The sequence below is a fragment of the Liquorilactobacillus capillatus DSM 19910 genome, from assembly GCF_001434915.1.
Lineage (GTDB): Bacteria > Bacillota > Bacilli > Lactobacillales > Lactobacillaceae > Liquorilactobacillus > Liquorilactobacillus capillatus.
In genome coordinates, this window is the sequence record NZ_AZEF01000032.1 from 146,372 (window position 1) to 188,434 (window position 42,063).

A 42,063-nucleotide genomic window follows, 5' to 3' on the forward strand; every position below is an offset into this window, starting at 1 on the left:
GTTGGGGAATGGGACTTGGTAACACCAATGGCTCTTGCGGGAGCAGCATCAGGGGCAGATGGCATGATCGTTGAGATCCATGATGAGCCTACAAAAGCTTTATCAGATGGGCCACAAGCATTGAAGCCTAAGACCTACTTAAAGATGGCCCAGAAAGTTTTTGAGGTTCATCAAGTAATCAGTAAGAAATAGGTGAAGCAAGATGATAGAGGAAAATAATGAAATAATACTCAAAAACTATCGTATCAAGATTCAAACGGGGCTGTTACACCAGCTAGAGGAATTCATTAAACCGTTATGGTCGCAAAGACAAGTTGCGTTAATTACCGACGATAATGTTGGGCCGCTCTATGCTGCAACGGTTGAAAAACAACTTAATAAGATGAACTACAAGGTGGTAGTTTTAACAATTCCAGCTGGTGAAGCAAGTAAGTCGTGGCGACAAGTCCAAAGGGTGATCGAACTACTAGCACAAAATAACTTTGTCCGCTCGGACGGGATCATTGCCTTAGGCGGCGGTGTTGTTGGGGATCTTGCCGGTTTTATTGCATCGATTTATATGCGCGGCATTTCGTTGATCCAGATACCAACCTCATTGCTGGCACAGGTTGATAGTTCTGTTGGCGGTAAGACGGCAATTGATCTACCAGCTGGTAAAAATATGGTGGGCACTTTTTACCAGCCAGATTTGGTTCTGATTGATTCCACGACTATTAAGACTTTGCCTAAGCGAATGTTGGTCGAAGGGTATGGTGAGATTGTTAAATGTGCGGCGCTTGTGGGTGGGCGTTTCTGGGCAATCGTCCAAAGGGTAAATGAACCTGAAGATATTATTAGACAGGCGGAAAAATTAATCTACGCCAGTGTTTCTTTTAAAGCGGGTGTTGTACAACAGGATGAAAAAGAAACTGGTCTGCGTAAATTATTAAATTTTGGCCATACATTTGGTCATGCAGTGGAATTGCTTGAAGATGGTCGGCTGATGCATGGAGAAGCAGTTGCGATAGGAATGGTACATGTAATGGCAGTTTTTGAGCAGAAAGGAATGACAGTTTCAGGGACAACAGCTGCGATAAGCGAACGTTTGGAACGGGTGGGACTGCCGCTGGATGCCCCGGAACTGGGAACACCTGCTTTTTATCGCGCGATCCAGCACGATAAAAAAATTAGGGGAGATCAGTTGACTTTAGTCTACGTAAAAAAAATCGGCGAACCTGCTTTCTTCCCACTTAAAACAGCTGAGCTGAAGAACTGGTTGGGAGCAGCAATATAGTTAGAAAAATGAAGTCAATATTCAAACTGTGAAATAACTGTTCAAATAAGCATTAATTAACAGATACAAAAGTATTGAATTTCAAGTATTTATAGTGAAAACGCATATGTGAGAATTCAAAAGGGGTTCCATTATCTAAAAAGAAGATCCCTTCCATGATACCAGCTGGTTCTTTTTCCGATAACTGTAGCAGTTCTTGATCTTGTGAAGTTGACGGCTCTGCAAAAACGGAAAGAAATGATTTAGTGATCGCTTGATGATGTTCCTGTTGGACATAGTTGAAGATCGATCCCTGAATAATAGCGTGTGACAACTCTGGGATAATCTTGATGGGAATATAGCCTGTTTCAATCATAAAAGGCTGCTCGTCAAATAAACGCAAGCGAACTATCTTATAGACAAAATCATCACTTTTTAAAAATAGGTCACGTTGCAGTTCACGGGTTGGCTTAGTTACCTCAAACGAGAGAACTTTAATTTGTGGTTTCTGTCCATCCATCTTAAAATTATCAGTTACACCGAGATTGGAGCCTTCTTCATAGTTGAAAACTGATTCGTTTTTTAAGTATAGCGGATTGATAAAAGTTCCAGCACCGCGTTTCTTGAAGATAATACCGTCACTTGCCATCCGTCCTAATGCTCTTTTGATCGTACTACGGCTGACACCATAAAGTGTACTTAATGACCGCTCGTCAGGTAGCTTAAGTTCAGGGTAAGTCCCTGCGAAAATCTTTTGTTTAAGATCAGTAATAATTTGTTTGTAGACCAGTTCCGCCATAATTTTTCCCCTTATATTAATATCTAATCTCTAGTTAACCATAAGAAATTCTAAACGACAAGTCGAGGCTTGAACGGTTATAAGACTGTATTAATAGTTAATTTTTACTTAATTTAACAAAAAAGCACGAATAACTGGTAAAATGTTAGCGGATAGTCTTATAATTGTGTTCTAGTTAGAAAACGCTTATACGGACGTCTAGATGAGATTGCTTCTGATAAGTAAAAGCAAATGTGCATGGTCGTGCACCACAAGTTAAAATTTAGCTGTGCACTTCAAGGAGGAAATGCCTAATGGCAGTATTAGTTTTAGGGGGAGCTGGCTATATCGGTTCTCATACAGTTGATCGTTTAGTTGAAAAGGGTGACGATGTCGTTGTTGTTGATAGTTTAGTTACAGGGCATCGTGCAGCTGTTAATAGTAAGGCTAAGTTTTATCAAGGTGATATTGCAGACAAACCTTTCATGCGGAAGGTTTTTGCTGAGAATCCAGCAGTTGATGCGGTGATCCATTTCGCTGCTTTTTCACTTGTTGCGGAGTCAATGAAAAAGCCGCTGAAGTATTTTGATAACAATACAGCTGGAATGATTAGCCTGTTGGAAGTAATGAACGAGGCCGGTGTTAAACGGATCGTCTTTTCTTCAACAGCTGCAACCTATGGTATTCCTGAAACAATGCCGATTAAGGAAAGTGACCCGCAAAAGCCAATCAATCCTTACGGTGAAAGCAAATTAGCGATGGAAAAAATTATGCATTGGACAGATCTTGCTCATGGTATCAAGTTTGTAGCGTTGCGCTACTTTAATGTTGCTGGAGCTAAGCCGGATGGTAGTATTGGTGAAGACCACCATCCTGAAACGCATTTATTACCGATCGTTTTACAAGTTGCTGCAGGTACGCGTGAGAAACTGCAAATCTTTGGTGATGACTATAATACACCTGATGGAACTAATGTTCGTGATTATGTCCATCCATTTGATTTGGCTGACGCACATATTTTAGCAGTACAATACTTGCGCGAAGGTAATAAGAGTGACGCCTTTAATTTAGGTTCTTCGACCGGCTTCTCGAATATGGAGATGCTAAAGGCTGCACGTGAAGTTACAGGCAAAGAGATCCCAACTGTTATGGCACCAAGAAGAGGTGGAGATCCGGATACATTGATCGCAGCTTCAGATAAGGCCCGTGAGGTTCTAGGTTGGAAGCCAGCATTTGATGATATCCATAAAATTATTGAGACGGCTTGGAAGTGGCATCGGACACATCCAAACGGTTACGCAGATCGCTAAAAAAACTGTATTAAAAAATAATTCACTAGTAGTTGATATATTGGAATGTATTTTTAATAAAATGTGATTATATAAGCATTGAAGGGATACCAGAGGGTAAACTGACAATGCTTTTTTGTTTAGAAAAAATTATGATCAGCAATAAGTATAAGTAGTTCTGAATGCTACTATTTGAAAAAAGATTAAAAAAAGACTAGAATTCAGGGTGAAAAGTAAACGGTTACGTATATGGACTATAACTGCTGCTAAATTAAGGAAAACCTCAAATGACAGAAGAAAATAGTCAGCTGTAATAGTTTATTTTTGATGTGTCATTTATTAAGATGAAGGAGGATGGTTTTGATGAAGGCCGTAAGAATTTATGGGAAAAAAGATGTTCGGGTTGAGAATATTCCGATAGCGGATCCACGTGATAATCAAGTTCAGATAAAAGTTAAGTATTGCGGCATTTGCGGTAGTGATTTACATGCGTATTTAGAAGCATGGGGCTTACCTACTGAACCGCATCCACTGACTGAAAGAACACTGCCGATTACATTGGGACATGAGTTTGCGGGTGAAGTTGTCAAGGTCGGGGCTAACGTAACAACGCTGAAAAAGGGCGATGCTGTAGCAGTCGAACCACTGATTGCTTGTGGAAAATGCGATAATTGCCGCCGAGGGGATTATAATTTTTGCAACCGGGTCTTTGCTCCAGATGGTGCCGGTAATTTTCTCGGTTTCTCTGATGATGGTGGTTTTGCAGAATATGCAAATGTTCAAGAAGTTTTCGCGCATAAAATGCCTGCTGGCATGAGCTATGAGTTAGGTGCTTTAGCAGAACCAACGGCTGTTGTTTTTGAAGGTATCAAACGCAGTGGGTTACATGAAGGGCAAAATGTTGCTGTTTTAGGAGCTGGACCAATCGGTTTACTAACCGCGTTACTAGCTAAAATTGCGGGCGCAGATAATATTTATATTATTGATGTCTCCAAGTCCCGTTTAGCCAAAGCAAGAGAGTTAGGGATCAAAAAAACGTTGGATCCTTTAAAAGTAGATGTTGTTGAAGAAGTTAAGAAAGACTGCCCTAATGGTGTAGATATAACCTTTGAAGCCGCTGGTGTGCAGGCGACCTTTGATTCGGGCTTAAAATTAACCAGAAGAAATGGGACTTTCCAAATCGTGGCTCTTTTTGGGCGCCCTGTAACGATTGATTTAACCAATGATTTAATCATGAATGGGATTAAGATTGAGACGACATTGGCATATAATAACTCCTTTACATCTGTTCTAGGGATGTTGAAGAACCATCCAGAATTATTTGAAAAGATTATCACTAAGAAGATTGGTTTAGACGATGTCGTTGAAGAGGGGATCAAAACACTGGCATTTGATAAGGAACAAGTTAAGATCTTAGTCTCGCCGGAGAAATAAATTAATAGTAGAGAAGTAGCAATTATAAAAGTTCAGAAGCATTATTTAAAAATAGTGCGTCTGAACTTTTTAGATTATATTAAATCTAACTTAATTGAGACCCTAATCATAGATTATTTATATCTGTGAGTTTATAATACTATTGGAAACGGTCACAAGAAGGGGCGGATACTATGGTTAAAAGTAAAGCAATAATGATCGGTGCAGGTCTTGCTAATATGGCTGCAGCAGTTTATCTGATTCAAGAAGGACATTGGAAGGGATCACAGATTACTTTTTATTCCTTAGATGATCATGGTGCAAATGATGGAACAACAACTGCCAGTATGACAGATGAATATTGGAATAAGAGTTATCCATTAAGAAACCAGCAAGGATATATCGCACGTGGCGGTCGGATGTTGAATTACCGGACGTATGTTGATTTGATGGATCTTCTAGCAAGAATACCATCTGCGACAGAACAAGGGATGACAGCGGCAGAAGATACACGTGACTTTGACGCCCAACACCCAACTTTTGATAAGGCACGGTTGCTTGAAGGTGGTAAGGGAATTCTCAACGCAGGGAAACTGGGGCTGAACACCAAAGACCGTTATCTGCTGACGAAATTAGTCACGATGCCGGATTCTAAAGAAGAAGAACTGGACAATATTTCTATTGCAGAATATTTTAAAGATGATCCGCATATCTTTAGGACGAATTTCTGGTTTATGTGGGAGACGACCTTTGCGTTCAGGACACAGAGTTCAGCTCAGGAGTTACGCCGTTATATGCACCAGATGATTTATGAATTTACACAGATCGAGCATTTAGTAGGAGTTAATCGGACGCGGTATAATCAATACGAGAGCATTATGCTACCGTTGATCAATTATTTAAAAGAGCAAGGCTGCGAAATTATTCTGAACCGCCGGGTAACGGATTGGACATTTAAAGAAACAGCGATGCAAGATGAGATAACTGTTACTGGATTAAAGATGGAGAATACATTGACTGGGGAAGAAGAAGAAATTACTGTTGATGAGCAGACAGCGGTCTTCTTCACTAACGGCTCAATTACAGATTCAGCAACATTGGGAGATTATACAACACCAGCAGTTGAAAACCATGATTATGGTGCTGCTTCAAGCTTATGGAAGAAAGCTGCAAGTCACTTTTATAATTTAGGTAACCCAGATAAGTTCTTTGCTGATCGAAATGCAAGTGAATGGGTTAGCTTTACTTTAACAACGAAGAATCACTTATTGTTGAATGAAATAACTCGGATCACGACTCAACTCCCCGGCAATGCACTGAACTCGTTTATCTCACTTAATCCAATTACACCATTAGGTCATAAAGATGTCACTATGTCGATCGTTGTGCACCATCAACCGCATTTTACGACGCAAAAGCCGAATGAAACAGTTATTTGGGGCTATTTCTTATATCCACGTCGACGTGGCGAATTTGTTGAAAAACAGTATGTTAAGATGAATGGTAAAGAAATGCTGCTAGAATTATTGGGACAACTTAGTAAAGTTGATCCAGGTCCGACAAATATTATGGACAAAAAAGAGGAACTTCTAGACAGTGTTATCAACTGTATTCCAGTTTACATGCCGTATGCTTCCGCGTTGTTTAATAACCGGGCCAAGTCAGATCGACCCGAAGTCATTCCAAAGCATTCAACTAACTTAGCCTTTACGGGCGAGTTTGTTGAACAACCTTTTCAGATGGTCTTTACTGAACAAAGTGCTGTCCGATCAGGCGAGATCGCAGCTTTCCATTTTGCGGGTATTCCAATGGAGCGATTGGTTAAAACACCACGCTATGATAAGGATCCATTGACGTTAGCTAAAGCAGCTAGAAAAATGTTTTCGTAGAGAGTAAAAAAAGTTTACAGAGGCTGAAGCAAGTTTTGACTTTGCTTCAGCTTTTTTGAGCCCCAAAAAAAGACTGCTATCGTAACGATAACACAGTCTTAGAATAAGCTAATAAGTAAAAATTAAACGGCAACTTTTTTTAATAAATGAGCAGCATCTTTAGAGGAGAGGGGCAGAAAATCAGATCCAATAACGTTATTGTCGAGTATCAACTCGTAATTGCTCTCCAATGTTTCAACTAAGGGACGCAGACGATTAAGCTGTTCAGATTCGAAACGGTTAAACGAAAAGTTGCGGTTATCTTTCATTTCATTCTCGATTTCCTTTGAGAAGATAACATTTAAGAAATGACCATTTTCACCATTAGATAAACGCCATTCTGTGTTTTTACCTGCACGAGCTTCTGTCCGTTCCATTTTAGTGTTCACCATTAATAATTCCTCCTTATGAATCCCCTTACATTAGATGAGTTCACTTTATCATTAAATCCCTTATTTTGCAAACTTATTGCTGTTTCTAATTAAATTGGTATTGTTAATTATTAATCAGTTTATTTAAGGTTTAATAAGGCTTTATGTACAATTAAAATACTATTGGTATTTATTGTAATTGGGTGTATATTATGAGGTATGATTAACTGGATGTTATCGGTAACACTAACGTGTAAATGATGAGACTGAGAGGAATCTAAAAATGTCATACACACAAGAATTATTACGTGAGAAGTTTCCTGCTAAACAAGATGTTGTTACAGAGATTACTAACTTAGAAGCTATTTTGAATTTACCAAAGGCAACTGAGCATTTTGTCAGTGATGTCCACGGTGAATATAATGCATTTGATCACACTTTAAGGAACGGTTCGGGGAATGTGAAACAAAAGATTATCGAGAACTTTGGTGGTCGGCTTACACCGCATAATATTCAAGAATTTGCGACGTTGATATATTATCCCGAAGACAAACTTATTTATCGTAAAAAACATGTTGCAACTCAAGATGAATTAGACCAATGGTATTTAAATACTATTGCACGTCTAATTGAAGTCTTAAAAATTACAGCAACTAAATACACTCGTTCTAAAGTTAGGAAAGCAATGGATCCCAACTATGTCTATATTACAGAAGAATTATTATATAATGATCGGCAAGAATTAGATAAGCGAAACTATTATAATCAGATTTTGCATAATTTAGTGGCACTTCATCAAGCAGACGAATTTATTACGGTAACTTGCTACACTATTCAACGGCTAGTGGTTGATCATCTGCATGTTATCGGAGATATTTATGATCGTGGTCCAGCACCAGATAAAATAATGGATACGCTGATGAGTTATCATTCAGTTGATATTCAGTGGGGAAACCATGACATTATTTGGTTAGGGGCAGTCTCAGGTTCAGCTCTTTGCATCATGAACTTATTACGGATCTGTGCCCGCTATAATAATCTAGCTATTATTGAAGATGCTTATGGGATCAATTTACGGCACCTATCGATGTTTGCCGAGCATAATTATATGGATGTTGCCGCATTTAGGCCTAAAACAGTTGAAGATAGTGAAGTTATTCGCCCAGATGAAAGAAAACAGATAACACAGATTCACCAAGCAGTCGCAATGATTCAATTTAAGTTAGAAGGTCAGATCTGCCAACGCCGGCCGGAATTTAAGATGAAAAATGTCACGGTCTTGGATAAAATCGACTATAAAAAAGGTGAGATCGAGCTTGGGGGTAAAAGATATCCCTTAACGTGTGAGTGCTTTGCAACGATTGATCCAGAAGACCCTTATAAATTAACGGCTGAAGAAGAGAAGATCATCCAATCATTGCTCGAATCATTTAGAAATGCAACTAAGTTGCGCAAACACTTAGATTTTATGATGGAAAAGGGAAGTATGTACAAGTGCTATAACGGTAATCTCCTTTTTCATGGTTGCATCCCAGTCGAAAAAGACGGTTCGTTCCGTGTATTTGAGTTTAAGGGGCAAAAGTACCAGGGAAAAGAACTATTTGACTTCTTTGAAAAGCAGTTATATAAGGCGTATAACAAACCAGAGGTAACAGATGATTTAGCAACAGATATGTTGTGGTACCTGTGGCAGGGACCGTTATCGCCATTATTCGGTAAACACGCCATGACAACGTTTGCCCGTTACTTTATAGAGGATAAGGAAACACATCTTGAGAAGAAGAATGCTTATTATAATTTACGTAAGGAAGAGTGGTTTTGCCGCAAATTACTGCAGGAATTTGGGTTAGACCCAGAGGAAGGTCATATTATCAACGGTCATACACCTGTCAAGAAGGGGCGTCAGCCAATTATGGCCAATAAGAAAATGATCGTCATTGATGGCGGCTACTCCAAAGCATACCAGCCAACAACAGGAATTGGCGGCTATACATTACTTTATAATTCATATGGGCTGCAGCTAGTGACACATCATCCCTTTACTTCAAAGGAAGATGCAATAAAAAATGGCCGAGATATTCTTTCGACAAGAAGAGTGGTCAACCAGGAGTTGAAGCGGCAAACGGTTGCTGATACAGATACTGGGCGTGAGATAAAGGAAAAATTGCATATTTTAAAGAAAATGCTCGCTGATTATAAGCAGAATTAGTATAATTTGGCGTGCGAAGATATAACGAGGAATAATTACTATAAGATCAGGTCAAACTATTTATTTTGGCCTGATTTTTCTTTATACTTAATTAAACTCTAATCTACAGAATTGTCACTTTGGATCAGTGTCTAGCAACCGCTTAGATGTTTTCTAATACAACAAGAGTGGGGCAATTACTAAAGAATACTTATTTATTATTTTAAAAGCAGATTTTTGACAGTCGTTTAGGTACAATTAGAGTCAAAGGCGTTAATGATTATGAGGAGTGGTGTATTTGGCGGGAGTATGGGAAAAGTTTTTGGCAAACATCAAATTACGTAGGTCAGTGGTCTTGCTGGTTATTATTTTAGTACTGTATTTGATGAAAAGCATGCTGAGTTTAATTTTACTAACATTTATTTTTACTTTTTTGGTACTTAGTCTTAATAAAAGCATTAGGCGGTACATAAAAATTCCATCACGGTTAATTATAATCGGTGTTTACCTGCTTATTGTCAGTCTGCTTTATTTTGCAGTAACTATCTATTTGCCCAAACTGTTTACACAGACTGAGGCGATGGCAAAGTATGTTATTAATTTCTATCAGAACCCATCAGCTGATACCAATACAGTGATGAAGTATATCAACAATTATATCAGTAATTCTGAGATTACGGCACAGATGAAAAATGGAGTGACCTTGATCTTCAAGTATCTAACGAGTATTGGTTCTATGGGCTTTACTTTCGTTGTTTCATTAATGTTGAGCTTCTTTTTCACAATCGAGAAAAAGGAGATGTTTCATTTTTCTAAAAGCTTTTTGAAAGGACCATTCGCGTGGTTCTTCCAAGATATTTACTTTTTTGCTGAAAAATTTGTTAATACTTTTGGAATCGTTCTTGAGACGCAGTTCATTATTGCGATCGTAAATACGACTTTAACGACGATTTGTTTAGCGATAATGGGGATGCCGCAGCTCTTTAGTCTATCATTATTAATTTTTGTAATGAGCCTGATCCCAGTGGCAGGGGTCATTATTTCAGCTATTCCAATGAGCTTTATTGGTTATTCAGTTGGTGGAATGAATTATGTGATCTATATTCTTGTTATATTATTAGTAATTCATTCGATCGAGTCGTATGTTTTAAACCCTAAGTTAATGTCCAATAAGACTGAGTTGCCGATTTTTTATACTTTTGCGGTTTTATTTGTCGCAGAACATTTCTGGGGCATGTGGGGTTTGATCGTTGGGATCCCGATTTTTACTTTTGTCTTGGATATAATCGGTGTGAAGCCGATCAAGAAAAAGAAAAGGTCATTAAGTTTAAGAGGAAAACGCAGTTCAAGAAGGGATGAAAGAAATTGATGAATGTTGATGAATTTGTAAAACGTTATGCAACTGATCGGCATAATACTGATTCAGTTAAATGGGACGGGATGGACGAATTATTCGGAACAAATGATCTGTTGCCCTTATGGGTTGCGGATACAGAATTTAAAGCTCCGGAAGTAGTGATAGAAGCGTTAGAGAAAAGAATTCAACATGGTGTTTACGGTTATTCTAAAACACCAGATAGTTATTACGAGTCTTACTGCAAGTGGCAAAAGGAACGTTATGGAACAGATATCCAGCGTGAATGGATGCGTTTTGGGACAGGGGTTGTACAATCATTAAGCACCTTAGTTAATATTTTGACACAACCAGGTGATGCGGTAATGATTTTACAACCTGTGTATTATCCCTTCATGAATGTGATCAATCAAAATGAGCGTCAATTGGTCGTGTCAGAACTTAAGCCTAAGGGAACCAGTTATGAGATGGACTTGGATGATATCAAGCAAAAGATTGAAGAAAACCATGTCAAATTATTTATTAACTGTTCACCGCATAACCCGGTCGGACGTGTTTGGAGCAGCGCAGAACTTGAAGGTTTATTAGCCCTTTGCCGTCAAGAAAAAGTACTTTTTATTTCTGACGAGATTCACCACGATTTGATCGTTGGGGAGAGACCATTTATCTCGGCATTATCGATTAAAGACGGACTTTACCGTGATAATATGGTAATGCTTGATTCTGCCTCTAAAACATTTAATTTAGCTGGTTTGCAGAATAGCCACGTGACGATCCCGAATCCACAAGTTCGTGAACGTTATGATCTTTATACGGCACGGCTAGCAGCTCCTGCGGGAAATATTATTGGGAAAGTTGCGGGGGAAGCAGCATACAGTGGTGGAGCAGAGTGGCTGGAAGGTTTGCTGAATGTTATTCGAAGTAACTACACGTACTTAAAAGAAGAACTGCAACATAAGTGCCCCCAGGCAGTGGTTTACGATCTGGAAGGGACTTACCTCGCTTGGGTTGATCTTTCAGCTGTTATTGAACCTGAGCACCTAGAATATATTATTAAGAAGAAGGCACATTTAGCAGTGGACTTTGGGACGATGTTTGGCGCTGCAGGCAAGGGCTTTATTCGCATCAATTTGGCGACGACACCGGCTAATATCAAGACTGCAACGGCTGCAATAATAGCACAAACAAATTGCTAATGATTATTTTCACGATTGCATAGCGTTTGCACTATGAATTTTCAATGTTTCAGTGTAAAATGTGAGTTGTAATCAAATCAAAAATGAAAGAGGTTTTCGCTAGTTATGACAAAATTAGTATTTATTCGTCACGGACAAAGTGAATGGAACTTGAAGAACCTTTTCACTGGTTGGGTAGACGTTAACTTAAGTGAACAAGGTGAAAAAGAAGCTAAGGAAGCAGGACGCAAACTTAAAGAAGCAGGAATTCAATTCGATCAAGCTTATACATCAGTTTTGACTCGTGCGATCAAGACTTTGCACTTTGCTTTAGAAGAATCTGGTCAACTCTGGGTTCCAGAAGAAAAGACATGGCGTTTGAATGAACGTCACTATGGTGCTTTGCAAGGTAAGAATAAGGCAAAGGCTGCTGAAAAATATGGTGAAGAACAAGTTCACATCTGGCGTCGTTCATACGATGTCCTTCCTCCATTATTGAGCGCTGATGATGAAGGTTCTGCAGCACAAGATCGTCGTTATGCAGATTTAGATCCACGTGCTATCCCTGGTGGTGAAAACTTAAAGGTTACTTTGGAACGCGTTATCCCATTCTGGGAAGACAAGATCGCTCCTACATTATTAGATGGCAAGAACGTTATCATCGCAGCACATGGTAACTCACTCCGTGCCCTCACAAAATACATCGAAGGTATCTCAGATGAAGATATCATGGGTGTTGAAATGGCAACAGGTCAACCAGTTGTTTATGATTTGGATGACAAGTTGAACGTTGTTAAAAAAGAAAAACTTTAAGCCTAATAGAGTGAGAATAGATAAGGCCCAGCCCCTTTTAGAGGGAGCTGGGCCTTATTTTGTATGTTATCTTTTTGTTGTTTTTTATGCCATAAGCTAACTTGAGAATGTCAGTTTGTGACAAATATCAAGATTTGGGTGGCGCTTTTTTGACAAATAGCACTAAAGTTTAAAAGAGATAAAATGAAGTTAAAAGACTACCCAAGGTCCCCAGCTACTCCTGATAATGTATTTTAAGGTGTTATCATCACATGTGCCTATTCCCCGTGATTTAAGTTAAATTTTTATTTGCTACTCAAAATGAAATTCATTTTTCGAATACATTTTATCAACTTTTGGGGTACTTAGTCCTTAGAGTCGAGAATTATATTAATTGTTACAACATAAAAAGAACAAGAATTGCAATATTTTGGTGACAAAACTTGACATAGGAGTATATTTAGGCAATCATTACGGCAGCAATAATTTTGAAAAGAATAATAGTTTCATATATAAAATATTCTTAAATTAAATTTGGACATTCCCATAACAGTGCTGTGTTGGAGTCGCTTCATAAATTGTTAAAAAGTAGTTTATCCTAACTTTAGGAAGAAAGATCAGGTCTAGGCTAATCATACTTGAATTTACAGTTTACCTAGTTATTTAAGTTTAAATTCAAAAGAAGTATTACTGGTTTGAAAGTCTACATAAGTACGTTTGAGTTGTTAATTCAAGATCACTTGAAGTTTATCTTAATCTCAGAGGTGATTAAAAACGATAAAAATAAAGGTTGTTAAGATTCCTAAAAATGTAGAAAATGAAGTTCTTTTCCATGTACATGAAATTACTGGTAATATCCAGCAAGCAATTAACATTTTAAAAAATAGCGACCAACATATTTTTGCTAGTGCTGTAGATAATACTAGAGAAAAGCAGTTAGACTATGCAAATATCGTATTTGCTGAATATTTAAATCGACAGGTGTTTATTTATACTACTGCCAAAGTCTATTATATACGGTGTTCTTTAACTAAATTTAAACAGAAATCTCCCAACTATTTAGTTCAAGTATCTAAGACTACCATGGTTAATTTATATACTATTACCGGCTTCGAAACAAAAGTAAATGGTAATTTATTAGTTACTTTGAATACTGGTGAGCACCAAATTGTTAGTCGTAAATTTGTTGCTCATTTACGCCAACAATTAAAGTTATTTAGTCTTAATTCCTAATGTGTATTAAAAATAGTCTGAAGTGTCGCAAACTATTAACTTTTAAGCAAGATACTCTTATATTGAATTTATTGGTTGAACAAGTAGCTTGAAAATATCAATGGAGCTGAAAACAATGATATTAAAAAGAATATTTCAAGGTTTAGGAACTGGATCATTCATCTTTTTATTGATAAGAATTTTTAATAAGGCCGATTACCTTAGTACTAAAACAATTTGGTTTGTTCTACTGCTTTCAGGATTTATTGGTTTAATGACTTTTATATTTGATATTGAAGGAATTAGTTTCTTATTGGCGGTTATCATACATTTTGCCGCTATTTTACTGTTTGTCTTTATGTTTGATTTATTCCAAGATCTTGGTTTTTCATTTCTCTCTGTGCTAACTAGTAGTGCTATAATATATATTTTTTCTTACCTCATTGTGTATATCAATATGATTGTTACGACCAAAAAACTAAATAGTTATGTTAGGAGAATAAACAAAAAATAATGGAAACTATGAGAATACTTGCTATAGCGGCTCCTTTTTCTTATCTGATACATTGTACGGAGGAATTTGCATTACCAGGCGGCTTCATGTGTTGGTATCATAATTTGAGACCGGCATTAAGCAAACAGAAACCAAGTTATTATTGGAGAGTAAATATAATTGCTTTTTTAATTGTTACCATTACTAGCTGGTTTGCATTCTTTACTAAAGGCAATAATTCTGGCTTGGTTATCGCTACTAGTTTTTTAGCTTGTAATACTATTTTTACACATATTGTTGGTGCAATTGAGACACGTACTTATTCCCCAGGTTTGGTAACAGGAGTAGCTTTATACATACCTATCTGTTTTATGTGTTATTTCACAACATATACGCTTCACTTAATAAGTGTTGGTAACTTATGTTTGTATATTGTTATTGCACCCCTTTATGAATTTTGGAACTGGTATAAATATGAACGGCGTACAAAAGAGCAATAACTTTTTTGAAGTTATTCCCCATGTTTATCCTGTAGTTGGAGTTAAAATTTAAAGTATTTGAGCTTGTGTGGGAAATATTTATATTAAAAACTTAGTTTTTCTTCAAGGCTTTGATTTGAATGATACTATTTTAGGGGAGAAAATGAGATCGCTCCTATATTATTAGATGGCAAGAACGTTATCATCGCAGCACATGGTAACTCACTTCGTGCCCTCATAAAATACATCGAAGGTATCTCAGATGAAGATATCATGGGGGTGAAATAGCAACAAGTCAACCAGTTGTTTATGATTTGAATGACAAGTCGAACGTTGTTAAAAAAGAAAAGTTTTAAAGCTAATATATCGGATAGAATGAAACAAGGTCCAGCCCCTTATAGAGGAAGGTGGACCTTATTTTGATAGTATAAGCTGGCTTAAAAATGGCAGTTTGTGACAAATTGGTTTAATAGTGAAAGAAGCAGAGCAAGTGTTAGAAAAATATATACTAAATATTGACTTAGAAGCAATAATTTAGAAACAACTGTGTAAATTCATAAACTTATAATGTCTTATTTTGATTTGGCTGTTTAGCTGTAAATTATTGCCGTAGTAAATTTGGACGACTTTTATAGGTATTAGAATAAGACGTGGCCGAATTGAACGTAGATTTAGCTAGTTTGCCAGCTGCTATACTAACACTATATTGTTAGCGTAATATATAATTATTTAAGCTTTCTCAGTTAAAACAAAAAGTCAACAGGTATAAAGGGTTATTGACAAAAATAAGTCATAGTTTCAAAATAGATAACTAGTTAATTATTGCTTAGTTATCTATTTGCGTACTACTTTTAGTTTATTTGGGCTATGACTTTTAACTCTAGGGAGGAGTTTAGGTGAATATTGGTCTTTTATTTAGCCAGATTGTTTTAATGTTCTGCTTAATGTTAGTTGGTGTGCTTGCCAATAAGTTGAAATTTTTTCACGCACAAACTGCTAATGATTTAACGAATGTGTTACTTTATATTGTTTCTCCATGTTTGATTATTAAATCTTTTGAGAATCCTTACTCTGCGAGCAGAGTACATACGTTTTTGATGATTGCATTGGGAACTGTTATTTTGTACCTAATTCAAATTTTCTTGTCAAAATTGATATTTAGGCACGTTAAAGAGGTCAATCTACAACGTATTACTCAATTTGGTAGTATATATTCGAACGCGGGTTTTATTGGTATCCCACTTGTTAGTTCTCTGTTTGGTTCCACAGGCGTCTTTTATGCAGTAGTACCTCTAGTCTTTTTTAATATCTTTAATTGGACACATGGGGTATCAATGTTTATAAAAGCTGACACTGATCAAGGTGGTTTTAAAAGAATACAAAAAGTCTTGTTGAACCCTAATATTATCGCAATTGTAATTGGGCTGCTTATTTTTGTCTTCTCCATAAGAATTCCCGCGTTGCTTAACCAGATTATTGATTATATCAGCTCCATCAATACAACAGTTTCAATGCTAGTTATTGGAAACAGCTTAGCCAATATTACGCTCAAAAATTGTAAGTTGAATCGACCAATACTTACTTCAATTGTTCTGCGTAATTTAATTTATCCATTACTAACATTGGCTGTGATACCACTACTTGGTGTTAGTGGAAGTGCGTTATCTGCAATTATTTTGATGATGGCTTGTCCAGTTGGGGGGATAGTAGTATTGTTTACCCTCCAAACTCATGAGAATGTTGACCCCGCAGTTACTTTGATGGGAACCTCAACCTTGCTAAGTTTAATTACTATACCTATCATATTCTTAATTAGTAACTGGCTAATTTAAATTAGTCAAGAAAGGAAGACTACATTTATGGCTCAGATTGATGAAAAAAATATTGCTCACACGATCAATCAGGTCTCTCGAAAAATTATTAATCAATTAAATGAGGGCCTTAAAGATTATGATATTTATGCTTCACAGTATCAATTATTGGTTAATGTGAAGCGTTATAACAATAGTACGTCTAAGGAATTAGCGGCAAAATTGAATGTTAATCCTGCAGCTATCAGCCGAACTTTAAAGAGCATTGAAGAGCAAGGCTTAATTCAGCGGAGACAAACAGTTGATCGAAGAGCTTATCAAATAATGACTACCACAAAGGGAAGTGAGTTGCTTGCAAAATTATCTGAACGAGATAGTGATATATTTAGAAAATTCTTCTCACTATTAGACTCAAAAGAATTATCCATCTTGTTAAAACTACTAACGAGATTAATGTAATATCTTTCAACTCGCTATAGTGTAAAAGAGACCATTTTAATTGTGAACATTGCCTAAGCTGTTACCTTAAATTTATGTCTAAAATGTAGAATAAAAAGAAATAAATTGAAAATGATGCGTAGTGCTTATGGTGTTAAACCTTTAGATCCTATAAACCACAATGAAGGGCAGTAGCCTAGGACAAGTATATTAAGTTTTCTTTTCATCATTGAAATTTTACCTCTATCTGATTTTATACATATGAGGGTTCCTTTAATTAAGCAAATTATTTTTTGGTATCTTATCAAGACGAATTACTCTTACCATACTATTTAAAATTGTTCTTGTTGGTTTTAACATGTTTAAATAACCAAATAGGACCCTGCACACTATAAACTGCCTGTAAAACTAGTACATAAAAACATGAGTGCCATTCCACTTCCATGGATAGGATGTTTTTTATTAATTTCTATCTTTAATAGATATTAATAAAAAATTATTGTGTATTCCATATCATGGACATATAAATACGATGAATTCAACTTAAAGTTTAAATTGACTTATCTCTTTATATCTAACTGCTTATTTTAGTTAATCTCAACAGCTACATTATTTAATGTTTGTTAGCTCCAAAAACAAAATAGACTAAACAAATAACCAGCAAGTTGTTGATAATATAAGCATAATCTGGGCCTATTTGTTGAGCTAAGACTCCAGTGAGACCGATGCCTAATGGTATGGAAACTTGTGCGGTAAATGAGAAGAATGCAAAGAAACGGCCTTGATAATTAATAGGAACCTTGGATTGGAAGTAAGAAGTTAGCGGAATGTTAACCAAAATTGTTAGAAAACCTACCATACTTTCTAAAAATAAAAAAGTTATAAAAAACATTTGAGGCACAAGGACCATAAAAATAGAAGCTAAACCTATCAAAATCATAGTTATTCCGTTAGCTACAAATAGTTGCGGCATTTTTTTATGTAGATTGATGCATTTATTATGACTAACAAACCAGCTAGCAAAAATAACTCCTAATATAAACATTGTTTGGGATAAGCCAAACAAACTTTTTGAAATACCATATTTTTTTATAAGAATTCCGGGATTGATTATATCATCAGTACCAGAAATAAAGAAATTAAGACTCATTGCTAGAATCGCAATTTTTAGAACCTCTTTTTTACTTCTGATAAAGGTTAGCCCATCTTTAAAATCCTTAAAAAAGTTGATTTTATCATTTTTAGGTGATAATTGTTTGCAGTATCTCAACTTTGAAAGGGAAAAAATGGCACATATTAAACAACCTAGAACAACTGTTAAAACAAATTTAATTCCATTGAATGCGTAAATTGTTGTTCCAATCATGGGTGCTGCGAAAGAACTTAGGTTATCAATCAGACTTTTGATCCCATTAAATTTTTCTAAAGATTTCTCTGGTACTAACTCAGAAAACATTACACGAGTAGCAATATCAGATAATGAAATAATTACAGCTACAATTATAGCCAGAAATATTAACAGATTGAAACGCATTATATCTGTTAAATAAGCAGCTAATTGTATTCCGAGAACACAAGTGTTTATAAGCAAACAAATTAATATTAAGGCTTTTCGACTTACTCTTTCAACTAAAACTCCTGTAAAAGGTGTGATTAACAAAACGGGAATTGCTAGAATTGAGAAAAAGATTCCACTTTTGGAAAGTGAATGAGTCATTCGCAAAATAATTAAGGGTAATGTAATTGAGTACATGGCAAAACCAAATTCTGAAAAGCTTCTAGAGATCAATAAACAATGAATGGAATGGTAGTTATCTTGCTGTAATTCTTTCATACTACTTTGTCTCTGAACTTAGGGTTACCCAGTAGGAGCTTCCATCATCTTTTCGACTCAAGAAACCATATTCAATTAAATAACGACGTACAGTAACAAAATCATCAACATATTTTTTTAAGATTTCATTGACTATTTTTTCAGAATAATTTTTAGCAGGATCAAATTTTTTTACTAGCTCATTTAAAATAATTATTTTGTTTTTTTCTTTGCTGGGCCAATTTGTAACATGCCCTTCTTCATTCAAATAATTTTTTAAAACCTTATCCCGCTCTACCGAAGATATTGCATAACGGTCATCTAACATTTTTGCACCAATATGAGGCTGAATTGCATCAGACGTTAAGTCTAATATGTTAAGAGCTGCCAATAGTTGATAAGCTTGTCGTTTTCGTTCCCTAAGTTTAAAACGATAATTTCTAATAGTCGAAGTAGAGAGACCTAGACGTTTAGCAATAATATTATCCTGCAATCCCTGCGCAAATAGTTGTAAGACTTGTTTCTGAGCTTTTGATACTCCCAAATTTGCATTTGGACTATTTAGCAATGCTAATAATGGACCACCATGTTTCTCTTGAATATGGTCTTGTATCATTTTATGAGCAGTAAAAAACCTATTCTTAATAGGATAAACTTCTCCCTCATAAAAAATTGTGTTGCAATATAGGCAACTATATAAGCTGTTTTTGAAAGTATATCCATTTTCAAATTTATTCAATTTTAAATTTATATCCAAATTTGTTTCTATATACATAGATATTCACCTCATATGTTTATAAATATATCATAGATAACAAAAAATGTAAAAACAGGAAGTACAAATTTATCCGCCTTGAGGTAACAACCGGTCGACCGCTTATTTATAGAAAAGACTTGACATAAAGTACAATTAATAATACACTCTCCCTTAAATGAGTGAGTGGTTACTCATTAAAAAGATGAGGGAGGATATGATATGGTAAAAAAGATTATTGACTTACAACATTTGGTTAAGGCGTTTGGTGAACAAACTGTTTTAAAGGATATAAATTTAACCGTAAGAACTGGTGAAATCGTTGGCTTGATTGGACCATCTGGTGCTGGAAAGTCCACCGTTATCAAGATTGCGTTGGGGATGGAACTAGCAAGTGGCGGTTCAGCAAAAGTTTTTGGTACTAAAATGCCAAGTAGAATGTTATTAGGGCAAATTGGTTATATGGCTCAGACTGATGCACTATACATGAGTCTGTCGGGAAAAGAAAATTTAAAATTTTTTGGTTTAATGAAAGGAATTAAAAGAAGGATATTGCCAGTGGCTATAAAGCATGTGACCGAAGTCGTTGATTTGACCGATGATTTAGAAAAAAAGGTCTCTGGGTATTCTGGGGGGATGATGCGGCGCTTATCTTTAGCGATAGCGCTGCTGGGGAATCCAAAGTTACTAATTTTAGACGAACCTACAGTTGGAATTGATCCTGCATTGCGCCGTCAGATTTGGGCTGAACTCGGGCGAATTCGAGATGCGGGCCACAGCATTCTAATTACAACACATGTAATGGATGAAGCTGAACAAGTTGATAGAGTTGCTTTATTGCTAGATGGAAAGGTGATGGCTTTTGACGAGCCAGTCGCATTAAAGAATGAATATAAAGTGAATAGCATTGAAGATGTTTTTCTAAAAGCCGAGGGGGTTGAATAATGCGTGCAATTGCGATTATGAGTAGAGTTTTAAAGGAACTATTCCGTGATAAAAGAACTTTAGCATTAATGTTTATTGCACCAATACTAATTATGGTACTAATGAGTATAATTTTTAATACTAATTCGTCAACTGATGTGAATATTGGAACCGTTGGCATCACTAAAACTCTGAATAATGATATCAATGGTACTAAGCATGTTTCTGCTAAAAAATATAATAATAACTCCATAGCTAAGAAAGCATTAAAAAATGATAAAATTGATGCAATTATTAACAAGAAGGGGAACGAGTATCATCTAACATATGCCAATACAGATTCAACTAAGACAGCGACTGTGAAGTTAGCCTTCAAGAATGCATTAATTGTAACAAATATTGATCAATTAAAAAACGCTTTGAAACAAAGCACCGAAGCAACTATGAAATTAAAAGCACAGTTAAGAGAGAAACAAAACCAGTCAGCAGCTAGTCCAGTGGCTGACGAAAATTCTGTTATTAATAGCAGTAAACAAGGAACACCTAAAATTGTCAACACTTACATTTATGGTGATAAAAATACGGGATATTTTGCTAAAATGTTGCCAATCTTGATGGGCTTTTTTGTTTTCTTTTTTGTTTTTCTGATTTCTGGAATGGCGTTGTTAAAAGAAAGAACAACGGGAACTTTAGATCGATTACTGGCAACACCGGTGAGGCGATCATCAATTGTTTTTGGTTATATGTTAAGTTATGGTATTTTAGCAATTATTCAGACTATTGTCATTGTAATTACAACTGTCTGGTTGTTAGGTATGGAAGTTGTTGGCAGTATAGCCGCAGTCGTGTTCATCAATTTGATGTTAGCGCTAGTAGCATTAGCTGCAGGAATTTTGCTATCGACATTTGCTAACTCCGAATTTCAAATGATGCAGTTTATTCCGCTAATAGTTGTACCGCAAATCTTTTTCTCAGGTTTAATATCGCTGGATTCCATGCCTAATTGGATTAGGATTATTTCGTATATTATTCCATTGAAATATTCTGGTGATGCAGTTAATCTAATTATTATGAAAGGTACACCATTGATGGATTTGTTCTTTGATATTAGCATACTTTTGGTATTTCTAGTTGTCTTAACAATTTTGAACATTGAAGGGTTAAAACGCTACCGTAAGGTTTAAAATATAAGCAAAATAAGATGTACCATTAAGAGAAGTCACTTTCATTTAATGCTGTTAGCAGATAGTTAGCAACTGTAAGCAGAAAATTACTGACCAATATAAGGGAGTAGATCTATGAGAGTTAATAGCATTGAGAGGTTATTAGATTTAACATTGGCAAATTCAAATTTGTCTGTCAAACAACAGTCTGTATTGAAAGCTAGTTTAAGCTTATTTGCTGAGCAAGGTTTTGAACGTACTACTAGTAGTAATATTGCAATTCGAGCGGGTGTATCTGAAGGTACTGTTTTTAAACAATTTAAGACAAAGCATGGAATTTTAAAAGCATTGTTACAACCGTTTATTGATCATGTGATTCCAAGGGTTTTTAATGAATTTACAACTGAAGTAGAAATGAGTCGATTTACTAATTTTGAACAATTTTTAAGTTATATGATTAAAGACCGGATGACCTTTGCGCTTGAAAACCAAAAACAACTTAAAGTTTTTTTGCAAGAAATAGTTCGTAATCCAGAGATTAGCAAGATGATTTCTGTTAAATGGAACCAAGCCATGTCTGAAAAAATTGAGTATATGATTGATAATTTTAAAAAACAAAAGCAGATTGTTGATTGGCCAGTAAAGCGAATTATGCAGTATGTAATAAGTGTCGTCTTAGGATATTTGTTGCCCCGAGTTATATCAAATACGATGGCTTCTTTTAATCTTGAACAGAAAAGTCAAGAAGCAACAGCCTTTCTATTGCGAGGATTATCTTTAGAAAAATGAAATTTGTTGATTAGAATTAATTTCCAGCTTATTAATTTGAAGTAGGTTTTTTATTTAACATTCTTATTGACCTTATAGTTACTCTATAGTTTAAAATAAGAGTATCAATTGACAGCACAGCGTAACTTTCGAAAGTACGATATTTGACTATTCTGAATAGGAGGACAAAACTTGAAAATTGATGAGTTTTCTAAAATTAGTGGAGTCTCAGTGTACACACTGAGATTCTATGATAAATTGAATATTCTGAAACCAATCAGTGTTAATCAGGATAATAGGTATCGTAGTTATGGACCAGAACAGCTATCTCGAGTAGCTGAAATAAACTCTCTAAAGGAGTTGGGAGTTCCATTGAAAGGTATGAGTGCTATTTTTTCTGCTTCAACAGATGATTCTAACATGATTAGAGTTATTGCCGATCGTCAAATTTCAGAATTACAAATAAAGATCAAACATATTGAAGATCAAATCAAACATATTCAAGCTAGTCTTTTTCTGTACAATAATGGAGGATTCAATATGATGAACGGCATTACCGTAAAAACAACACGTGCTTTTTTGGCTGCTACATTGAGAAAGAAATATGACAAAAATACAAAAAGATATGATGAGTTTTCAATGGATTTATGGAATAGTCTAGAAAATGAAATCCAAAAAAATGGAGGTTCGTTATCCACACCATGCCTCACGCTGTACTATTCAGGGTTATATTTGGAGCAAAATAACAAAATAGTGGATCAAGAAATTGTTGAACCCTTAACTCATGAACTGGTAGTCGATAAAAATTCCGAGGTATTAATTAGAGAGATCCCATCTGAAAAGGTCGCATCTATTATTCATACAGAAGGATTTGAGAATATTGATGTAGTCGGTAATAAACTAATTGCTTGGGTGAAGGAGAATGGGTATGTAGTATCTGGACCGATTCGAGAAATCTATCATATTGATCAGAAGAATCCAGATGATGTGAATACGATAGAGTTGCAATTGCCCTTGAAAAACAGCTAATGTAGTTTCTTTATGTAATGGAGGAGAAAAACTTGAATTTTAAACTGAAATCATTATATCTGTGTGTTCATGATATGCAAAGGGCAATTAATTTTTACGAGGACCTACTACAAATAAAAGTCTTTCAAGCTTCATCAGTTTATAGTGTGTTTTTAGTCGATGATTTTAGACTTGGCCTTTTTGCTTTTAAACTAGCTAATGAACGCCATCAATTTGGAACAAATTGTGTACCTAGTTTTTCTATGCCTAATAAATATCTTTTAAAAGAAAAAATAAAAAACTTAGATGTTCGTTTTCCTTTGGAGAAGATCGATAATAATTGGGTTTCTGAAATTGAAGATTCAGAAGGAAATCGAATTGAAATTACAGCGCCTGTTTAAATATTAGAAGTAGATAAGTTACAAAAAGTTCGATAGAAACTAGTAACTGAAAATCTCAGTAGTCAAGTTGGCAATTCTTAGCTGATGACAATAACTGAGATTTTTATTGTTTACTTTAATATTTACTGTTACTAATTACCGTCTAATAAAATTTATAGTTGTTTGTTTTTGGTATAAATGAATACAAAATTTTATTGCGAAATAGGCGAGAAACTGATTGAAAAGGCGCAAGAATAGTAATCAATGCATTCAATGTGAAGGAAGGCTAGAGCATAAGATTCAACATACTTAATAGATATATTGGTAGTCATTATGGAAGCATCTTTAAACTGCATTTTTTATAAAATGCACGGATTTAATTATTATCTACTAGAATTATATATTAGACATTATCAGAACTAGTGAAAAATAAAGGATCAATTTTGGACGAAGATAGGAGTGTATCCTTGTTTCTTAGCTTGCTTTAAAATTGTATAATATATAATAGCTATAATTAATTTTAATATTGAAGGTATATCAAATGACAAGACTTGCAGCGGTAAAAAGAGGTTTACTTGTTGGCTTAATAGTAGGCGTTGTAATAAGTTCCTTTCGCTTCACAATTAATAATCTTTTAGCTATTTGGAAACAATTATATCATTTTGCTGGAAGCAGTGTTTTAGGGTTTGCTTTAGTTATATTACTTTTTATAATATTGACCCTTATAATTGGTCGGTTTATTAAGCACAATTCTCATATAATGGGTTCAGGTATTCCTGAAGTTGAATTGCAATTAATTGATAAATTAAAGTTAAATCCCATTTCAATTTTAGTGTCAAAATTCATTGCTGGTGCATTGTCTATAAGTACCGGTGGTTTCCTAGGACGTGAAGGGCCATCCGTTCAGTTGGGTGCAGCTGTCGGGCAAATTTATGCTGAAAAATTTAGACTAACTAACAATGATTGGCGGTTACTTGTTGCGACAGGAGCCGCTTCTGGTTTATCTGCTGCTTTTGGAGCTCCTTTAGCTGGCACAATGTTTGTTCTTGAGGAAATTTCACATAGTTTTTCTTCCTTACTCTGGATAGAAGCACTAAGCGGTAGTTTAGTTGCAGATATAGTCTCTGATCATTTTTTCGGATTAAAGCCTGTATTATATATTCACTATGAGAATAGCTTCCCATTAAAGTACTACTGGCTTCTTCTAATTCTAGGACTGATTCTAGGTATTTTAGGTTTTTTTTATCAAGAAGTAACCTTAAATGTACATTTCCTTTACAAGTTTTTTAAACGAATTCCTAGGGAAAATCAAATTATTGTTATGTTAGTAACAATTCTCCCTATAGGCATTTTTTATCCTCAGTTACTAGGAGGTGGAGAAAATTTAATTAAGATTTTGCCTACGGCTAAGATCAGTCTAGCAGTTGGAATAACTTTCTTCCTAATTCGCTTTATTTTTTCTGCAATTTCTTTTGGCTCAGGTGCACCAGGTGGGATATTTATGCCAATACTGACTTTAGGTGCTTTAATTGGCTTGATAGTTGGAAAATTAATGATCATAGTTAATCTAATGCCAGTACTATATTTACCAAACCTTATAATTTTCTCATTAGCTGGCTATTTTGCTTGTATCAGTAAGGCACCTTTTACAGCTATAATTTTAATAGCAGAAATGGTTGGTTCTTTATCACACCTATTACCATTAACCTTTGTCTCGTTAGTTGCATATTTATTGATTGATATTTTAGGAGGGGCACCTATCTATGAATCACTTTCCAAAAGAATTGCCTTGAAACATGAATTAAGTTATAAAAATTCAAAACTTGTAGATTTTGAATTTTCCGTATCGTCACTTGGCGAGTTAAGTAATAAAGAAATCAGAGAAATTACTTGGCCGCATAACGTCATTTTGATTAAAGTATTACGTGATGACGCTGAGCTTCTTGGAAAAGGCGACTTGATACTTCAACCAAAAGATAGATTAATTTTATTAGCTCATGTGGAAGATATAGCAAAAATAAAACATGAACTTTCGGTTTTAAATTGAGCAACTTTGATCGTATATTTATTTGTTAGAAAAATTATTAAAGTAGATACTACAAAAAGCTATATAGAGGTAACATTTTTTCTTTTCTTTATTATTAGATGATAAGAGCATTGAAACACATGATAACTTAATATACATCTCTCATAAAGTATACCAAAGGTATCTCGAATTAAGAGACCATGAGCATTAGCAATAGACCAACCAGTTGTTTATAATTTGGATGTCAAGTTGAATATCGTAAAAAAATTAAACTCAGCGAATAGAATAAACCCAGTTTCATTAAATTGAAACTGGGTTTTTAGTATCATAACTAAAAGACTATAATAAATGAATGATTAAAAACGCTTTTTTTGGAAAATAAAATAACCTATTATAAAGAATAAACTTGTGTAAGAGATCGTGCCAATTAATAATTATTGCCAGCAAGTCAATTGATATAGTTTTTTTTAATATATTAGTCCATAAGGGTTGCTGATGTCGATGCTGCCTAATTATTTTTTTATTCTATTAAATATACTAATATTTCTATAAACAACAATATTCTGAATGCGATTTTAATACATACTATATTCATATATCTGAAACGATAATTTTATAGATTTGATGTTTAGAAGACCTACTGGTTAGTTATTTAAAAGATGTTAAATAGTAATACTTCATTGCAAGAAGCTGACTACTCAATTAGGAACAATAAAAGCGAGTTGCAAACTGAAACATACTACGATTAAAAGTGTAGTTGTATATAAATTTGCTTTTTATAAATTATATTGCATATTTATAAATTATGATGTAGGCTATTAACTAACAGATCATTGAGGAGTTGTTTGTGAATGGAAAAGACTAAAGTGGAGAAAACAATAAAATTTTTAATGTTGCTCATAGGTTTTGTGATACTATTTAGTGTCAATACGTTACATGTGCAAGCTGCAGAAAACTCATTAGAAAAAATAAAACAGAGCGGTAAGATAGTCGTTGCGACTAGTCCTGATTACCCTCCCTATGAATTTCAGGTCAATAAGCATGGCGAAAATAAGATAGCAGGGATGGATATCGATGTTGCGAAACAGATTGCTAAAGATTTGCATGTTAAATTAGTTATTAAAAGTATGAAGTTTGATTCACTTTTGGTTGCGATTGAGACAGGTAAAGCTGATATGGCAATCGGAGGGATTAATCCAACTAGCGAAAGACGTCAAAGTGTGGACTTTTCAAATATTTATTATTTAGGCGGGCAATCTTTCTTGATTAATAAGTCAGATAGTATGAAATTTCCGAATCAAAAAGCTCTCCAAGGAAAACTAGTGGGAGCACAGACTGGTTCACTGCAATATAATTTAGCTAAGACTCACATGGCTAACACAACTATCAAGGGGATGGATAAGACACCGGATTTGATTTTAGCATTGAAAATTCACAAACTTGAAGCGGTAGGGGTAGAGAAGCCAGTTGCTAAAGCGTATGCGTCAAATGATAATGGGCTAACGATCGTACCTGCGACATATAAACTTGATAAAAATCAGGTAGGTGCAGCGATTGCCTTTAAAAAGAACTCATATATGCTTGAAGACGCAGTTAATAAATCAATTAAAAAGATTAAAGAAGGCAATAAAATCGATGGCTATTTAAAAGATGCTGGGAAAGATATGAAGGTTAACACAACTAATACTTCAATGTGGAACTATTCAGATTATTTTGTTAAGGGTGTTAAATACACCATCTTTATTTCGATTGTCGCTTCGGTTTTGGGAGTACTGATAGGAATCACTTTAGCGTTAATGAGATTTACCAAGGTAAAGTTTTTTCATGCGCTTGCACTTTGCTATGTTGAGTTTGTCAGGGGAACACCTTTAATGGTTCAAGTAATGTTTGTTTACTTTGGAATTGGTTCAATTATTGACATTTCAGCTCTATTAGCGGGGATTATTGCAATCTCATTAAATAGTGGGGCATATGTTGCGGAGATAATTCGTGGGGGGATCGATTCTATTGATGCAGGACAAACAGAAGCTGCGGCAAGTCTTGGGTTGCCGCATTATGACACAATGCGCTTTGTGATTCTTCCGCAAGCATTTAAGAATATTTGGCCAGCACTAGGAAATGAATTTATTTCGTTAGTAAAGGAAAGCTCAATTGTCTCGATTATCGGCGTTACTGACTTGATCTACCAGGCTAACTTAGTTCGTGCAAATACGTACCGCGGAATAATGCCAATTTTTGTGGTAATGGTACTCTACTTCGTAATGACCTTTATTTTGACTAGAATTCTGAATTATTATGAGATGAAGATGCGTTCTCCCGAATAAGTATGCTCGTCAAAAATACTTTGTATACACTAGTTAGCAGTTATATGTGCGTTGTTTTATCTGCAATCACGGTTTCAACACTATATCTTCCCCAGCGAGATATCTGTTCAATAAAACGCGCAAGTTTAGTTTCAGTGAAATGACTTAAAATCATATAACAGGCCTGACCAGAAACCTTATAGAGTGCGGAAACTTCCTCGAATGAATTTACACATCGTTCGAATTCTGTATATTTATTTGAATCCATAAAAATACGGATAAACTGTGTATGTGAGTAATTCAATTTAATGCTAAACTTTTGAATAATCCCTTGTTCCTGCAAATTAATTATTCTATTACCTACAGCTTGCCCAGTCATATGGACAAGTTCTCCAATTTGTTTATTCGTAAGTTTACTATTTTGAGCAAGAATTTTTAAGATTTGTTTATCAATAGTATCCATTAAAATAATTCCTTTCATAAATCAAGTATCAAGTGCTTTTCCTTTTCATGAAGTTATTTAGTATTAAATAACCCTTGGCTATACTTAACTATAGCAAATAAGAAATGGAAAAGGTGATTTTATGAAGCAAGCATTAATTATTATCGACGTTCAAAATGATTATTTTAAGAATGGTAAAATGGAATTGGTTAATCCCCAGAAAGCATTGGTACACGTCAATAAGTTAGAAAAATCCTTTAAGGCTAGAAAATTACCGGTTATTTATATCCAGCATATAAATGATGATCCCGATGCAAGTTTCTTTGGCAGGGGGACAAGAGGTGCGTTATTGCACTCAGCTTTAATGATTGATAACAATGTATTAATAGTTGAAAAACAGTATCCAAATTCATTTTTAAAAACAAACTTGAAAGAGGTACTGGACTCGCTTAAGGTAGAACAATTAGTTATTACTGGGATGATGACGCATATGTGTGTTGATTCGACGACACGAGCAAGTAGAGAATTAGGATATTCTCCTATCGTGATCTCAGATGCAACAGCGACAAAAGATCTTGGCTATGGGAAAAATAAAGTACTAGCAAAAGATGTTCAAGTGGCTTTTTTGGCGGCGTTACAAACTTTTGCGCAGGTAACTACTACTGAGAAATATTTGAGTAAGATAGAATAGTAATAAGTAAAGATAATTTCTAACTACATAAAATAAGGTCTAGCTCATGTCAAGTAGGAGCTGGACCTTATTTTATCCAGTAGCCAGGTGAATTCCTCAAGAATTAGGAACAGAATTTATTAATTTATGCTTATTTATCCAGAAGGGAACTTTGATGACACCGATGATTTTATTTTTAGGAACAAAACCATAGTAACGACCATCATTTGATATTTTACGATTATCTCCAAGTACAAAATAACTATTTTGGGGAACGACAAATGTGGTATTTTCAAATATGTTGACACCGGTAGCTTCTTTATATCTTGCTGGTGGGGTTAAAGTACCGAATTTCCGTTGCTTATTTGGTATATAGTTTTGTGCTTGTAATTTACCATTGATGAATAATTTGCCTTGTTGCGAATATCTTATTCTATCACCAGGCATCCCGATGACCCGTTTAACGTAGATTGTTTTAGCCGTAGTAGGTTTATTTTTATCAATCCCATGAGCGTAAAAAGAAATAATAGCATTTCTTTTTATTTTTGCTTTGTTTAATCTATAAACGATCTCACTATTTTTCAAATTAGGACTCATTGAACTTCCGATAATCTTTTGGCGACCAAAAAATTGACCAATAATCAGTGCTATTAATAAACCAATAACTATGGGAATAGCCCATTCAATAATAAATTTTATCTGTTTCAACAATTCTTCCCCCAAAAAACTTGACCACAGTAATAATTAAAAAGTCAAAAAGTTTAATTAATACTTTTCATTATAAGTATACGTTTCTGTTTTTGATAAAACAATTTTTTAAAGAGATCAGTGTAGACAACTCGTGAAGTAAAACTAATACCCACGAATAAATTAGAGAAACACTTTACTAGTTTTAAGCTGTATGTTAATTAAAAAATAGTTCTTTGATATTTTTATCAAAGAACTAGGGCTTGTACTTATTTGTTAAGATTGACTAATTAAATACCATTTGAAATATCTTCATTGATTTTAGGTTTTTGTATACCGAATTCCTGTACGCTAGCTTTAGTCGCAGTAACTAATTTTTCCGCTATTTTGTGAACATTGGTAACTGATGTTAGATCATTTTGTAAACCGACTTCTAAAAGTGATCCAATATTGCATCCACCGACAACAGCGATATTGTGATTTTCTTTTTCTAAAACGGCTTGTTTATAAGGAGTTCCACCGACTAAATCACAGAAGAAAACAATATTAGGATCCTTTTTCAGAATACTTGTAAAATTAGTAGCCAATTCCTCCTCTGTCATTTCTGCAGTAAAGTCAATGTACGTAACATTTTTAATTGATCCTGCTAGTAGTTTTACAGTTGATTCTATTCCTGTGGCAAAGTTACCATGGCCTGTTACAATAATTTTCATTTTATAAAATCCCCATCCAAGAAAGTAAAATTGAGAGTAAGAATGTCAAGACGATCAGAGTTACTGGATTAACATTTTTCTTTTTTAGAAGCCAGTAAAGAAAAAATGTGTAGCCTAACGGTAGAATGTTCGGAAAAATGTTGTCAAAGAATTGCTTTTGAATTGAAATTGTATGAGAAGCTGTTACGTGTATCTTAGTAACAACATCAATCTGGACATATGTTGCGATTAGCCCCCCGATTACGGTACAGCCCAAAACACTTGCAGCATGTGCAACGATAGCTGAGTTTTCATGGATCTTTGAGATAGCGTGTGTTCCGGCAGAATAGCCTAAATGAGCAATTGGAATACGCGCTAAGAACATTGCAAAGTATACGATAAAAAATACTAAAGGTCCTAAAATACTTCCTTGCTGTGCAAATGAAGCAGTGATTCCTGCAACAATCGGTAGAATTGTAAACCAAGTGATGGCATCACCAATGCCAGCTATTGGTCCAAACAGAGCAACACGTAGACTGTCAATGGTTGAGCGGTTTTCATTATTTTCTTCCAGTGAGGCTCCGAGGCCCATTAGAAGTGGTGCAGCATAATTATTTGTGTTTATAAATTGCAGATTTGCTTTTAAAGCATCAATTAAACCGTTTTTGTCTTCTCCATATATTTTTTTCAATGAAGGGATCATAGCTAAAGTCCAACCATCAGCTTGCATTCTTTGATAGTTCATGCCGGATTGGTTAAAAAGTGATAGTAAGCCTAATTTTGTAATATCTTTTTTACTTAATTTATTTCGTGTTGTTTTATTAGATTCCATCATCTTCACCACCTGAATTTTGAAGACTCTTTTCAATATCTTTAAATTGTTTGTTAATTTTATTTTCTCTTTGTTTTCTTCCATATTCAATCCATGCAAGAGATGCCCCAATAATTGCAACGGGCATTAGGTTTCCAAACTTAATAAAGCAAGCTGCGGTAAAACCTAATAGGAGATAAGGAACATACTTTGTTTTCAACATGCTTTTTAGCAACAAACCAAATCCAACAGCGGGGAGAATTCCACCAGCGATCGTAAAGCCATGGCTTAGCCATCCGGGCATTGAGTTAACGAGTGTTCTCATTAAGGACTGTGCTCCATAAACACTTAAGAATGAAAAAATAGCATATGCAAATGCAACTATGACAGTAGGCATAAGGACGATCATTCCAAATTTACGAAATTCCCCTTTAGCAATAAATTCGTCAGCTTTTTTGGTGAACACTGAAAAAATAGAATAAAAGAAAAGAATAATATATTGCATTAGAATACTGAAGGGGAGTGATAATCCAATTGCAGTTGCAGGACTGTGACCAGTTGTGTGAGCAATAACAACTGTCATAATCCCGGCCATAATTGGATTAGGTGGTTGTGTTCCGCCAACTGGGGTTAGACCAGCAAAGGCAAGTTCAGTTAAACCACCAGCAATAATTCCTAAACGTAAATCACCTAATAAAAATCCTGTAACTGTACAGACGATCATTGGTCTAAAAATATAAAAACCTTCTAGCCAAAAATCGATACCCGCTATTAAAGCAAAAAGAGCTATCGATATACCTTGTACTAGCGTAACAGTCATTAGATCACATCCTCAATTAAAATTTTCTTTTCATCTGGAACATCTTGAATATAAACATCCACACCTAATTTAACTAATTCTTTGAAGGCAGCTATGTCAGCTTGATCGACATAAACTTTCTTAGTAAGAGAAACTTTATTACCACTATGATGCATGTTACCAACGTTTAATTTCTTAATTGGAACACCGCCCTTAGCTAAAGTGAGAGCATCCTGTGGTGTCTTGATAATTAAAAATATCTTTTGTCGTGGACTGGCTTTGCTTATAGTTGAGATTGTTTTTTCAAGTGACCAAAAACGAATACCAACACCGGATGTTTCTGCAGTTGCAGCCATTAATTCTTGTTGTAATTCACTTTTAGCCGCATCATCATTGGCTACCAGTAGTAGATTAGCCCCAATTGAAGATGTCCAAACGACTCCAACCTGACCATGGACTAGTCGATTATCGACCCTTGTTAAAACTATGTTAGGTGTATTCATGCTAAATATGTCCTCCTATATCTGGTTCAAAATTATTTGTTTAACATTACAAATTGTATCATTGACTAATAAGATGTAAATGAGAATAGACTAATTTTTAAGAATAGTAAGCTAGTAAGGCTAATAAATTTACTTTATTACTTAATTAAAGCTGGAAATTAGTTTTTTAGAGTAGCTATAACATTGGTGATGTAGAGTATTTAAAGATAATTTAAAATAATTTTATTAGTGAACCAAAAAATAATCTAAGTCAACTAGTTATCTCCTAAGGGTAAGCATGTTATAAAGTGTTCTTTGATAATATTGATTATGTAAAATGATAATACTAGCTCCTTGATAATTATTAAAATTGATCCAAATACAGCCCCTTATAATAATATTTAATTACTAAAGATTGGAAGTGAGCTTTTAAGGTGTATCTTAAAGGCAAAACTTGCTTTTATGGATAATAATAATTTAAGATGATTAAATAAGAGCTGACTATCAAAAGCTTTTTAAGGAGGAGTTACATTGAGTAATACGTCTATGCCAGAATTTATTAAATATTTACCCAAGGCTGAACTGCACGTGCATATTGAAGGTACTTTGGAACCAGAACTGAAGATAAAACTTGCTAAGAGAAATAAGATCGAGCTTCAGCAACAGACAATTGAAGAGATAAAGGCAAGTTATCAATTTAATGATCTAGCCTCATTTTTAGCGGTGTACTATTCAGGGATGAGTGTTCTTCAAAAAGAAGATGATTTTTATGAACTGGCACAGGCTTATTTGCAAAGAGCACAATTAGAAGGTGTTCGTTATGCAGAGATTTTTTTTGACCCACAAGCACATACCGCTAGAGGAATTAGTTTTGAAACAGTAATTAACGGGCTGACTCGTGCAGTCAAAGAGGCGGAACAAAGTGGAATTAAAGCTAGACTGATTATGTGTTTCTTACGTGACTTCTCTAAAGAATCTGCACGTAAAACTTTGCTTGAGGCAGTACCTTTTAAGAATCAGCTTTTAGGGATTGGCCTTGATTCAGATGAACATAATAACCCGCCGCTAAAATTTTTAACACAGTATGAAAAAGCTGTGGCACAAGCATATCATACAACGATTCATTGCGACATTGATCAACTTGATTCAATTGAACATATTAAGCAAGCGCTAGAAGTATTAGAAGTTGAACGTCTGGATCATGGGACCAATATTGTCGAAGACCCTGATTTAATTGCGTTAGTGAAAAAGAAGAAGATTGGGCTAACTGCTTGTCCAGTTTCGAATGGTTTTGTTTGTCCAGATATGAAAGCACCTGAGATTAAAGATTTATTGCATCAAGGTGTTAAAATCAGTATTAATTCAGATGATCCAGCTTATTTTAATAGTTATATTGCAGGAAATTACCAGGTTTTAGCTGAAAAAGCAAGTTTTACTAAAGCAGACCTTGTCCAACTCGCGAAAAATTCATTTGAGACTGCATGGCTCGATGATGGTCAAAAAGAAAAATATTTACATGAGATTGATGAATATCTTATATAAACATAGTCTGAAAAATAATCACTAGCGTAGTGGTTTAGGAGAATTAGATGGAAAAAAGTCAAAAAATTCAACAGTACTGGGAACGATTTAAAACAGAAAGAGATATACAGGATGATTATTACTTAGCTGAACAGTTTGGCTACGGTAAAGAAACAGGGGATGAGCTAGCTGAATTAATTATAGCAGGAATAAAAACAGCAACTTCATCTGCATTGGAATTGTATGAAGACGATGAACCTAAACCTAAAGTCGGTGCTTACACGATTCTTCTGGACGGCTCGGGTTTACCCGCTTGTGTCATTCGAACTGAAAAAGTTGAAATTGTTAACTTTGATAAAGTTTCCGCTGCTCATGCTAAGCGGGAAGGTGAAGGCGACCGCAGTTTAAAGTATTGGCGAGAAGGGCATAAAGATTTTTTTGAAAAAGAGTATCAATTAACTGGAAAAAAGTTCACGACCAATATTCCATGTATTTGTGAGACTTTCACCGTTGTCTATATCTAATCTTTAGAAAAGACGGTAATAAAAAAGCAATTCCTTTACAGGATTGCTTTTTTATTTACTGGTTAAAGTCTTAATTGTATAAACTAGTTTAAGATTTGACGGAGGCACTTGAACCGCTATCTGGCTTTTCAGCTGCAGCTGGTTGGGCCGCTTCTTCTTTGACAGATGCACTTGCATTGGCATCAGCAGCGGGTTTAGCGTTGGGCTTTACTGAAGCACTGGCACTAGCATCAACCTTAGCGTTAGGATCGTTGACGAGCATTTGACCAGTATTAGCTAGATAATCCTTAACAGTTGGCCAAACGTCTAAGACCCATTCATTAATTCCTTTAAAGTCGCCGCTTTCGCTACGCATCGCATGGTAACAATGCATAATATATTTTTCGTTTATCTTATTGCCTGGAACGGGCATTTTGATTAAATCAGTTTGCTTATTACGCAAAGCCCAGATAACCTGCTTAACATGGTCAACTGCTCTAGCGGGATGACATGCGGCCATTGGGCTGCCAACTTGTTTAGGATAACGTGGTGCAAGCATCTCATCGTGATCTAAGAAATTATTGTAGTAGATGAATTGATCGTTATCATCCATATAAGTCAGCTCCAGTGGCATGGTGTTTAAGAACCAATTGAGTTGATCAACAGTTAAAAGACCGCGATCTAATTTTACATAATCACTACCGCTAGCGGCATTTGTTTTAGTAGCACCTTGTTCTACCCAATCATCAGCATCCATTGGGACATCAATTGTGGTATCTGTCGGGTGTGAAGCTGTTAGATCTTCTTGTTCCCAAGCAGCTTTTTTCTCATTATCTTTCATAGCATTCAGAACTTTGACCCATTTTGTGAATTTACCCATGACCGCATCGAGAAATTTGATCGTCCTTTTATCTTTGAGGTTGCCGAATTCATCAAATGCAGTGCGAACATTTGCTAAGAGAAATTCGTCACTAGGCATTACCAATGCACCCACACCTGGAGCTTCTAAGATTTGGCGTAAACTTAACTGAGCGCGTGAGGAGCCTTGTGTATGGTAAGATGCCCCAATAATTAAAACGGGTTTGTTCATTAAAGGATGGATCTTATAAGAAAGCCATTCAATAACGTTTTTGAGTGCGGGGGTCGTCGTGTGGTTATGTTCAGGTGTTGCCATAATAACCCCATCGGCTTCTTCAATCTTACGTTTTAGATACTGAATAGGTGCGCCTTCAGTTTGGTCATTATCTTGACTAAACATTGGAACATCCGAGATACTTAGGATCTCAATGTCAAGAGCCCCTGTAAAATGACTGGCAACATAAGTCAGTAATTTACGGTTATAAGATTCATCAGCAATTGATCCAGCAATTCCAACTAATTTCATAATATGACCTCCTAATGATCACTTTGCTGCCAGTTAACATTGGCGGCGTCTTTTTTATTTTGTTCAGTAGTATGTGTCAGTTTAGTACTGTATTTAACGAAAATCAGGAAGTCTGCGAATAATCCATCCAATTGTTTGATCACCTCAGGATCAATCAAATCTCCATTTTCATCAAATGCTTGCAGTGAGTGACCTAGCAGAAACTCAGAGCTGGGCATAACACGGGCATGAAGTTCGGGCGAATCAAGGATCTGCCGTAATTGTGATTGTGCACGTGACGTCCCAAGTGCACCATAAGATGCACCGGTGATCATTACGGGCTTGTCAACAAATGGATGAACAAAGTAAGATAACCAAGCTAATGCACTGCTTAAAACAGCTGGAACTGCATGGTCATATTCAGGTGTCGCAATGACTACGCCGTCTGCTTCTTCAATTTTATGTGCTAATTTTTCAGCTGCTGCCGGAATACGGTGTTCGGGTTCCTTATAGAAAATTGGTAGATCCCCGATTTCAACGATCTCAACTGTTGCTTTTCCTGCATAATGCTTTTTTAAATACTGCATTAATTGTCTGTTTGTAGACTTTTTATCATTTGTTCCAACAATACCGATAAAATGATACATAAAATCATTCCTCTCTAAGGTTGCTTTCTAGAATTGATTTGCCGTCCTAAAAGGATTTAGGACGTTGAAGCTCGTTTAAAAACACGTGAGTCGTATGCTTGACCATCACACGTTATAACGATAGCGAAGATCCCATCTAATAAGGCGACTGCTTCCATAATAGTTATTAGCGGTTTTCCAAACAAAATAGTAGTCCAGATTTCACCATCGACTGATTTATCTGAAACGATCGTTAGACTAGCAATGCTTGTTTGTACTGGATAACCTGTTTTTCGATTGAAGATATGGTGGTAAAAATGTTCTCCTACAGTTAGATTACGCTGATAGATCCCAGAAGTAACGACTGATTGGTTTTGAGCAGGTATTATTGTGCAATACTCACCTAATTTTTTGGCAGGATCCTGAATCCCGATGCGCCATGGCTGGCCGTTACGGCTAGTATTAGAGCCCAAAGCAAGCACGTTACCGCCAAGGTTTAGAAGAGCGTGCTCAACGTGCTGAGTTTGTAGGTAATGGATTATTAAATCACCAATAAATCCCTTAGCTAATGAGCCTAAATCAATCTCCATCCCTTTTTTTCGCAGAAAGACCGTATTATTAGAATCATCAAGAATAATATTTTGGGGATCAGTTAATGACAGTGCGGTTTCAATTTGCTGAGCAGTTGGGACTTTAGCATCACTAAAACCGATATGCCAAGTTTTAACTAACGGTCCAATAGCAATATTAAGGTTTCCGTTAGGGAAGCGGCTATAAAACTTTCCTAACTTAATTAACTTATATACTTCAGGATGAATACGGTACGGCGCTCTGCCAGATTGATGGTTTAGTTGCATAAGCTCAGAATGATCGTCGTTCGCACTGAAACGATGTTCATAAACATGCAGTAGGCGGATACATTCAGCCATAATTGGTTTAGGTTTAGGGTGCTCAAGCGTTAGTGTGATAATCGTCCCCATCATTTTGACTGATTGGTTTAACGTCGGCGTAGAATTACCTCCAGTCATAATAGATTATTCATGTTAGCGAGTGGAATAAAGTGAAAATGTGAAACTATGAACTAAGATACGCAACACAGTCTATTCCTAACTGAAAAGGGAAGTCAGAGCCCGCGTATCTTTATAGTTTGATAGTACTATCATTTATAAGTTTTGTCTATATGTTCAAAAAAGTTGATTTGCCAGTTGAGATACCGATTACAAAAAAGGTGTTTGGTAACTAATACGTAAAAAATAATAAAAAGTAAATCATAATTTCTTATTAACTAAACATTTACTAAAAAACAATTTGATATTAGATCTATGTTAGATAATTAATAGTTATTAAATTCGCTTTTAAAAAATACTATTATTGACAAGGCAATGATATCATCATATATTTATTTTAGTAAAACTTTACTAAAATAAAGAGGGGCTTAATATGAAAACAAATAATTTAAAACAAAAATTCATAACAATTTTTGATACAGAGCCAGAACATGTTTTTTTCTCACCTGGTCGGATTAACTTGATCGGTGAACATACAGACTATAATGGCGGTCATGTTTTTCCATGTGCAATAAGTATTGGAACTTATGGTGTCTATGCAGCTCGAACAGACGACATGGTACGGATGTATTCCGCTAATATTCCTGAACGAGGAATGGTTGAGTTTGATATCAACAATTTAGCTTATGATAAAAAAGCTGGTTGGACGAATTATCCTAAGGGAATGCTTAATGAATTGGCTAAAAGGGGCGCAAAATTCAGTCATGGGTTTGATCTATATATCAACGGTAATTTACCAGATGGCGCGGGACTATCATCTTCGGCCTCTATCGAGTTATTGATGGGTATCATAGCTAAGCGTGGTTTTGAATTAGAGATTGATCAGTTAGAATTAGTTAAATTAGGCCAAAAAGTAGAGAATGACTATATTGGTGTTAATTCTGGCATTATGGACCAATTCGCCATTGGAATGGGTAAAAAAGATCAAGCAATCTTTTTAGATACCAATACGATGGAATATTCATATGTACCAATCAAGCTAGGCGACAATGTGATCGTTATTATGAATACAAATAAGCGGCGCGAACTGCAGGACTCTAAGTATAATGAGCGGCGTGCCGAATGTGAAGAAGCACTAAGCCGTTTACAAACTAAACTAAAGATTAAGAATCTTGGCGATCTAACTGAAAGTGAATTTGATGAAGCGGCGTACTTAATCAATGATGAAGTTTTGCTTAAACGTGCTCGGCATGCTGTTTTTGAGAACCAGCGAACGATTCGAGCTACTAAAGCCTTAGCTGCTAACAACTTAGATTTATTTGGTAGTCTGGTTACCGCGTCCCATGTTTCACTACATTTTGATTATGGAGTTACAGGTCATGAGCTGGATATATTAGCGGAAACGGCATGGAAGCAAGAAGGTGTTTTAGGTGCCAGAATGACTGGGGCAGGTTTTGGCGGCTGCGCGATTGCAATTGTGAACAGGAAGAATGTCGCGGCTTTTGAGAAAAATGTTGGCAAGGCTTATCAAGAAGCGATTGGCTATAAAGCTGATTTTTATATCGCAGAAATTACTGATGGGCCGTGCGAATTAAAAGATTAGGGAGGAGGAAAATATGGCAACTTTGCATCCCAATAGCATACTTAGCGAGAGAGAAAGAGAAGGTAAGGAGCTAACAGTCGTTGCTCAATTTGCTGAAAAGGTTATTACTTCAGCAGTGCAGTATTCTGACATGGATCGCATTTATATTTATAATCGAATTTTAGCTTTAGTAGGTGAAGACAATTTGTCAGTCATTGAGTATAAAGGATTAGACAGCTTATGTAATGCTTTGATACACAGTGCGATCAAGAACGGTAAGATCAAGGATACACAGTCTGAACGTGATATTTTAAATGATCAATTAATGGATCTAGTAACTCCGTTACCTTCAACTGTGAATCACCTTTTTTGGAATAAGTATCAGAAAAGCCCTAAAGCAGCAACTGATTACTTTTTTAACTTAAGCAAGTCAAATAATTATATTAAGACACGTGCAATTGCTAAAAACATTGTCTTTCCCGCGGTAACTTCCTTTGGTAAGCTGGAGATAACAATCAACTTATCTAAACCCGAAAAAGATCCTAAAGCTATTGCGGCAGCACGTAAACAGTCACAAAATGGCTATCCTTTGTGTCAGCTGTGTATGGAGAATGAAGGTTATCGTGGTCGCTTAGGTTATCCTTCCCGCAGTAATCATCGTATAATTCGCTTAATGTTAGATGGAAAAAGATGGGGATTTCAGTATTCACCATATGCATATTTTAATGAACACTCAATTTTTTTAGACGAGGTTCATAGACCGATGGTAATTAATAGACAAACATTTGTTAATTTGTTAGCAATCGTAAAACGATTTCCGCATTATTTTGTTGGCAGCAATGCAGATTTACCAATAGTTGGTGGTTCAATGTTGTCGCACGATCATTATCAAGGAGGACGGCATGAGTTTCCAATGATGAAAGCACCGCTTATGCGTCGGGTTGATTTGGGAATGGCTAATATTGAAAGCGGAATCGTAAATTGGCCAATGTCAACTCTTCGTTTGACAAGTACTAATGCAAACGCAATAATTGATGCCGCAGTTAAGATTCATGAAGTTTGGAAAAAATACTCTGACACAACAGTTGATGTACGAGCATACACGGCTGGTGAACGCCATCATACAACAACACCCATTGCATATAAGCACGGCGATAAATATGTGCTAGATTTAGTTTTGCGTGACAATCAAACATCAGTTGACTTTCCTGATGGGATTTTTCACCCCCATCAAGATGTTCAACATATAAAAAAAGAAAATATTGGACTGATTGAAGTAATGGGACGGGCTATTCTACCAGCGCGCTTAAAACCTGAACTGCAGGAGGTTGCAAAATATCTTTTGGGCCGTCATAATCAAATCGTAGCGAGTCATAAGCAATGGGCAGATCGTTTAAAAGATAAATATGATTTAAATAATGATAATGTTACTGGAATTATTCATTATGAAGTAGGAAATGTTTTTGCGCGAGTACTTGCAGATGCAGGTGTTTTTAAGTTGGATGCGGCAGGTACTAGTGCTTTTATGCGGTTTGCAGCAGCGGTCAAGGCTGTTAAATAAATGGACTAATAGTTAATAAGAAAAGATATCGCAGTGTATAAATGAGGAGGATATAATAATGGCAGCAACATTAAAAGATATTGCACAAGAGGTAGGTGTTTCATTAGCAACGGTCTCACGTGTGCTGAACTATGATCAAGCACTATCTGTTAGTGATGAGACTCGCCAAAAGATCTTTGCTGTTGCTGACAGTTTACAGTATTCCAAAACTAAACGGCGAATATCAACTTCGGTTCAGAATAAGAAATTAGCGATCGTGCAGTGGTATTCTGAATCTAAAGAACAAGACGATTTATATTATATGTCGATTCGAATGGGGATTGAGCGACAAGGGCAGGCACAGAAGTTTGAAGTGACCCGTATTTTTCAAAATAAGATGGGCCAATTAACATCAGATGTCGATGCAGTAATTGCTATTGGCAAGTTTAGCCCAGCACAGGTCCAAGCACTGGCAGCCTTAACGGACAAATTGGTATTTGTAGATGATGATCAATTTGCAGCTGGATTCGATAGTGTTCTAACAGATTTTAGAATAGCTACTGAAAGGGTCGTCACGTATTTTTGGAGACAAGGAATCCATGAGATTGGTCTGATCCATGGAATTGAAACATCAACCGATAAAGCTATTGAAGTTTTTGACCAACGTTACCTGGCGTTTAAGTCAGCGCTGGAAAAGAGAAACGCTTATCTAGCAAAGCTAGTTTTTCAGGGAGACTATACAAGTCAATCTGGTTATCAAATGATGAAGCAGGCTATCAAGGTGCTTGGAAAAGATCTGCCACGAGCGTTTTTTATCACTAATGATCCAATGGCAGTAGGAGCCTTGAAAGCCCTCCGGGAAGCTAATATAAAAGTGCCTGACAGAGTTAAGATCTTTAGCTTTAATAACACTTCATTGGCAACTTTTGTCTATCCAGAATTAAGCTCAGTTAATGTAGAAACTGAACTAATGGGGAAGACAGCGGTCAATCTATTAGCGGATCGCTTGCAAACAGGGAGAACAGCTCCGCAAAGAATAGAGTTAGGGACAAAGTTAGTTGAACGAAATAGCAGTAAATGACTTTTTAAAATAAGCTAAAACAAAAGGGGGTAAGTCAAAAGATAACTTTTGACCTACCCCTATGTTGTAGCTGCATTAAACTTAAAAATGGGCTCTTCGTCAACTGTTGTTGGTGAATCCACTTATAAAAGTTCTAATTACTTTG

The 42,063-nt window shown here is 35.6% G+C and carries 40 protein-coding genes and 1 pseudogene (1 of these 41 running past the window's edge); 28 read left to right on the top strand and 13 right to left on the bottom strand.

Going from position 1 to position 42,063, the window contains the following annotated elements; genetic code table 11:
- Together aroF and aroB are read left to right on the top strand one after the other, a co-directional pair.
- Positions 1 to 192: the final stretch of a 3-deoxy-7-phosphoheptulonate synthase gene (gene aroF / locus FC81_RS08185; protein WP_057745520.1), read on the top strand. 798 nt of this gene lie to the left of the window's left edge; 192 of the gene's 990 nt are visible here — the last part of the coding sequence; its start codon lies beyond the left edge, outside the window; it ends in the stop codon at positions 190 to 192.
- Between the two features lie 10 nt (positions 193 to 202).
- Entirely contained in the window at positions 203 to 1,273 is a 1,071-nt protein-coding gene (aroB, locus tag FC81_RS08190) for a 3-dehydroquinate synthase (protein ID WP_057745523.1), read from the top strand.
- Positions 1,274 to 1,325: 52 nt separating this feature from the next.
- Here the strand turns inward: aroB and FC81_RS08195 are convergent, their stop codons facing one another.
- Positions 1,326 to 2,051 (bottom strand): GntR family transcriptional regulator, encoded by a 726-nt coding sequence (locus FC81_RS08195; protein WP_057745526.1) that lies wholly within the window; start codon positions 2,049 to 2,051, stop codon positions 1,326 to 1,328.
- 293 nt (positions 2,052 to 2,344) lie between these two features.
- Here FC81_RS08195 and galE point away from each other — a divergent pair, with 293 nt between their 5' ends.
- The 3 genes from galE to FC81_RS08210 all read left to right on the top strand — a co-directional run bounded on the left by galE (position 2,345) and on the right by FC81_RS08210 (position 6,621).
- The gene (gene galE, locus FC81_RS08200; RefSeq protein WP_057745529.1) at positions 2,345 to 3,340 is read left to right on the top strand and encodes a UDP-glucose 4-epimerase GalE; all 996 of its coding nucleotides are present in this window, start codon (positions 2,345 to 2,347) and stop codon (positions 3,338 to 3,340) included.
- 342 nt (positions 3,341 to 3,682) lie between these two features.
- Positions 3,683 to 4,753: a 2,3-butanediol dehydrogenase gene (locus FC81_RS08205; RefSeq protein ID WP_057745532.1), complete on the top strand. Its 1,071-nt coding sequence runs from the start codon at positions 3,683 to 3,685 to the stop codon at positions 4,751 to 4,753.
- Positions 4,754 to 4,926: 173 nt separating this feature from the next.
- Positions 4,927 to 6,621, top strand: a complete 1,695-nt coding sequence (locus tag FC81_RS08210) for an oleate hydratase (protein WP_057745535.1) — start codon at positions 4,927 to 4,929, stop codon at positions 6,619 to 6,621.
- Positions 6,622 to 6,743: 122 nt separating this feature from the next.
- Here FC81_RS08210 and FC81_RS08215 read toward each other — a convergent pair whose 3' ends face one another.
- A complete protein-coding gene (locus tag FC81_RS08215) occupies positions 6,744 to 7,052 on the bottom strand; it encodes a hypothetical protein (RefSeq protein WP_057745536.1) in 309 nt (102 codons plus the stop codon).
- A 262-nt stretch (positions 7,053 to 7,314) separates the two neighbouring features.
- Between FC81_RS08215 and FC81_RS08220 the strand changes: the two genes are divergently transcribed.
- The 10 genes and pseudogenes from FC81_RS08220 (at position 7,315) to FC81_RS08255 (ending at position 16,994) form a co-directional block, all read left to right on the top strand.
- Positions 7,315 to 9,240, top strand: a complete 1,926-nt coding sequence (locus tag FC81_RS08220) for a fructose-bisphosphatase class III (protein ID WP_057745538.1) — start codon at positions 7,315 to 7,317, stop codon at positions 9,238 to 9,240.
- Between the two features lie 277 nt (positions 9,241 to 9,517).
- Positions 9,518 to 10,588, top strand: a complete 1,071-nt coding sequence (locus FC81_RS08225; RefSeq protein WP_420806347.1) for an AI-2E family transporter — start codon at positions 9,518 to 9,520, stop codon at positions 10,586 to 10,588.
- On the top strand, positions 10,588 to 11,769 hold the full coding sequence (locus FC81_RS08230) for a MalY/PatB family protein (RefSeq protein WP_057745541.1): 1,182 nt from the start codon (positions 10,588 to 10,590) through the stop codon (positions 11,767 to 11,769). Before FC81_RS08225 ends, FC81_RS08230 begins: the two co-directional genes overlap by 1 nt.
- Positions 11,770 to 11,874: 105 nt before the next feature.
- Positions 11,875 to 12,561, top strand: coding sequence for a 2,3-diphosphoglycerate-dependent phosphoglycerate mutase (locus FC81_RS08235; RefSeq protein ID WP_057745543.1), 687 nt, complete (start codon positions 11,875 to 11,877; stop codon positions 12,559 to 12,561).
- Between the two features lie 876 nt (positions 12,562 to 13,437).
- Positions 13,438 to 13,773 (top strand): LytTR family DNA-binding domain-containing protein, encoded by a 336-nt coding sequence (locus tag FC81_RS11190; RefSeq protein WP_268871911.1) that lies wholly within the window; start codon positions 13,438 to 13,440, stop codon positions 13,771 to 13,773.
- Positions 13,774 to 13,888: 115 nt separating this feature from the next.
- The gene (locus tag FC81_RS08240; RefSeq protein ID WP_235804664.1) at positions 13,889 to 14,266 is read left to right on the top strand and encodes a DUF3021 family protein; all 378 of its coding nucleotides are present in this window, start codon (positions 13,889 to 13,891) and stop codon (positions 14,264 to 14,266) included.
- Positions 14,266 to 14,745 (top strand): HXXEE domain-containing protein, encoded by a 480-nt coding sequence (locus tag FC81_RS08245; RefSeq protein ID WP_057745551.1) that lies wholly within the window; start codon positions 14,266 to 14,268, stop codon positions 14,743 to 14,745. The genes FC81_RS08240 and FC81_RS08245 overlap by 1 nt, the downstream gene beginning before the upstream one ends.
- Positions 14,746 to 14,883: 138 nt before the next feature.
- A pseudogene (gene gpmA, locus FC81_RS10800) lies at positions 14,884 to 15,080 on the top strand (2,3-diphosphoglycerate-dependent phosphoglycerate mutase); the annotation flags it as partial.
- Positions 15,081 to 15,620: 540 nt separating this feature from the next.
- Positions 15,621 to 16,556: an AEC family transporter gene (locus FC81_RS08250; RefSeq protein ID WP_057745554.1), complete on the top strand. Its 936-nt coding sequence runs from the start codon at positions 15,621 to 15,623 to the stop codon at positions 16,554 to 16,556.
- A gap of 27 nt (positions 16,557 to 16,583) precedes the next feature.
- Positions 16,584 to 16,994 carry a MarR family winged helix-turn-helix transcriptional regulator gene (locus FC81_RS08255; protein WP_057745556.1) on the top strand — a complete coding sequence of 137 codons (411 nt, stop codon included), beginning with the start codon at positions 16,584 to 16,586 and terminating at the stop codon, positions 16,992 to 16,994.
- 592 nt (positions 16,995 to 17,586) lie between these two features.
- Here the strand turns inward: FC81_RS08255 and FC81_RS08260 are convergent.
- Both FC81_RS08260 and FC81_RS08265 read right to left on the bottom strand, forming a co-directional pair.
- A complete protein-coding gene (locus FC81_RS08260) occupies positions 17,587 to 18,807 on the bottom strand; it encodes an MFS transporter (RefSeq protein WP_057745558.1) in 1,221 nt (406 codons plus the stop codon).
- A gap of 1 nt (position 18,808) precedes the next feature.
- On the bottom strand, positions 18,809 to 19,555 hold the full coding sequence (locus tag FC81_RS08265) for a DUF2087 domain-containing protein (RefSeq protein ID WP_057745635.1): 747 nt from the start codon (positions 19,553 to 19,555) through the stop codon (positions 18,809 to 18,811).
- Positions 19,556 to 19,762: 207 nt separating this feature from the next.
- Here FC81_RS08265 and FC81_RS08270 point away from each other — a divergent pair, with 207 nt between their 5' ends.
- The 7 genes from FC81_RS08270 to FC81_RS08300 all read left to right on the top strand — a co-directional run bounded on the left by FC81_RS08270 (position 19,763) and on the right by FC81_RS08300 (position 28,133).
- Positions 19,763 to 20,485: an ABC transporter ATP-binding protein gene (locus FC81_RS08270; protein ID WP_057745561.1), complete on the top strand. Its 723-nt coding sequence runs from the start codon at positions 19,763 to 19,765 to the stop codon at positions 20,483 to 20,485.
- A complete protein-coding gene (locus FC81_RS08275) occupies positions 20,485 to 21,648 on the top strand; it encodes an ABC transporter permease (protein ID WP_057745564.1) in 1,164 nt (387 codons plus the stop codon). Before FC81_RS08270 ends, FC81_RS08275 begins: the two co-directional genes overlap by 1 nt.
- A 114-nt stretch (positions 21,649 to 21,762) precedes the next feature.
- Positions 21,763 to 22,416 (top strand): TetR/AcrR family transcriptional regulator, encoded by a 654-nt coding sequence (locus tag FC81_RS08280; protein WP_057745567.1) that lies wholly within the window; start codon positions 21,763 to 21,765, stop codon positions 22,414 to 22,416.
- Positions 22,417 to 22,587: 171 nt separating this feature from the next.
- Positions 22,588 to 23,424 carry a MerR family transcriptional regulator gene (locus tag FC81_RS08285; RefSeq protein WP_057745569.1) on the top strand — a complete coding sequence of 279 codons (837 nt, stop codon included), beginning with the start codon at positions 22,588 to 22,590 and terminating at the stop codon, positions 23,422 to 23,424.
- A 32-nt stretch (positions 23,425 to 23,456) separates the two neighbouring features.
- Positions 23,457 to 23,804, top strand: a complete 348-nt coding sequence (locus FC81_RS08290; protein ID WP_083478797.1) for a VOC family protein — start codon at positions 23,457 to 23,459, stop codon at positions 23,802 to 23,804.
- Between the two features lie 520 nt (positions 23,805 to 24,324).
- Complete coding sequence (locus FC81_RS08295; protein ID WP_057745577.1) at positions 24,325 to 25,830, top strand: ClC family H(+)/Cl(-) exchange transporter; 1,506 nt, start codon at positions 24,325 to 24,327, stop codon at positions 25,828 to 25,830.
- 830 nt (positions 25,831 to 26,660) lie between these two features.
- Positions 26,661 to 28,133, top strand: a complete 1,473-nt coding sequence (locus FC81_RS08300) for an ABC transporter substrate-binding protein/permease (RefSeq protein WP_057745579.1) — start codon at positions 26,661 to 26,663, stop codon at positions 28,131 to 28,133.
- Between the two features lie 40 nt (positions 28,134 to 28,173).
- On the opposite strand, the gene FC81_RS08305 is transcribed toward FC81_RS08300, so the two are convergent.
- The gene (locus tag FC81_RS08305) at positions 28,174 to 28,575 is read right to left on the bottom strand and encodes an Lrp/AsnC family transcriptional regulator (protein WP_187327413.1); all 402 of its coding nucleotides are present in this window, start codon (positions 28,573 to 28,575) and stop codon (positions 28,174 to 28,176) included.
- Positions 28,576 to 28,696: 121 nt separating this feature from the next.
- Between FC81_RS08305 and FC81_RS08310 the strand changes: the two genes are divergently transcribed.
- Complete coding sequence (locus FC81_RS08310; protein WP_057745584.1) at positions 28,697 to 29,245, top strand: cysteine hydrolase family protein; 549 nt, start codon at positions 28,697 to 28,699, stop codon at positions 29,243 to 29,245.
- A gap of 96 nt (positions 29,246 to 29,341) precedes the next feature.
- Here FC81_RS08310 and lepB read toward each other — a convergent pair whose 3' ends face one another.
- The 5 genes from lepB to agaB all read right to left on the bottom strand — a co-directional run bounded on the left by lepB (position 29,342) and on the right by agaB (position 32,716).
- On the bottom strand, positions 29,342 to 29,932 hold the full coding sequence (gene lepB, locus FC81_RS08315; protein WP_057745587.1) for a signal peptidase I: 591 nt from the start codon (positions 29,930 to 29,932) through the stop codon (positions 29,342 to 29,344).
- Positions 29,933 to 30,201: 269 nt separating this feature from the next.
- Positions 30,202 to 30,624 (bottom strand): PTS sugar transporter subunit IIA domain-containing protein, encoded by a 423-nt coding sequence (locus tag FC81_RS08320; protein WP_057745591.1) that lies wholly within the window; start codon positions 30,622 to 30,624, stop codon positions 30,202 to 30,204.
- 1 nt (position 30,625) lies between these two features.
- A complete protein-coding gene (agaD, locus tag FC81_RS08325) occupies positions 30,626 to 31,435 on the bottom strand; it encodes a PTS galactosamine transporter subunit IID (RefSeq protein WP_057745594.1) in 810 nt (269 codons plus the stop codon).
- A complete protein-coding gene (agaC, locus tag FC81_RS08330; RefSeq protein WP_057745597.1) occupies positions 31,425 to 32,234 on the bottom strand; it encodes a PTS galactosamine transporter subunit IIC in 810 nt (269 codons plus the stop codon). The genes agaD and agaC overlap by 11 nt, the downstream gene beginning before the upstream one ends.
- A complete protein-coding gene (gene agaB / locus FC81_RS08335; RefSeq protein ID WP_057745600.1) occupies positions 32,234 to 32,716 on the bottom strand; it encodes a PTS galactosamine transporter subunit IIB in 483 nt (160 codons plus the stop codon). Before agaB ends, agaC begins: the two co-directional genes overlap by 1 nt.
- 510 nt (positions 32,717 to 33,226) lie before the next feature.
- On the opposite strand from agaB, the gene add reads away from it, so the two are divergent.
- Both add and FC81_RS08345 read left to right on the top strand, forming a co-directional pair.
- Positions 33,227 to 34,237 carry an adenosine deaminase gene (gene add, locus FC81_RS08340; RefSeq protein WP_420806348.1) on the top strand — a complete coding sequence of 337 codons (1,011 nt, stop codon included), beginning with the start codon at positions 33,227 to 33,229 and terminating at the stop codon, positions 34,235 to 34,237.
- 47 nt (positions 34,238 to 34,284) lie between these two features.
- Complete coding sequence (locus FC81_RS08345) at positions 34,285 to 34,740, top strand: ASCH domain-containing protein (protein WP_057745603.1); 456 nt, start codon at positions 34,285 to 34,287, stop codon at positions 34,738 to 34,740.
- A gap of 88 nt (positions 34,741 to 34,828) precedes the next feature.
- Here FC81_RS08345 and FC81_RS08350 read toward each other — a convergent pair whose 3' ends face one another.
- The 3 genes from FC81_RS08350 to FC81_RS08360 are packed head-to-tail and all read right to left on the bottom strand — an operon-like array spanning position 34,829 to position 37,736.
- Positions 34,829 to 36,103, bottom strand: a complete 1,275-nt coding sequence (locus tag FC81_RS08350; RefSeq protein WP_057745606.1) for an NAD(P)H-dependent oxidoreductase — start codon at positions 36,101 to 36,103, stop codon at positions 34,829 to 34,831.
- 11 nt (positions 36,104 to 36,114) lie between these two features.
- Complete coding sequence (locus tag FC81_RS08355; protein ID WP_057745609.1) at positions 36,115 to 36,729, bottom strand: NADPH-dependent FMN reductase; 615 nt, start codon at positions 36,727 to 36,729, stop codon at positions 36,115 to 36,117.
- Positions 36,730 to 36,785: 56 nt separating this feature from the next.
- Positions 36,786 to 37,736, bottom strand: a complete 951-nt coding sequence (locus tag FC81_RS08360; protein ID WP_235804665.1) for an FAD:protein FMN transferase — start codon at positions 37,734 to 37,736, stop codon at positions 36,786 to 36,788.
- Positions 37,737 to 38,148: 412 nt separating this feature from the next.
- On the opposite strand from FC81_RS08360, the gene FC81_RS08365 reads away from it, so the two are divergent.
- From FC81_RS08365 to FC81_RS08375, 3 genes are read left to right on the top strand one after another with little or no spacing between them, the layout of a single operon-like run.
- Positions 38,149 to 39,318: a galactokinase gene (locus tag FC81_RS08365; protein ID WP_057745612.1), complete on the top strand. Its 1,170-nt coding sequence runs from the start codon at positions 38,149 to 38,151 to the stop codon at positions 39,316 to 39,318.
- A 13-nt stretch (positions 39,319 to 39,331) separates the two neighbouring features.
- Positions 39,332 to 40,858: a UDP-glucose--hexose-1-phosphate uridylyltransferase gene (locus FC81_RS08370; protein ID WP_083478798.1), complete on the top strand. Its 1,527-nt coding sequence runs from the start codon at positions 39,332 to 39,334 to the stop codon at positions 40,856 to 40,858.
- A 58-nt stretch (positions 40,859 to 40,916) separates the two neighbouring features.
- Entirely contained in the window at positions 40,917 to 41,918 is a 1,002-nt protein-coding gene (locus FC81_RS08375; RefSeq protein ID WP_057745616.1) for a LacI family DNA-binding transcriptional regulator, read from the top strand.
- Positions 41,919 to 42,063 lie beyond the last annotated feature (145 nt).

What these genes read in the sequence shown, in the direction of transcription:
- FC81_RS08295 (WP_057745577.1), top strand. Translation starts at nt 24,325, where the DNA reads ATGACAAGACTTGCAGCGGTAAAAAGAGGTTTACTTGTTGGCTTAATA.
- FC81_RS08365 (WP_057745612.1), top strand. Translation starts at nt 38,149, where the DNA reads ATGAAAACAAATAATTTAAAACAAAAATTCATAACAATTTTTGATACA.
- agaC (WP_057745597.1), bottom strand. Translation starts at nt 32,234, where the DNA reads ATGACTGTTACGCTAGTACAAGGTATATCGATAGCTCTTTTTGCTTTA.
- agaB (WP_057745600.1), bottom strand. Translation starts at nt 32,716, where the DNA reads ATGAATACACCTAACATAGTTTTAACAAGGGTCGATAATCGACTAGTC.
- FC81_RS08300 (WP_057745579.1), top strand. Translation starts at nt 26,661, where the DNA reads ATGGAAAAGACTAAAGTGGAGAAAACAATAAAATTTTTAATGTTGCTC.
- FC81_RS08235 (WP_057745543.1), top strand. Translation starts at nt 11,875, where the DNA reads ATGACAAAATTAGTATTTATTCGTCACGGACAAAGTGAATGGAACTTG.
- galE (WP_057745529.1), top strand. Translation starts at nt 2,345, where the DNA reads ATGGCAGTATTAGTTTTAGGGGGAGCTGGCTATATCGGTTCTCATACA.
- FC81_RS08280 (WP_057745567.1), top strand. Translation starts at nt 21,763, where the DNA reads ATGAGAGTTAATAGCATTGAGAGGTTATTAGATTTAACATTGGCAAAT.
- agaD (WP_057745594.1), bottom strand. Translation starts at nt 31,435, where the DNA reads ATGGAATCTAATAAAACAACACGAAATAAATTAAGTAAAAAAGATATT.
- FC81_RS08210 (WP_057745535.1), top strand. Translation starts at nt 4,927, where the DNA reads ATGGTTAAAAGTAAAGCAATAATGATCGGTGCAGGTCTTGCTAATATG.
- FC81_RS08215 (WP_057745536.1), bottom strand. Translation starts at nt 7,052, where the DNA reads ATGGTGAACACTAAAATGGAACGGACAGAAGCTCGTGCAGGTAAAAAC.
- FC81_RS08355 (WP_057745609.1), bottom strand. Translation starts at nt 36,729, where the DNA reads ATGTATCATTTTATCGGTATTGTTGGAACAAATGATAAAAAGTCTACA.
- FC81_RS08275 (WP_057745564.1), top strand. Translation starts at nt 20,485, where the DNA reads ATGCGTGCAATTGCGATTATGAGTAGAGTTTTAAAGGAACTATTCCGT.
- FC81_RS08195 (WP_057745526.1), bottom strand. Translation starts at nt 2,051, where the DNA reads ATGGCGGAACTGGTCTACAAACAAATTATTACTGATCTTAAACAAAAG.
- FC81_RS08320 (WP_057745591.1), bottom strand. Translation starts at nt 30,624, where the DNA reads ATGAAAATTATTGTAACAGGCCATGGTAACTTTGCCACAGGAATAGAA.
- FC81_RS08240 (WP_235804664.1), top strand. Translation starts at nt 13,889, where the DNA reads ATGATATTAAAAAGAATATTTCAAGGTTTAGGAACTGGATCATTCATC.
- FC81_RS08255 (WP_057745556.1), top strand. Translation starts at nt 16,584, where the DNA reads ATGGCTCAGATTGATGAAAAAAATATTGCTCACACGATCAATCAGGTC.
- FC81_RS08205 (WP_057745532.1), top strand. Translation starts at nt 3,683, where the DNA reads ATGAAGGCCGTAAGAATTTATGGGAAAAAAGATGTTCGGGTTGAGAAT.
- FC81_RS08305 (WP_187327413.1), bottom strand. Translation starts at nt 28,575, where the DNA reads ATGGATACTATTGATAAACAAATCTTAAAAATTCTTGCTCAAAATAGT.
- FC81_RS08350 (WP_057745606.1), bottom strand. Translation starts at nt 36,103, where the DNA reads ATGAAATTAGTTGGAATTGCTGGATCAATTGCTGATGAATCTTATAAC.
- FC81_RS08260 (WP_057745558.1), bottom strand. Translation starts at nt 18,807, where the DNA reads ATGAAAGAATTACAGCAAGATAACTACCATTCCATTCATTGTTTATTG.
- FC81_RS08375 (WP_057745616.1), top strand. Translation starts at nt 40,917, where the DNA reads ATGGCAGCAACATTAAAAGATATTGCACAAGAGGTAGGTGTTTCATTA.
- FC81_RS08270 (WP_057745561.1), top strand. Translation starts at nt 19,763, where the DNA reads ATGGTAAAAAAGATTATTGACTTACAACATTTGGTTAAGGCGTTTGGT.
- FC81_RS08245 (WP_057745551.1), top strand. Translation starts at nt 14,266, where the DNA reads ATGGAAACTATGAGAATACTTGCTATAGCGGCTCCTTTTTCTTATCTG.
- aroB (WP_057745523.1), top strand. Translation starts at nt 203, where the DNA reads ATGATAGAGGAAAATAATGAAATAATACTCAAAAACTATCGTATCAAG.
- FC81_RS08360 (WP_235804665.1), bottom strand. Translation starts at nt 37,736, where the DNA reads ATGACTGGAGGTAATTCTACGCCGACGTTAAACCAATCAGTCAAAATG.
- FC81_RS08310 (WP_057745584.1), top strand. Translation starts at nt 28,697, where the DNA reads ATGAAGCAAGCATTAATTATTATCGACGTTCAAAATGATTATTTTAAG.
- FC81_RS08220 (WP_057745538.1), top strand. Translation starts at nt 7,315, where the DNA reads ATGTCATACACACAAGAATTATTACGTGAGAAGTTTCCTGCTAAACAA.
- FC81_RS08370 (WP_083478798.1), top strand. Translation starts at nt 39,332, where the DNA reads ATGGCAACTTTGCATCCCAATAGCATACTTAGCGAGAGAGAAAGAGAA.
- FC81_RS08345 (WP_057745603.1), top strand. Translation starts at nt 34,285, where the DNA reads ATGGAAAAAAGTCAAAAAATTCAACAGTACTGGGAACGATTTAAAACA.
- FC81_RS08230 (WP_057745541.1), top strand. Translation starts at nt 10,588, where the DNA reads ATGAATGTTGATGAATTTGTAAAACGTTATGCAACTGATCGGCATAAT.